Annotated in this window: 61 protein-coding genes and 5 tRNA genes (2 of these 66 cut by a window edge); 56 read left to right on the top strand and 10 right to left on the bottom strand. The window is 65.3% G+C overall.

All coding sequences use genetic code 11. The features are described 5' to 3' along the window. Together IB223_RS11450 and IB223_RS11445 are read left to right on the top strand one after the other, a co-directional pair. A protein-coding gene (locus IB223_RS11450) for a TlpA disulfide reductase family protein (protein WP_192201827.1) crosses the window boundary here: on the top strand, positions 1-149 show its 3' end. Its footprint begins 424 nt before the window's first position; 149 of the gene's 573 nt are visible here — the last part of the coding sequence; its start codon lies off the left edge, out of view; its stop codon occupies positions 147-149. Continuing rightward, positions 149-415 (top strand): acylphosphatase, encoded by a 267-nt coding sequence (locus IB223_RS11445; RefSeq protein ID WP_192201825.1) that lies wholly within the window; start codon positions 149-151, stop codon positions 413-415. Before IB223_RS11450 ends, IB223_RS11445 begins: the two co-directional genes overlap by 1 nt. 348 nt (positions 416-763) lie before the next feature. On the opposite strand, the gene IB223_RS11440 is transcribed toward IB223_RS11445, so the two are convergent. The 8 genes from IB223_RS11440 to hemA form a co-directional block, all read right to left on the bottom strand. Next, positions 764-1,168: a hypothetical protein gene (locus tag IB223_RS11440; RefSeq protein WP_192201823.1), complete on the bottom strand. Its 405-nt coding sequence runs from the start codon at positions 1,166-1,168 to the stop codon at positions 764-766. Positions 1,169-1,171: 3 nt separating this feature from the next. Next, a complete protein-coding gene (gene ppk2 / locus IB223_RS11435; RefSeq protein ID WP_192201821.1) occupies positions 1,172-1,951 on the bottom strand; it encodes a polyphosphate kinase 2 in 780 nt (259 codons plus the stop codon). Between the two features lie 27 nt (positions 1,952-1,978). Further along, the gene (locus IB223_RS11430) at positions 1,979-2,314 is read right to left on the bottom strand and encodes a helix-turn-helix domain-containing protein (RefSeq protein ID WP_192201819.1); all 336 of its coding nucleotides are present in this window, start codon (positions 2,312-2,314) and stop codon (positions 1,979-1,981) included. A gap of 16 nt (positions 2,315-2,330) precedes the next feature. Then, positions 2,331-2,849, bottom strand: coding sequence for a molybdenum cofactor biosynthesis protein B (gene moaB, locus IB223_RS11425; protein ID WP_192201817.1), 519 nt, complete (start codon positions 2,847-2,849; stop codon positions 2,331-2,333). A gap of 25 nt (positions 2,850-2,874) precedes the next feature. Then, complete coding sequence (locus IB223_RS11420; protein ID WP_343227189.1) at positions 2,875-4,599, bottom strand: tetratricopeptide repeat protein; 1,725 nt, start codon at positions 4,597-4,599, stop codon at positions 2,875-2,877. 201 nt (positions 4,600-4,800) lie between these two features. Further along, positions 4,801-5,247, bottom strand: a complete 447-nt coding sequence (locus IB223_RS11415; RefSeq protein WP_192201815.1) for a GNAT family N-acetyltransferase — start codon at positions 5,245-5,247, stop codon at positions 4,801-4,803. Continuing rightward, a complete protein-coding gene (prfA, locus tag IB223_RS11410; RefSeq protein WP_192201813.1) occupies positions 5,244-6,329 on the bottom strand; it encodes a peptide chain release factor 1 in 1,086 nt (361 codons plus the stop codon). The genes IB223_RS11415 and prfA overlap by 4 nt, the downstream gene beginning before the upstream one ends. After that, positions 6,301-7,593, bottom strand: a complete 1,293-nt coding sequence (hemA, locus tag IB223_RS11405; protein ID WP_192201811.1) for a glutamyl-tRNA reductase — start codon at positions 7,591-7,593, stop codon at positions 6,301-6,303. Before hemA ends, prfA begins: the two co-directional genes overlap by 29 nt. A 68-nt stretch (positions 7,594-7,661) precedes the next feature. Here hemA and IB223_RS11400 point away from each other — a divergent pair, with 68 nt between their 5' ends. The 54 genes from IB223_RS11400 (at position 7,662) to IB223_RS11135 (ending at position 50,300) form a co-directional block, all read left to right on the top strand. Next, positions 7,662-9,353 carry a tetratricopeptide repeat protein gene (locus IB223_RS11400; protein ID WP_192201808.1) on the top strand — a complete coding sequence of 564 codons (1,692 nt, stop codon included), beginning with the start codon at positions 7,662-7,664 and terminating at the stop codon, positions 9,351-9,353. Continuing rightward, positions 9,350-10,000, top strand: coding sequence for a lipoprotein insertase outer membrane protein LolB (gene lolB / locus IB223_RS11395; RefSeq protein WP_192201807.1), 651 nt, complete (start codon positions 9,350-9,352; stop codon positions 9,998-10,000). Before IB223_RS11400 ends, lolB begins: the two co-directional genes overlap by 4 nt. Then, positions 9,997-10,887 (top strand): 4-(cytidine 5'-diphospho)-2-C-methyl-D-erythritol kinase, encoded by an 891-nt coding sequence (ispE, locus tag IB223_RS11390; protein WP_192201805.1) that lies wholly within the window; start codon positions 9,997-9,999, stop codon positions 10,885-10,887. The genes lolB and ispE overlap by 4 nt, the downstream gene beginning before the upstream one ends. Further along, positions 10,886-10,961 (top strand) — tRNA-Gln (locus IB223_RS11385). The genes ispE and IB223_RS11385 overlap by 2 nt, the downstream gene beginning before the upstream one ends. 36 nt (positions 10,962-10,997) lie before the next feature. Further along, entirely contained in the window at positions 10,998-11,957 is a 960-nt protein-coding gene (locus IB223_RS11380; RefSeq protein WP_192201803.1) for a ribose-phosphate diphosphokinase, read from the top strand. Between the two features lie 111 nt (positions 11,958-12,068). After that, entirely contained in the window at positions 12,069-12,722 is a 654-nt protein-coding gene (locus tag IB223_RS11375) for a 50S ribosomal protein L25/general stress protein Ctc (protein ID WP_192201801.1), read from the top strand. 51 nt (positions 12,723-12,773) lie between these two features. Continuing rightward, complete coding sequence (gene pth / locus IB223_RS11370; RefSeq protein WP_192201799.1) at positions 12,774-13,355, top strand: aminoacyl-tRNA hydrolase; 582 nt, start codon at positions 12,774-12,776, stop codon at positions 13,353-13,355. 76 nt (positions 13,356-13,431) lie between these two features. Further along, positions 13,432-14,523, top strand: coding sequence for a redox-regulated ATPase YchF (ychF, locus tag IB223_RS11365; protein ID WP_192201797.1), 1,092 nt, complete (start codon positions 13,432-13,434; stop codon positions 14,521-14,523). Positions 14,524-14,630: 107 nt separating this feature from the next. After that, a tRNA-Tyr gene (locus tag IB223_RS11360) sits at positions 14,631-14,716 on the top strand. A 40-nt stretch (positions 14,717-14,756) separates the two neighbouring features. Continuing rightward, positions 14,757-14,830: transfer RNA gene (locus tag IB223_RS11355), tRNA-Gly, on the top strand. A gap of 52 nt (positions 14,831-14,882) precedes the next feature. Continuing rightward, positions 14,883-14,958: transfer RNA gene (locus IB223_RS11350), tRNA-Thr, on the top strand. A 35-nt stretch (positions 14,959-14,993) separates the two neighbouring features. After that, positions 14,994-16,184: an elongation factor Tu gene (gene tuf / locus IB223_RS11345; protein ID WP_056879796.1), complete on the top strand. Its 1,191-nt coding sequence runs from the start codon at positions 14,994-14,996 to the stop codon at positions 16,182-16,184. Between the two features lie 148 nt (positions 16,185-16,332). Beyond that, a tRNA-Trp gene (locus tag IB223_RS11340) sits at positions 16,333-16,408 on the top strand. Positions 16,409-16,469: 61 nt separating this feature from the next. Then, entirely contained in the window at positions 16,470-16,859 is a 390-nt protein-coding gene (secE, locus tag IB223_RS11335) for a preprotein translocase subunit SecE (protein WP_142126303.1), read from the top strand. Positions 16,860-16,872: 13 nt separating this feature from the next. Then, positions 16,873-17,430, top strand: a complete 558-nt coding sequence (gene nusG / locus IB223_RS11330) for a transcription termination/antitermination protein NusG (RefSeq protein WP_142126302.1) — start codon at positions 16,873-16,875, stop codon at positions 17,428-17,430. Positions 17,431-17,630: 200 nt separating this feature from the next. Then, positions 17,631-18,059, top strand: a complete 429-nt coding sequence (rplK, locus tag IB223_RS11325) for a 50S ribosomal protein L11 (RefSeq protein WP_055945202.1) — start codon at positions 17,631-17,633, stop codon at positions 18,057-18,059. A 3-nt stretch (positions 18,060-18,062) separates the two neighbouring features. Further along, positions 18,063-18,761 (top strand): 50S ribosomal protein L1, encoded by a 699-nt coding sequence (gene rplA / locus IB223_RS11320; protein WP_142126301.1) that lies wholly within the window; start codon positions 18,063-18,065, stop codon positions 18,759-18,761. Between the two features lie 369 nt (positions 18,762-19,130). Then, on the top strand, positions 19,131-19,667 hold the full coding sequence (rplJ, locus tag IB223_RS11315; RefSeq protein ID WP_192201795.1) for a 50S ribosomal protein L10: 537 nt from the start codon (positions 19,131-19,133) through the stop codon (positions 19,665-19,667). Positions 19,668-19,727: 60 nt separating this feature from the next. Beyond that, positions 19,728-20,099 (top strand): 50S ribosomal protein L7/L12, encoded by a 372-nt coding sequence (rplL, locus tag IB223_RS11310; RefSeq protein WP_142126299.1) that lies wholly within the window; start codon positions 19,728-19,730, stop codon positions 20,097-20,099. Positions 20,100-20,335: 236 nt separating this feature from the next. Continuing rightward, positions 20,336-24,487 (top strand): DNA-directed RNA polymerase subunit beta, encoded by a 4,152-nt coding sequence (rpoB, locus tag IB223_RS11305; protein ID WP_192201793.1) that lies wholly within the window; start codon positions 20,336-20,338, stop codon positions 24,485-24,487. Positions 24,488-24,579: 92 nt separating this feature from the next. Continuing rightward, positions 24,580-28,812, top strand: a complete 4,233-nt coding sequence (gene rpoC / locus IB223_RS11300; protein WP_192201791.1) for a DNA-directed RNA polymerase subunit beta' — start codon at positions 24,580-24,582, stop codon at positions 28,810-28,812. 234 nt (positions 28,813-29,046) lie between these two features. Continuing rightward, complete coding sequence (rpsL, locus tag IB223_RS11295; RefSeq protein WP_055945224.1) at positions 29,047-29,421, top strand: 30S ribosomal protein S12; 375 nt, start codon at positions 29,047-29,049, stop codon at positions 29,419-29,421. Between the two features lie 12 nt (positions 29,422-29,433). Further along, entirely contained in the window at positions 29,434-29,901 is a 468-nt protein-coding gene (gene rpsG / locus IB223_RS11290; RefSeq protein ID WP_192201789.1) for a 30S ribosomal protein S7, read from the top strand. Between the two features lie 175 nt (positions 29,902-30,076). Continuing rightward, positions 30,077-32,167 carry an elongation factor G gene (fusA, locus tag IB223_RS11285; protein ID WP_192201787.1) on the top strand — a complete coding sequence of 697 codons (2,091 nt, stop codon included), beginning with the start codon at positions 30,077-30,079 and terminating at the stop codon, positions 32,165-32,167. Between the two features lie 100 nt (positions 32,168-32,267). Then, positions 32,268-33,458 carry an elongation factor Tu gene (tuf, locus tag IB223_RS11280; protein ID WP_056879796.1) on the top strand — a complete coding sequence of 397 codons (1,191 nt, stop codon included), beginning with the start codon at positions 32,268-32,270 and terminating at the stop codon, positions 33,456-33,458. A 570-nt stretch (positions 33,459-34,028) separates the two neighbouring features. Beyond that, the gene (gene rpsJ / locus IB223_RS11275) at positions 34,029-34,340 is read left to right on the top strand and encodes a 30S ribosomal protein S10 (RefSeq protein WP_027070119.1); all 312 of its coding nucleotides are present in this window, start codon (positions 34,029-34,031) and stop codon (positions 34,338-34,340) included. Positions 34,341-34,351: 11 nt separating this feature from the next. After that, the gene (rplC, locus tag IB223_RS11270) at positions 34,352-35,005 is read left to right on the top strand and encodes a 50S ribosomal protein L3 (RefSeq protein WP_192201786.1); all 654 of its coding nucleotides are present in this window, start codon (positions 34,352-34,354) and stop codon (positions 35,003-35,005) included. A gap of 11 nt (positions 35,006-35,016) precedes the next feature. Next, the gene (gene rplD, locus IB223_RS11265; RefSeq protein ID WP_142124597.1) at positions 35,017-35,622 is read left to right on the top strand and encodes a 50S ribosomal protein L4; all 606 of its coding nucleotides are present in this window, start codon (positions 35,017-35,019) and stop codon (positions 35,620-35,622) included. Next, on the top strand, positions 35,619-35,918 hold the full coding sequence (rplW, locus tag IB223_RS11260; RefSeq protein ID WP_192201784.1) for a 50S ribosomal protein L23: 300 nt from the start codon (positions 35,619-35,621) through the stop codon (positions 35,916-35,918). The genes rplD and rplW overlap by 4 nt, the downstream gene beginning before the upstream one ends. Positions 35,919-35,929: 11 nt before the next feature. Further along, a complete protein-coding gene (rplB, locus tag IB223_RS11255; protein ID WP_093296347.1) occupies positions 35,930-36,757 on the top strand; it encodes a 50S ribosomal protein L2 in 828 nt (275 codons plus the stop codon). Positions 36,758-36,763: 6 nt separating this feature from the next. Beyond that, on the top strand, positions 36,764-37,039 hold the full coding sequence (gene rpsS, locus IB223_RS11250) for a 30S ribosomal protein S19 (protein WP_055941277.1): 276 nt from the start codon (positions 36,764-36,766) through the stop codon (positions 37,037-37,039). 11 nt (positions 37,040-37,050) lie between these two features. Next, complete coding sequence (gene rplV, locus IB223_RS11245) at positions 37,051-37,386, top strand: 50S ribosomal protein L22 (protein WP_055943295.1); 336 nt, start codon at positions 37,051-37,053, stop codon at positions 37,384-37,386. Between the two features lie 2 nt (positions 37,387-37,388). Then, positions 37,389-38,108: a 30S ribosomal protein S3 gene (gene rpsC / locus IB223_RS11240; RefSeq protein ID WP_142124596.1), complete on the top strand. Its 720-nt coding sequence runs from the start codon at positions 37,389-37,391 to the stop codon at positions 38,106-38,108. 6 nt (positions 38,109-38,114) lie between these two features. Further along, positions 38,115-38,528: a 50S ribosomal protein L16 gene (gene rplP, locus IB223_RS11235; RefSeq protein ID WP_056878822.1), complete on the top strand. Its 414-nt coding sequence runs from the start codon at positions 38,115-38,117 to the stop codon at positions 38,526-38,528. Then, on the top strand, positions 38,528-38,713 hold the full coding sequence (gene rpmC, locus IB223_RS11230) for a 50S ribosomal protein L29 (protein WP_055941284.1): 186 nt from the start codon (positions 38,528-38,530) through the stop codon (positions 38,711-38,713). The genes rplP and rpmC overlap by 1 nt, the downstream gene beginning before the upstream one ends. Before the next feature lie 12 nt (positions 38,714-38,725). After that, positions 38,726-38,992: a 30S ribosomal protein S17 gene (gene rpsQ / locus IB223_RS11225; RefSeq protein WP_055941286.1), complete on the top strand. Its 267-nt coding sequence runs from the start codon at positions 38,726-38,728 to the stop codon at positions 38,990-38,992. 15 nt (positions 38,993-39,007) lie between these two features. After that, entirely contained in the window at positions 39,008-39,376 is a 369-nt protein-coding gene (rplN, locus tag IB223_RS11220) for a 50S ribosomal protein L14 (protein ID WP_013535986.1), read from the top strand. 15 nt (positions 39,377-39,391) lie between these two features. Then, the gene (gene rplX, locus IB223_RS11215; RefSeq protein WP_142124593.1) at positions 39,392-39,709 is read left to right on the top strand and encodes a 50S ribosomal protein L24; all 318 of its coding nucleotides are present in this window, start codon (positions 39,392-39,394) and stop codon (positions 39,707-39,709) included. 8 nt (positions 39,710-39,717) lie between these two features. Continuing rightward, the gene (gene rplE / locus IB223_RS11210; protein ID WP_055941290.1) at positions 39,718-40,260 is read left to right on the top strand and encodes a 50S ribosomal protein L5; all 543 of its coding nucleotides are present in this window, start codon (positions 39,718-39,720) and stop codon (positions 40,258-40,260) included. Positions 40,261-40,280: 20 nt separating this feature from the next. Beyond that, positions 40,281-40,586 (top strand): 30S ribosomal protein S14, encoded by a 306-nt coding sequence (gene rpsN / locus IB223_RS11205; RefSeq protein WP_192201782.1) that lies wholly within the window; start codon positions 40,281-40,283, stop codon positions 40,584-40,586. Between the two features lie 207 nt (positions 40,587-40,793). Beyond that, positions 40,794-41,192, top strand: a complete 399-nt coding sequence (gene rpsH / locus IB223_RS11200; protein WP_162109785.1) for a 30S ribosomal protein S8 — start codon at positions 40,794-40,796, stop codon at positions 41,190-41,192. 16 nt (positions 41,193-41,208) lie between these two features. Continuing rightward, positions 41,209-41,736, top strand: a complete 528-nt coding sequence (gene rplF / locus IB223_RS11195; RefSeq protein ID WP_192201780.1) for a 50S ribosomal protein L6 — start codon at positions 41,209-41,211, stop codon at positions 41,734-41,736. A 29-nt stretch (positions 41,737-41,765) separates the two neighbouring features. Then, positions 41,766-42,122 carry a 50S ribosomal protein L18 gene (rplR, locus tag IB223_RS11190; protein ID WP_192201777.1) on the top strand — a complete coding sequence of 119 codons (357 nt, stop codon included), beginning with the start codon at positions 41,766-41,768 and terminating at the stop codon, positions 42,120-42,122. A gap of 156 nt (positions 42,123-42,278) precedes the next feature. Continuing rightward, positions 42,279-42,821 (top strand): 30S ribosomal protein S5, encoded by a 543-nt coding sequence (gene rpsE, locus IB223_RS11185; protein ID WP_055941300.1) that lies wholly within the window; start codon positions 42,279-42,281, stop codon positions 42,819-42,821. Continuing rightward, complete coding sequence (gene rpmD / locus IB223_RS11180) at positions 42,814-43,005, top strand: 50S ribosomal protein L30 (RefSeq protein ID WP_142124590.1); 192 nt, start codon at positions 42,814-42,816, stop codon at positions 43,003-43,005. The genes rpsE and rpmD overlap by 8 nt, the downstream gene beginning before the upstream one ends. Next, a complete protein-coding gene (gene rplO, locus IB223_RS11175) occupies positions 43,005-43,448 on the top strand; it encodes a 50S ribosomal protein L15 (protein WP_185742067.1) in 444 nt (147 codons plus the stop codon). The genes rpmD and rplO overlap by 1 nt, the downstream gene beginning before the upstream one ends. Positions 43,449-43,455: 7 nt before the next feature. Further along, positions 43,456-44,817 carry a preprotein translocase subunit SecY gene (gene secY / locus IB223_RS11170; protein WP_192201776.1) on the top strand — a complete coding sequence of 454 codons (1,362 nt, stop codon included), beginning with the start codon at positions 43,456-43,458 and terminating at the stop codon, positions 44,815-44,817. Between the two features lie 342 nt (positions 44,818-45,159). Next, the gene (gene rpsM / locus IB223_RS11165) at positions 45,160-45,516 is read left to right on the top strand and encodes a 30S ribosomal protein S13 (protein ID WP_062352394.1); all 357 of its coding nucleotides are present in this window, start codon (positions 45,160-45,162) and stop codon (positions 45,514-45,516) included. 12 nt (positions 45,517-45,528) lie between these two features. Further along, entirely contained in the window at positions 45,529-45,921 is a 393-nt protein-coding gene (rpsK, locus tag IB223_RS11160) for a 30S ribosomal protein S11 (protein ID WP_055941307.1), read from the top strand. Between the two features lie 14 nt (positions 45,922-45,935). After that, entirely contained in the window at positions 45,936-46,565 is a 630-nt protein-coding gene (gene rpsD, locus IB223_RS11155; protein WP_055941309.1) for a 30S ribosomal protein S4, read from the top strand. A gap of 50 nt (positions 46,566-46,615) precedes the next feature. Beyond that, positions 46,616-47,614 carry a DNA-directed RNA polymerase subunit alpha gene (rpoA, locus tag IB223_RS11150; RefSeq protein ID WP_142124588.1) on the top strand — a complete coding sequence of 333 codons (999 nt, stop codon included), beginning with the start codon at positions 46,616-46,618 and terminating at the stop codon, positions 47,612-47,614. Positions 47,615-47,802: 188 nt separating this feature from the next. After that, complete coding sequence (gene rplQ, locus IB223_RS11145) at positions 47,803-48,177, top strand: 50S ribosomal protein L17 (protein ID WP_192201773.1); 375 nt, start codon at positions 47,803-47,805, stop codon at positions 48,175-48,177. Between the two features lie 161 nt (positions 48,178-48,338). Continuing rightward, the gene (locus IB223_RS11140) at positions 48,339-48,854 is read left to right on the top strand and encodes a disulfide bond formation protein B (RefSeq protein ID WP_192201771.1); all 516 of its coding nucleotides are present in this window, start codon (positions 48,339-48,341) and stop codon (positions 48,852-48,854) included. Between the two features lie 51 nt (positions 48,855-48,905). Then, positions 48,906-50,300, top strand: a complete 1,395-nt coding sequence (locus tag IB223_RS11135; protein ID WP_192201769.1) for a 3-deoxy-7-phosphoheptulonate synthase class II — start codon at positions 48,906-48,908, stop codon at positions 50,298-50,300. Between the two features lie 21 nt (positions 50,301-50,321). Here IB223_RS11135 and IB223_RS11130 read toward each other — a convergent pair whose 3' ends face one another. Then, positions 50,322-53,843: an EAL domain-containing protein gene (locus IB223_RS11130; RefSeq protein WP_192201767.1), complete on the bottom strand. Its 3,522-nt coding sequence runs from the start codon at positions 53,841-53,843 to the stop codon at positions 50,322-50,324. A 102-nt stretch (positions 53,844-53,945) separates the two neighbouring features. Further along, positions 53,946-54,015, bottom strand: partial view of an amidase gene (locus IB223_RS11125; protein WP_192201765.1) — the final stretch only. The gene runs 1,532 nt beyond the window's last position; only the last 70 of its 1,602 coding nucleotides appear in the window; the start codon falls outside the window, past its right edge; the stop codon is at positions 53,946-53,948.

Here is a 54,015-nt window from a genome sequence, read left to right as displayed (position 1 = left end):
CGGCGGATTTCGCCACGCCCCGCGGTCTGCCGCTGACCTACCTGATTGCGCCGGACGGCAAGGTCGCCAAGCAGTTCCTGGGTCCGGTCACCGGCAAGGAAATCGAGGCTGCCATCGCCGCAGCCGGCGGTCCCGCAGCGGAGGCGTGATGGCGACCGCCCGCTTTCTGGTCAGCGGCAAGGTGCAGGGGGTGTTCTTCCGTGCATCGACCCGGGAGCGCGCGCTCGATCTGGGACTGGCCGGCCGCGCCACCAATCTTCCCGATGGCCGCGTGGAAGTGATCGCCCAAGGCGATGCGACGGCACTCGATGCGCTGGAGGCGTGGCTTCACCAGGGGCCATCCGCCGCGCGCGTTGAATCGGTCGTGCGCGATGCGTGGACGGGATGGGTGAACGAAGGCTTCGTCACCGGCTGACCGGACTGGAAGCAGAAAGACTGGACCAGGGCGCCGCACAGGTGCAGCCCTTTGTATGCCGTTCGTGGTGAGCTTGTCGAACCACGCTTCTGGCGGCGAAGCGGGGTTGTCGTGATCTGTCGATTCAATGCAAAGAGCGTGGTTCGACAGGCTCACCACGAACGGGATCTATGACAGGTTCACCACGAACGGCATCTGCGACAGGCCCGCTACGAGATGGATTTGCAACAGGCTCACCATGAGCGGGCTCCATGGCAAGCCCACCACGGACGGGGTCTACGACAGGCTCGCTGCGAGCGGGGTCTACGACAGGCACACCAAGGACGAGATCACTGAATCGGTGATTGCCTAGGGCTGGTCGCCCGCGTTGTGCAGGCGCAGGGCACGCGCGGCCTGCTGTTCGTCCAGTGGCGGTGGCCGCGCGGTCGCCGGTTGCTCCGGTTCCTTCCAGCCCGGGATTTTGCGCGCCCCCTTCTGGACCTGCTGCGCGGCCAGTCCGACCAGCACGGGCACGATGCCGCCGTTCTTGCCGAGCTGCTCGAGGCTGGCCGGTTCCTTCCAGCGGCGGCTGAACACCGTGGGTGCGACGTCGACGGGATTCTCGAAGCGGTAGAGATCCACCACTTCTTCCGGATCCGGCCTGACGGTCAGGGTTTCCAGCGTGGTCGCGGAGGTGTCGTCCGTCGTGGCAGCCTGCTGCGCCATCGCGTGCGACGCCGCCAGCCACAGGGCGGCCATCAGGAGTGCCCGCATGCATCAGCCGCCGCGCTGCGGCTTGATCGGTTTCAGCACGGTGTAGCGTTCCTTGTGCAGCTTGCCTTTCAGCGGCGGCAGACCCAGCGGCTCCAGTGGCACCTGCGTGTCGGGCAGGCGATCCAGCAGGTCGCGGATCAGCGTGAGCCGCCCGGTGCGCTGGTCGTTGAAGTCGACCAGTGTCCACGGCGCATGCTTGGTGTGCGTCGCCTTGAGCATCGTTTCGCGCGCGGCGGTGTAGTCGGCGTACTTCTCGCGCGCCTTCAGGTCGATCGGCGACAGTTTCCAGCTCTTCAGCGGCTCGTCGGCGCGTTCGGCGAAGCGCTCTTCCTGCTGCGCCTGGTCCACGCACAGCCAGTACTTGAACAGCAGGATGCCGTCGTCGGTGATGCCCTTCTCGAACACCGGCGCCTGCGCGAGGAACCGTGCATGCTGTTCGTCCGTGCAGTAGCCCATCACCTTCTCCACGCCGGCGCGGTTGTACCAGCTGCGATCGAACAGCACGATCTCGCCGGCGGCCGGCAGGTGCGTGATGTAGCGCTGGAAGTACCACTGCGTGGCTTCGCGTTCGCTCGGTTTCGGCAGTGCCACCACGCGGCATTGGCGCGGGTTGAGATGCTCGGTGATCGCGCCGATGGCGCCGCCCTTGCCGGCGGTGTCGCGGCCTTCCATCACCACCACGATGCGGGCGCCGCAGTGCGACGCCCAGCGTGCCATCGCGGCCAGTTCGAGCTGCAAGGGCCTGAGCTGGGCTTCGTAATCCTTGCGTTTGAGAGTCTTCATCGCGTGTCCTGTGCGGTGGCAGGGGATTCAGCGTTTGCGGCGGGCATGGCCTGCCATGCCGCGCGCGACCTCCAACAGTGCGCCTTGCTGGCGCGTGTTGAGGGCGCGGTAGGCGGCCAGCAGGTCGTGCTCGCCCCGCGTGCGCGCGGGATCCAGCGTCGTCGCCAGTTCCGACAGCAGCGCGCCCGCGGGGACGCCGAAGGCACGTGCCAGGGCGGCGAGCTGGTCGCCGCCGGGCAGCTTCTCGCCGGCCAGCCAGGATTTCACCGTGGCCACGCCGGCGCGCGGGATGGCGGCGGCGAGATCGGCGGCGGTCAGGCCGCTGGCCTTGGTCAGCAGGCGCAGGGTGGCATCGAGCGACATGGCGGGCTCTCCTTGCTCATTCCTTCAGGCGGGGACGCAGCGTGGCCAGATTGCAGGGCCGTGTGCGTGCGTCGAGTTGGGCGCGGATGATCTTCTCCCACGCCGTGCGGCAGGCCGAGGTGGAGCCCGGCAGGCAGAACAGGAAGGTCTGGTTCGCCAGCCCGGCGAACGCGCGCGATTGCAGCGACGAGGTGCCGATCTCCTCGACGCTGACGTGCCGGAACAGTTCGCCGAAGCCCGGCATTTCCTTGTCCAGCAGCGGCAGCAGCGCCTCGGGCGTGGAGTCGCGACCCGTGAAGCCGGTGCCGCCGGTCACCAGGATGCCATCTACCGCGGGATCGGCGATCCACTGCGAGACCTGCGCACGCAGGCGGTAACGGTCGTCGGGCAGCAGCGCGCGGTCATGCAGGTGGTGTCCTTCCTGCGCGAGCGCATCGGCGAGGTAGTCGCCGGAGCGATCCTCGGCGAGTGTGCGGCTGTCGGAGACGGTCAACACGCACAGGTGCAACGGGATCAAAGTGTCGGCATGGCTCATGCCCGAAGGGTAGCGCAATCGCGGGTCAGTCGAGTGGTGCGGGCGGCAGCCCCTTGCGGTGCCGGTCAGCCATGCGCCAGGCGACGTCGGCTAAGCCTTTCGCGAACTGCGGCATGTCGAACAGCGGCGCGTGCGCGATCGCGGCCCGCAGGCGCTCGCGCAGGGCCGCACGTGCCGCGGCATCGCGGCCCAGCCGGATCCCGGTCGCGACGAAGGCCTCGTCGTCGGTCATGTTCATTTCGTTCAGGCCGAGATGATGATTGAGGCTGCCTGCGACGCGGGAGGCGAACGTCGCGCCCGCGCAGGTCAGCACCGGGCAGCCTGCCCACAGCGCGTCGGACGCGGTGGTGTGCGCGTTGTAGGGATGCGTGTCGAGGAACAGGTCCGCATGCCGGTAGCGCGCCAGGTACTCCGCATGCGGCAGCTTGCGCATGAACACCAGGCGCGCGGGATCCACGCCGCGCGCCTGCGCCGCCGTGCGCAGGCGGTCGTCGGCCCGGCCGGGGCCGGACAGCAGCCACAACACGCTGCCGTCGACGTTCGCCAGTATGTCGAGCATCCTGGCCAGGCTGCGTGGGTTCACCTTGTAGCTGTTGTTGAAGCAGGCATAGACCACGCCGGTGCCGGGGAGGCCACAGGCCTCGCGCGGGGGCGGTATGTCGATCGTGCGACGCGTGTCGGACGGTTGGAAGGCGCCGGGCAGGTAGGCGACGGCTTCGCTGTACGCCGGCACCAACGTCCCGGGCAAGGCGAAGCGATCCGCCAGCACGTAGTCGATCCACGGCGCACCGGAGGTGCCGGGATAGGCCAGCCAATTGACCTGCACGGGTGCGGGACGCATGGCCAGCACTTCCGGCGTGCCGCCGCCCCCCCAGCCGCGCAGGTCGTAGAGCACGTCGATGCGCTGGTCGCGGACCGCCTGCGCGACACGTGCGTGCGGAAGATTCGCGAGATCGTGCAAGTGCGTGGCCGTCGCCAGCCGTTGGCGGATGGGGCTGCCATCGTCGGGCGTGAGGGCGAACAGGTGTGTGGATACCGCTGCATGCGCCTGCAGGGCTTCGAAGAACGCCACCGTCAGCAGGCCGGTGGGATGCGCGCCGAACCCGTTGGAGAGGAAGCCCAGGCGCAGCGGCGCGTCTGCCGGCGCGTGCGGTGCGGGCGGAAGTGGACGGACGACCGACGCCAACGCCTGCGCGCGTTGCCGTGCGCAGGCCAGTTGCTCCTGCGCGCTGGCGTCTTCGCTGAGGAAAGCGAACGGCTCCACCACGCCGCGACCCTCGCGCACGGCGCCTCGCACCTGCGCCGACAGCGCGTCGAGGTCACGCCAGTCGCAGAGCTTGCGGCGCCAGTTCAACAGGTGGGCGGCGAACATGGGCTCGCCCGGCAACAGCCGGTAGGCATGCTCGTAGGCTTGCGCGGCGGACTCGGCTTCACCGGCATCCTCGAGGGCGTGGCCGAGCCACAACGCGATGCCCGGGTGCTGGGGCGCCTGCGCAGCGGCCTCGCTCAATGCCTGTGCCGCCTGCGCGTGCCGACCCGACAGCCAGTGGCTGCGACCGAGTCGCGCGAGGGCTTCGGGATGGCGGGGGCGCAGGTCCAGCGCGTGCTCGGCGGCGCGCCGCCCCGCCTCGGCATCACCGTGGTCGAGCTCCGCATCCGAAAGCATGACCCAGGCGATGAAGTCCTGCGGCGCCTGCCGTACATGCAGCCGCAATCGCGCGCGCTCGTCGCGTGGACCGTCAACGGTCACCGCGACCGCCGAGGGTGCCGGTGGCGTTGACGGGACGCGTGTCGATGATCATGGGCGGCAGCCTAGCGATCATCGACAGCGCGCGACAAGCCTTGCGCCACGTGCGATGCATGTAGAAGTGACGCCCGTCGCGAACGGGGCATCCATGGTGCGACGGGTCTCGCTCCCACATCGGAGAGGCAGGCTTCCACGGTGCGCAGGCTAGAGCGGTAGGCGGAAACGCAGCGTGCCGTCGTAGGGCATCCAGCCCATGGCCCGGTACAGCGCCTGTGCGCTCGCGTTGTCGTGGTCGGTTTCCAGTTCCAGCCGCAACGCCCCGTCGGCGCGCGCGAACTCGGCCGCGGACGACAGCAATGCGCGCGCGACGCCCTTGCGACGCGCCTCGGGCAGTACGAGCAGGTCGTTGAGGATCCATACCCGCGACGCGCTGACGGAAGAAAAGGCCGGATACAACTGGGTGAAGCCGACGGCCGCGTCGTCTACCCAGGCCAGCAGGATGACGGACTCGTCGCGCTCCATCCGCTCGCGGATGAAATCCCGTGCCAATGCCGGGTCCGAGGGCTGGCCGTAGAAGCCGCGGTACTGGTCGAACAGACGGGCGACGACGTCCAGGTGCGTCAGTCCCGTCCGGCGGACCACCGTCGTCATGCTGCCTCCGTCAGTCGCGCCAGTTCGTCGGCCAGGTGTTCGCGGCCGAGGCGGTCGACCAGTTCGTCCAGGTTGCCTTGCAGGATGTTGGGCAGGTCATAGAGTGTCAGGCCTTCGACGCGGTGGTCGGTGATGCGGCCCTGCGGGAAGTTGTAGGTACGGATGCGCTGGCTGCGGTCGCCGCTGCCGACCTGCAGCTTGCGCGATTCGGCCTGCGCCGCCTGCTGCTTGCTGCGTTCCGCATCCAGCAACTGCGCCTTCAGCCGTTTCATGGCCTTGTCGCGGTTGGCATGCTGGCTACGCTCGGTCTGGCATTCCACCACCACGCCGCTGGGGACATGGGTGATGCGGATCGCCGACTCGGTCTTGTTGACATGCTGGCCGCCGGCGCCGGACGAACGGAAGGTGTCCACCTTCAGGTCGGCCGGATTGATGACGATCTCGTCCACCTCGTCCACGTCCGGGATGATCGCCACCGTTGCGGCGGACGTGTGGATGCGGCCCTGTGATTCGGTTTCCGGCACGCGTTGCACGCGATGGGTGCCGGATTCGAACTTGAGCCTGGAATAGGCGCCACGACCCACCACGCGCGCCACCACTTCCTTGTAGCCGCCGTGCTCGCCGGGGCTGTCGGACTCGATTTCCACCTTCCAGCCCTGGCGCTCGGCATAGCGGGCGTACATGCGGAACAGATCGCCGGCGAAGATCGCGGCCTCATCGCCACCGGTGCCGGCGCGTACCTCGAGAAAGAGGTTGCCCTCGTCGCGGTTGTCCTTCGGGACGAGCAGCAGCATCAGGGCTTCGTCCAGTTGCGCCAGGCGCGTCTGTGCAGCGGTGATTTCCTCGTCGGCCAGTTCCGCCAGTTCCGGATCCTCGCGCATCGCCTGCGCGGCGGCCAGGTCGGACTGCGCGCGCTTTTCTTCCGCCATCGCACTGGCCACGGGTTCCAGTTGGGCGAATTCGCGCGAGAAATTGCGGAAGCGGCCTCCGTCGCCGATCACGTCCGGATCGGCGAGCAGGCGTTCGAGTTCTTCGCGGCGCTCAGCCAACGCTTCAAGCTTGCGGCGCAGCGTCGGCGTCATCGTCTTTGTCTTTCTTCAGGTGGGAGTAGGGCGGTTGTGCGGGAAACAGGCGATCGGCCGCGCGCGCCAGTTCGGCGTCGCCGCTCATGGCCGCGTCGCGCAACGCCGCGGTCGGCGGATGCAGCAGGCGGTTGGTCAGCGTGTGGGCGAGGAATTCGAGCACCTGGTCGGCGTCGCGGCCGTTGGCCAGTTGCTGGCGCGCCTTCGCCAGCACGTCCTCGCGGGTGGACTCGCCCAGCGCGCGCAGGCGCTTGAGCGGTTCCTGGCGTGATCCGGCCAGCAGGCTTTCCATGAAGCGGCCGACCTGCACGTCGATGATGGCCTCGGCAGCGTCGGCGGCTTCACGCCGGCTACGGCGATTGTCCTCGACCGCGCGCTCAAGGTCGTCGACGGTGTACAGATATGCGTCGCGCAACTCGGCTACCGATGCTTCGATGTCGCGTGGCACGGCCAGGTCGAACAGCAGCATCGGCTTGTGCTTGCGCTTGGCCAGCGCGGCCGCGACCTGGGCATGCAATACGACGGGTTCGCGAGCGGCGGTGGCGGAAAACACCACGTCGGCTTCGGCCAGGTGCCGCTCCAGTTCGGTCAATGGCAGCGCGTAGCCACCGTGGCGGGTCGCCAGTTCCTGCGCGTGCGCCAACGTGCGGTTGGCGACCAGCAGGCGGCGCACGCGACCTTCGCTGAGGTGCTTGGCGGCCAGCTCGATGGTTTCACCGGCACCGACCAGCAGCACGGTGGATTCGCTGAGGCGCGCGAAGGAGTTCTGTGCCAGACGTACTGCCGTGGAGGCGACGGATACCGGATTGGCCCCCACGCGGGTGTCGGTGCGTGCCCGCTTTGCCACGGCGAAGGTCTGCTGGAACAGGCGGTCCAGGCGATTGCCCAGCGCACCATGTTCGCGCGCCGTGGCCCAGGCATCCTTCACCTGGCCGAGGATCTGCGGCTCGCCCAGCACCATCGAATCCAGGCCCGTCGCGACCCGGAACAGATGGCGGACGGCATCCGCATCCCGGTGGCGGTAGAGGTAACCCTCGAGTCCTTCGGCATGGGTGGCCAGCCAGCTCGCCAGCACGTCGCCGTCTTCCGCCACCGCGTACAGCTCGGTGCGGTTGCAGGTCGACAGCAGGGCGGCTTCGACCACGTCGGGCAGCGCACGCAGCGACGACAACGCGTGCGGCACCGTGCCGGCGTCGAACGCCACCCGTTCGCGCAGGTCGACCGGCGCGGTCTGGTGGTTCAATCCGAGGACCCACAACGTCATCGTTCAGGCGCTTGCAGTAAGCTGCTGGCTCATATCAGGGCCGCCATTTTACGGCCGACGTGACGTTCATGCCCGAAATGATTCGCACCTTGTTTGTCGCGCTGGCGATGGCGGCCGCCATCCCCTCCGCAATGGCCGCATCGTCGATCCCGCCCGACCATCGGCAGGACGACGCGCTGACCACGGTGATGGCGGGCGAATTCGCCCTGCAGGCGGGCCAGTTACCGGACGCCGCGCGCTGGTATCTGGACGCCGCCGGGGAGCAGGACGACGCCGGGCTTGCCGAACGCGCCACCCGCATTGCGCTGCTGGCCAAGGACGATGCCCGTGCGGCCGAAGCGATCAAGCTGTGGCGCGCGCGTTCGCCCCGCACCCTCGCGCTCCGCGGTGCGGAGGCCACGCTGGCACTGCGCCAGGGGCAGAGGCGGGTTGCACGTCGCGAATTGGCCGGGCTGATGAAGGATCCCGACGAACTGGGTTGGCGTTACGCGCTCACGGCACTGGCCAGTGGCGGGAAGGATCCTGAACTGCCGGCGCGGCTGCTGCGCGATCTGCTCGACGATGGCGCCATGCCCGACACGTTGCAGGCGTGGCTGGCGTTTACCGGGCTGGCCCAGCAGATGGACGAGCCCGCGCTGGCCGAACGGATGGTTGGCGATGTGGTCAAGCGCTTCTCCGGCGAGCCGCTGGTTGCCCTGCTGCAGGCCAGCCAGTTGCTGCAGGCGGATCGCAAGCAGGAGGCCCGCGCGGTGCTGGACGGTCTGCTTCCGAAGGCCTCAAGCGACGCGGCGCTGCGACTGAAGCTGGCCGAGGAATACGACAGGTTGGGCGACCCGGCGGCGGCCTCGCGCGCGCTGGGCCAGGGCCCGCAGGACACGCTGACCTATGGCTTGCGGGCGCAGTTGCTGGCCAAGGCGGACGATACGGCGTCTCTGGGCGAGCTGTATGAGGAACTGAAGCAGGCGGCGTCGGGTTCGGGGCAACCGACCCAGTACAGCCCGGATCGCCGGTTGCTGCTGGGGCAGATGGCGGAGTTCCTCAAGCGTCAGGATGAAGCTCTGGAGTGGTACCGCAGCGTGCCCGCGGGCGAGCAACGCGCGGAAGCGCGCCTGCGCGCCATCAATACCCTGTTCGAACTCGAGCGCAAGGAGGAAGCCTTCGCGGAGGCCCGCAAGCTGCAGGGCGATGCCAGCGTCGAAGACGGCACTCGCCGCGATGCCTATCTGATGGAGGCAGAATTGCGCCAGAAAGACAAGCAGGACGAAGGCCAGATGGAGGTCTTCGCCCGCGGTCTGGCGGCGTATCCCGATGACCTTGCGCTGCTGTATTCGCGCGGTCTGGCCTGGGAGCGACGCGATCGCATCGACCACGCCGAGGCCGACTTCCGCCGCATCCTGGTGATCGAGCCGGACAACGTGGCCGCGCTCAACGCGCTGGGCTACACCCTGGCCGACCGCACCACGCGCTACCAGGAGGCGCTGGAACTGATCGACCGGGCGCGCACCGCCGCGCCGGAAGACGCGGCCATCATCGACAGTTATGGCTGGGTGCTTTACCGGCTGGGGCGCAATGCGGAGGCGCTGGTGGAGCTGCGCCGTGCATTCACGCTGCAGAAGGACCCGGAGATCGCGGCCCATGTGGCGGAAGTGCTGTGGGTGATGGGGCAGAAGGACGAGGCGCGCCGCTATTTCGACGAAGCCCGCAAGCTCGACCCCGACAACCGCTCGCTGCTGCGGGCGCTGGAGAAGACAGGCGCATGAAGGTTTCAGGATTCCTGCTGACGGGGCTCGTGGCCTTGTCGATGGCGGGCTGCGCCACGCGCGGTCCGGCCGTGGATTCGCCGGCCCTGCGCGACCCCGAGGCAGTGGCGGCGGCGCAGGCGGCACAGGCCACCCGCGCGGCGTGGCTCGCCTCGCAGCCGGACTGGTCGTTCGCCGGTCGCGTGGCGGTCAATGCGAACGGGAAGGGCGGCAGCGGCCGGATCGACTGGCAGCAGACGGGCACCGGTTATCTGGTCGCGCTGAGTGCCCCGGTCACCCGGCAGAGCTGGCGCCTGGGCGGGGACCTGCAGACCCGTGCTGCCCGACTGGAAGGGTTGGAGGGCGGGCTGCGCGAAGGTGCCGATGCCGACCGCCTGCTGCGCGAGGCCACCGGCTGGGACATCCCGGTGGCCTCGATGGTGCACTGGGCCCGCGGTGTCGCCGATCCCTCCGCCGCCACGGAAGGCGTGGAATACGATGCCGACGGCCGGCTGCGGACCCTGACCCAGGAGGGTTGGCGGGTGGACTATCTGGACTGGTTTCCAGCCGAGGGCTCCCAGCCGTTCATGCCGCGCCGCATGGAGGCGCGCCGGCAGGGCGCGACGGTGAAGGTCGCCGTCGATCAGTGGCAGTTGGCACCTCAATGACCGCTTTTGCGGTCGATGAGGGTTGGTCGGCCTGGCCCGCACCGGCCAAGCTGAACCTGACCCTTCAAATCACCGGTCGCCGTGCGGATGGCTACCACCTGCTGCAGACCGTGTTCCGGCTGCTGGAGTGGGGGGATACGATCCATGTGCGCGCCCGTGAAGATGGCGATATCAGGCGGGTGGGGGAGTCCGTTCAGGGTGTCTCCGAGGAGGATGATCTCGTTGTTCGCGCGGCCAAGTTGCTGAAAACGGAAGCCAATGTCGCCAAAGGAGCAGACATTGGCGTTGAAAAGCGCATTCCTGCCGGTGGCGGTTTCGGTGGAGGGTCGTCGGACGCTGCCACGGTATTGGTGGCCCTGGATCGGCTTTGGGAGTGTGGTCTGGATCCGGGGCGGCTGGCGTCTCTGGGGCTGCGGCTGGGGGCGGACGTCCCTGTCTTCGTTCGTGGCGGGAATGCCTGGGCGGAGGGGGTGGGCGAGGTTCTGACGCCGCTGGTGCTGCCGCCGGCGTGGTATCTGCTGGTCGATCCCGGTGTCCACGTGCCCACGGCGGCACTTTTCGCATCACAGGATTTGACGCGTGATGCTGCACCCGCGAAAATATCGGACTTCGTTTCGGGATCACTGCTCGGCAATGCGTTCGAGCCGGTCGTGCGTCGCCGGGAACCCGCCATCGAGGCGGTCTTCCAGGTGCTCTCACGCGTCGGTGCGCCACGCTTGACCGGTTCTGGCGGCGGCTGCTTCGTGGAGTTCGCCGACAAGGCCTCTGCCGAGGCGGCGCTGGCGACCTTGCCTGCTGGGCTGCGTGCCTGGGTGGTGGAGGGCGCCGCGCGCTCGCCACTGCTGCGCACGCTTGAGCAGTGTCGCGGAACGGAGAAATACGCCTAGGGGCGTCGCCAAGTGGTTAAGGCACCGGGTTTTGATCCCGGCATTCGTAGGTTCGAATCCTTCCGCCCCTGCCAATTCACTGTGTCCTAGCTGCATCTGCCGAGACGACCATGCAAGACGAACGCAACCTGCTTGTCTTCTCCGGCAACGCCAACAAGCCGTTGGCGAACAGCATCTGCCGCGAGCTGGGCGTGCGTCCCGGCAAGGCGCTGGTGTCCCGGTTCTCCGACGGCGAAGTGCAGGTCGAGATCCAGGAGAACGTGCGCCGGCAGGAGGTGTTCGTCGTGCAGCCGACCTGCGCGCCGAGCGCCGAGAACCTGGTGGAGCTGCTGGTGCTGATCGATGCTCTGAAGCGCGCCTCGGCCAGCAGTGTGACTGCGGTGGTGCCGTACTTCGGCTACGCCCGCCAGGATCGCCGCATGCGCTCCTCGCGCGTGCCGATCACGGCCAAGGTGGCGGCCAAGATGTTCAGCGCGGTCAGTGCGGACCGCGTGTTGACGGTGGACCTGCACGCGGACCAGATCCAGGGGTTCTTCGATATCCCGGTCGACAACGTGTATGCGTCGCCGCTGCTGTTGGCCGACATCTGGCGCGCCTACGGCACGGAAAACCTGCTGGTCGTGTCGCCTGACGTCGGTGGCGTGGTGCGCGCCCGTGCGGTGGCCAAGCGCCTCGACGACGCGGACCTGGCGATCATCGACAAGCGCCGCCCGCGCGCCAACGTCGCCACGGTGATGAACATCATCGGCGACGTGGAAGGCAAGGACTGCGTGCTGGTGGACGACATCGTGGACACCGCCGGTACGCTCTGCGCTGCTGCGGCCGCGCTGAAGCAGCATGGTGCCAACAAGGTGGCGGCGTACTGCACCCATCCCGTGCTTTCCGGCCCGGCGGTGGACAACCTGAACAATTCGGTACTCGACGAACTCGTCGTCACCGATACCATCCCGCTCTCGCCGCAGGCGCAGGGCTGCAGCAAGATCCGCCAGCTGTCGGTGGCGGAACTGCTGGCGGAAACGATCCGCCGCATCGCCTTCGGCGAGTCGGTCAGCTCGCTGTACGTGGATTGATTCTCCGTCGCACGCCGGGACACCGGCGCGTGGCTTTCTGGGTTCATCTGGTCGCGGGTGAACCTTTCATCAGCCGTCGCGAGACGGTCTACAACCTAGGTAGTGAAACAAATGGCTAAGACACATGAAATCAAGGTCGAGCGCCGCGAAGACGAGGGTAAGGGTGCGAGCCGCCGCCTCCGTCACGCGGGCACCGTGCCTGCCATCGTCTACGGTGGCGAACTGAAGCCGGTCAGCATCCAGCTGAACCACAACGAAGTCTGGCTGGCCTCCCAGCACGACTGGTTCTACTCGTCGATCCTGGACCTGAGCCTCAATGGCGACATCCAGAAGGTGCTGCTGCGTGACATGCAGCGCCATCCGTTCAAGCAGCAGATCATGCACCTGGACTTCCAGCGCGTGAACGAGAACGAGACGCTGCGCACCGCGGTGCCGCTGCACTTCCTCAACGAAGACAAGTCGCCGGCCGGCAAGTCCGCCGAAGTCGTGGTCACCCACGAGCTGAATGAAGTCGTCGTCGAGTGCCTGCCGAAGGATCTGCCGGAATTCATCGAAATCGACTTGGCCGACCTGGCCATCGGTGCGGTGGTCCACCTGTCGGAAGTGAAGCTGCCGGCCGGTGTCACCATTCCCGAGCTGAAGCTGGGCAAGGAACACGACGTCGCCGTCGTGATCGCCAAGCACGGCAAGGAAGAAGCCGAAGAAGCCCCGGCAGAGTCGGCCGAAGTGCCGGCGGCCAAGGTCGCCAAGAAGGACGACAAGTAATCGCATGAGCCTTCGCCCGCTCTGGCGGGCGAGGGTATGCGATGCGTCCCCATGGCAGGCTTGCGCCTCATCGTCGGACTGGGCAATCCCGGTGCCGAACATGCCCGAACCCGGCACAATGCCGGGTTCCATTTTGTCGACGCCCTGGCGGAACGGCAGGGTGAGCGCTTCGGACTGGAGAGCAAGCTGTTCGGAGAGACCGCGAAAGTGGTGGTGGCCGGGCAGCCGGTCTGGTTGTTGAAGCCCGCCACTTACATGAACCTGAGTGGCAAGTCGGTCGCGGCGGCGCTGCGTTTCTGGAAGATCGCTCCGGAAGAGGCGTTGCTGGCGCATGATGAGCTCGACCTGGCCCCGGGCGCGGCGCGCCTGAAGTTCGATGGCGGCCACGGCGGACAGAACGGCTTGCGCGACACCATGCAGCATCTTGGGCACGGCAAGTTCCATCGGTTGCGGATCGGCATCGGCCATCCCGGCCACAAGGACCGGGTGACCAGTTGGGTGCTGGGCAAGCCCGGCAAGGATGATGAGGCCCTGATCGCTCGCGCGATCGATGATGCAATGGATGTGCTGCCGCTGGCGGTGGCGGGCAACTTCATGGATGCGATGACGCGGTTGCACACGCAGAAGCCGTGATTGGTGATTGGTGATTTGCAGGGCACGGATCGGGCCGCGAATCACCAATCACGAATCACGAATCCCGGATGTAGACATGGGCATCAAATGCGGCATCGTGGGCCTGCCGAACGTCGGCAAGTCCACCCTGTTCAACGCGCTGACCAAGGCGGGCATCGCCGCGGCCAACTTCCCGTTCTGCACCATCGAACCGAACGTGGGTGTGGTGCCCGTGCCGGATCCGCGCTTGGGCCAGCTCGCCGAGATCGTCAAGCCGCAGAAGGTCATCCCGACGGCAGTGGAATTCGTCGACATCGCCGGCCTGGTGGCGGGCGCCGCCAGCGGTGAGGGCCTGGGCAACAAGTTCCTGGCCCACATCCGTGAAGTGGATGCGATCACCCACGTGGTGCGCTGCTTCGAGAACGATGACGTCATCCACGTCAACAACCGGATCGACCCGCTCTCGGACATCGACACCATCGACACCGAGCTGGCACTGGCCGACCTCGAGAGCGTCGAAAAGGCGCTCAACCGGGCGGAGCGCTCCGCCAAGGCGGGCGAGAAGGACGCCATCGCCCGCAAGCCGGTGCTGCAGAAGCTGCAGGCGGGCTTGAACGACGGCAAGCCGGGCCGCGCGCTGGGCCTGGACGACGAGGAGAAGGCGCTGGTTCGCGACCTGTTCCTGCTGACCTTGAAGCCGGTGATGTACGTGGCCAACGTGCTGGAGGACGGTTTCGAGAACAATCCGCACCTGGACGCCGTGCGTGCTCGCGCCGCCGCCGAGGGTGCCGAGGTGGTGCCGGTGTCCGCGGCCATCGAGGAGGAACTGTCCCAACTGGACGACACGGACCGGGATGCCTTCCTGGCGGACCTCGGCCTGGACGAGCCGGGGCTGAACCGGGTCATCCGGGCGGCCTACAAGCTGCTGGGCCTGCAGACCTACTTCACGGCGGGCGTGAAGGAAGTACGTGCCTGGACCGTACGGGCGGGCTCCACTGCGCCCCAGGCGGCGGCCGTGATCCATACGGATTTCGAGAAGGGCTTCATCCGCGCCGAGACCATCGCCTTCGACGACTTCCTCAAGTACAAGGGCGAAGCCGGTGCCCGGGATGCGGGGCGCCTACGGCTGGAAGGCAAGGAATATCGCGTGCAGGAAGGCGATGTCCTGCATTTCCGGTTCAACGTCTGAGAAAAAAATATGGCTGGCGCGTTGACAGAAGGGTCGGCACGCGCCAAAATCTCGGGCTGTTTCACCCTGGTTTGATTTGGCCCCGGCCCAGTCAGTCCGGTGATTCCGGAGGGATACCCAAGCGGCCAACGGGGGCAGACTGTAAATCTGCTGGCTTACGCCTTCGGTGGTTCGAATCCACCTCCCTCCACCAACGTTTTCGTTGTTGTTTTGAGTTGTAGTGGTCTCCCGGTGCGGGAGTAGTTCAATGGTAGAACTGTAGCCTTCCAAGCTACTAGTGCGGGTTCGATTCCCGTCTCCCGCTCCACTGAACACCAGCACGGGGTCTGCAGCGACCCAGGCAGCACAACCGGTTTCACGCTCACGTAGCTCAGTCGGTAGAGCACCTCCTTGGTAAGGAGGAGGTCGAAGGTTCGATTCCTTTCGTGAGCACCACTTCCATCCATTGATCCACTCGAGAACCAGCAGCCATGGCAAAGGGTAAGTTCGAACGCACCAAGCCCCACGTGAACGTGGGCACGATTGGTCACGTTGACCACGGCAAGACGACGCTGACGGCGGCGCTGACGAAGATCGGCGCGGAGCGTTTCGGTGGCGAGTTCAAGGCCTATGACGCGATCGACGCGGCGCCGGAAGAGAAGGCGCGCGGCATCACGATCTCGACCGCGCACGTGGAATACGAATCTGCCGCGCGCCACTACGCGCACGTGGATTGCCCGGGCCACGCCGACTACGTGAAGAACATGATCACCGGTGCCGCCCAGATGGACGGCGCGATCCTGGTGTGCTCGGCCGCTGACGGCCCGATGCCGCAGACCCGCGAGCACATCCTGCTCTCGCGTCAGGTCGGCGTGCCGTACATCGTCGTGTTCCTGAACAAGGCCGACATGGTGGACGACGCCGAGCTGCTGGAGCTGGTGGAGATGGAAGTCCGCGAACTGCTGAGCAAGTACGAGTTCCCGGGCGACGACACCCCGATCATCTCGGGCTCGGCCCGCCTGGCGCTGGAAGGCGACCAGAGCGAGATCGGCGTGCCGGCGATCCTGAAGCTGGTGGACGCGCTGGACACCTGGATCCCGACCCCGGAGCGTGACGTCGACAAGCCGTTCCTGATGCCGGTGGAAGACGTGTTCTCGATCTCGGGCCGCGGCACCGTGGTGACCGGCCGTATCGAGCGCGGCGTGATCAAGGTGGGCGAGGAAATCGAGATCGTCGGTATCCGTCCGACCCAGAAGACCACGGTCACGGGCGTGGAAATGTTCCGCAAGCTGCTGGACCAGGGCCAGGCGGGCGACAACGCCGGTCTGCTGCTGCGCGGCACCAAGCGTGACGACGTGGAGCGTGGCCAGGTGCTGGCCAAGCCGGGTTCGATCACCCCGCACACCGAGTTCGAAGCCGAAGTCTACGTGCTGAGCAAGGACGAAGGCGGCCGCCACACCCCGTTCTTCAAGGGTTACCGTCCGCAGTTCTACTTCCGCACGACCGACATCACGGGCGCCGTGACCCTGCCGGAAGGCGTGGAAATGGTGATGCCGGGTGACAACATCAAGATGGTGGTCACCCTGATCAACCCGGTGGCGATGGACGAAGGTCTGCGTTTCGCGATCCGCGAAGGCGGTCGTACCGTCGGCGCCGGCGTGGTGGCCAAGATCATCAAGTGATGTCCTGACCCGGACGGGCTTGCCCGTCCGGCTTTGTCGGGTCCTCATCCCCGCGCAGGCGGGGATCCAGCGACCCGATGAAGCGACAAGGGCGGACCGGAACCTCGGTCCGCCTTCGCCGTCTAAGGGAAGGTTGTAGCAAATCGATACGCCAGTAGCTCAATTGGCAGAGCAGCGGTCTCCAAAACCGCAGGTTGGGGGTTCGAGTCCCTCCTGGCGTGCCACTTCCTTCCCCGCGGAGTCCGGATCCCCGGTACTCCTCCAGAGCAAAGAGCGACAACTGACTTGAACAGCAAGGTCGAACAATCCAAAGCCGGCACGCCTGCAGCCGACATCGCCAAGTACGTCCTGGCGTTGGCGCTGGTTGTGGGCGGCCTGGTCGCATGGTGGTGGTTCAATGGCCAGTGGGCCACGCCGCTGCGTTCGCTGGCGGTCGTTGCCGGCCTGGTGCTGGGTGCGCTGGTATTCCTGCAGACGGGCAAGGGCCGTGACACGCGCGAGTTCCTGGCGGAATCTCGCTTCGAGTTGCGCAAGGTCGTGTGGCCGACCCGCGAAGAGGCTACCCGCACGACGTGGGTGGTGATCATCGTGGTGATCGTGCTCAGCCTGATCCTGGCCGGTTTCGACTTCGCCATCCAGGCGCTGATCGAATGGTTTCTGAATTTTGGCCGTTGAGGAGAGTCGCTCAGTGAAGCGCTGGTATGTCGTCCATGCTTATTCTGGCTTCGAGAAGTCGGTAGCCCAGGCCCTGCGCGACCGCATCGTCCGCGACGGCATGCAGGAGAAGTTCGGCGACGTGCTGGTCCCGACCGAAGAGGTCGTGGAAATGCGCTCCGGCCAGAAGCGCCGTTCCGAGCGCAAGTTCTTCCCTGGTTATGTACTGGTCCAGATCGAGACCCACGACGAGGGTGGCATCCCGCGCATGGACAACGAAAGCTGGCACCTGGTGAAGGACACGTCCAAGGTGCTCGGCTTCATTGGTGGCACCGCTGACCGTCCGCTGCCGATCCGTGACGAGGAGGCCGCCGCCATCCTCGACCGCGTCCAGGAAGGCGTCGAGAAGCCCCGGCCCAAGGTTCTGTTCGAGCCCGGCGAGATGGTTCGCGTTACCGACGGCCCGTTCAACGATTTCAACGGCGTGGTCGAGGAAGTCAACTACGAGAAGAGCCGCCTGCGCGTGGCGGTGCTGATCTTCGGCCGTTCCACCCCGGTGGAGCTGGAGTTCGGGCAGGTCGAGAAGGCCTGATCCCGCAGGTCCGGCGCATTCAGCCGGTCCCGTGAAACCCTGATATACTGCGCGGCTCCCTGATGGCGATGCCGGGCGGGAACTATGGCCGCCTTCGGGCGGCCGTTGGTGCGTTCAAGAAAACGCGATGCCGGGACGCGTGATTTTCCCGGTCCGATGGGGAGCCTGACACCAGGCGCTAGCACCCGGAGAGTACTCACATGGCAAAGAAAGTTGTCGGTTACATCAAGCTGCAGGTGAAGGCCGGTCAGGCCAACCCCTCGCCGCCGGTCGGTCCTGCGCTGGGTCAGCGTGGCCTGAACATCATGGAATTCTGCAAGGCGTTCAATGCCGCCACGCAGAAGCTGGAGCCGGGTCTGCCGATTCCGGTGGTCATCACGGCCTATTCCGACCGTACCTTCACCTTCATCACGAAGACGCCCCCGGCGTCGATCCTGCTGAAGAAGGCCGTCGGCATCACGTCCGGCTCCAAGCGCCCGAACACCGAGAAGGTGGGCAAGGTCACCCGCAAGCAGCTCGAGGACATCGCCAAGGCGAAAGAACCCGACCTGACCGCGGCCGACCTGGACGCTGCGGTGCGTACGATTGCGGGTTCCGCCCGCTCCATGGGCCTGACGGTAGAGGGTTAAGAGATGGCACAGAACAAGCGACAGAAGGCCATCCTGGCCGCCGTGACGCCCGGCAAGGCGTACGCCATTGACGAGGCCCTGAAGATCGTCAAGACCGCCACCAAGGCGAAGTTCGTCGAGTCCGTCGACGTTGCCGTGCGCCTCGGCGTGGATGCCAAGAAGTCCGACCAGCAGGTGCGCGGCTCCACCGTGCTGCCGGCCGGTACCGGCAAGTCGGTCCGCGTGGCGGTGTTCGCCCCGGCCGGCGCCAAGGCTGACGAAGCCGCCGCTGCCGGCGCCGAAGCCGTTGGCATGGACGACCTGGCCGAGAAGATGCTGGCCGGCGACATCAACTACGACGTGGTCATCGCCACGCCGGACGCGATGCGCGTGGTCGGCAAGCTGGGTACGGTCCTGGGCCCGCGCGGCCTGATGCCGAACCCGAAGGTCGGCACCGTGTCGCCGAACCCGGCCGAGGCGGTGAAGAACGCCAAGTCGGGCCAGGTGCGCTACCGCACCGACAAGGCCGGCATCATCCACTGCACCATCGGCAAGGCCAGCTTCGACGACGAAGCGCTGAAGTCGAACCTGCAGGCGCTGCTGATCGACTTGGTGAAGGCCAAGCCGGCCACCTCCAAGGGCCAGTACCTGCAGAAAATCTCGGTCAGTTCGACCATGGGCCCCGGCGTGACCGTGGACCAGTCCTCGCTGTCCCTGAAGTAATCGCATCACCCTGTCCCGCGAGGCGGGGCAGGGCGCAACGAATTTTGAGGGCAGTCGCCCAGGCCGGATAACGGTGCAAGCGACAGCCGTCAAAGACCGCAGGTGCGGTCAGCGCGCCATGACGACGGGCACGGAGGCTCGTGTTGGCAGGGAATCGCCGTCGTGGCTAGCGGGATCGCTTAATCCATTCCCCCGGGAATGCGCCTGCGTAGATGGTGCCGCCTTCTGGAAGTTTTCTGGAGTCCGACCGCGAGGTCGCCAGTCAGACAGGCCACCGCCGGGACCTCTGCGTCCCCGGCATCCAGGACGGATGCCGTCCAGGACCGCGAGCGGCAGGAGCCGCAAGCGGAGTCAATTAGTGAGGAGTGTATGGCTCTCAATCTGTCCCAGAAGCAAGAAGTAGTCGCCGAACTGGCAGACGTCGCCGCCAAGGCGCACTCCCTGGTCGCCGCCGAATACGCAGGCACCACGGTCAGTCAGATGACCGCGATGCGCAAGAAGGCCCGCGAGACCGGCGTGTACTTGAAAGTTGTCAAGAACACGTTGGCCGTGCGTGCCGTGGCCGGTACCGAGTTCGAGGTTGTCCAGGACAAGCTCGTCGGTCCGCTGCTGTATGCGTTTTCGACCGAGGAGCCCGGCGCTGCCGGTCGCCTGATCAAGGAATTCGCCAAGGGCAACGACAAGCTGCAGCCGAAGGTCGTCTCCGTGGGTGGCCAGCTGTATCCGGCCAGCCATGTTGAAGTCCTGGCGTCGCTGCCGACCCGCGATCAGGCGCTGGCCATGCTGGCCCGCGTTCTGGCCGAACCCGCCGCGATGTTCGCCCGTGCCGTCAAGGCCGTGGCCGACAAGCAGGGTGGTGGCGAAGCGCCGGCGGAAGCCGTCGCGGAAGCCCCGGCTGAAGCCTGAGTTCGACGTCTTTACGGTTCTACGAACCCTAATCCCAGATAATTTCCAAAGGTAAACACAATGTCCCTTTCCAACGAACAGATCGTCGACGCCATTGCCGGCAAGACCCTGATGGAAGTGATGGAGCTGGTCAAGGCCATCGAAGAGAAGTTCGGCGTCTCCGCCGCCGCCCCGGTCGTCGCCGCTGCCGGTCCGGCCGCCGCCGCCGCCCCGGTCGAAGAGCAGACCGAGTTCACCATCGTCCTGAAGGACGCCGGTGCCAAGAAGGTCGACGTCATCAAGGCTGTCCGCGCCATCACCGGCCTGGGCCTGAAGGAAGCCAAGGACCTCACTGAGGCCGGCGGCGTGCTGAAGGAAGGCGTGTCGAAGGAAGATGCCGAGAAGTTCAAGAAGGACCTCGAAGCCGCTGGTGCGAGCGTCGAAGTCAAGTAAGTCGTATCCGTCGCCGGTTCACCCAGGCGACAACCCGAGGCCGGGGGCGAAAGCCCCTGGCCTTCGGTCGTTTCAAGACGTAGCGATGTAAACGCGAGTTTGTAGTTGGAAGTAGCGGCAGAAGGCGTGCTGGTGCCGGCAATACCAGCGACTTCCAACTGAAAATTCCCCCGTTCGAAAGAATGTCCCCCGTGTGGTCGCGGACGCGCGCCCCACGCTGCCAAAGGCACAGTCACATGACGACATATTCGTTCACCGAAAAGAAGCGCATCCGCAAGGATTTCGGCAAGCAGCGGTCGATCCTCGAGGTCCCGTTCCTGCTCGCCATCCAGGTCGACTCCTACCGCGAGTTCCTGCAGGAGCACACCGACGCCGCCAAGCGCGAAGACCGTGGCCTGCATGCCGCGCTGAAGTCGGTCTTCCCGATCGCCAGCTACAGCGGCAACGCCGCGCTGGAATATGTCGGCTACAAGCTCGGCGAGCCGGTATTCGACGAGCGCGAGTGCCGCAACCGTGGCCTGAGCTACGGCGCACCGCTGCGCGTCACCGTCCGCCTGGTGATCTACGACCGCGAGTCGTCCACCAAGGCCATCAAGTACGTGAAGGAGCAGGAGGTCTATCTGGGCGAGATCCCGCTCATGACCGACAACGGCACCTTCATCGTCAACGGCACCGAGCGCGTCATCGTCTCGCAACTGCACCGCTCGCCGGGCGTGTTCTTCGACCACGACCGTGGCAAGACCCACAGCTCGGGCAAGCTGCTGTACAGCGCCCGCATCATTCCTTACCGCGGCTCCTGGCTGGACTTCGAGTTCGACCCGAAGGACGCGCTGTTCACGCGTATCGACCGTCGCCGCAAGCTGCCGGTCTCGATTCTGCTGCGCGCGCTGGGCTACTCCAACGAGGAGATGCTCAACGAGTTCTTCGACGTCAACACGTTCCACATCCTGCCGGAAGGCGTGCAGCTGGAGCTGGTCGCCGAGCGCCTGCGCGGCGAAACGCTGAACTTCGACCTGGCCGATGGCGACAAGGTCATCGTGGAAGCCGGCAAGCGCATCACCGCGCGCCACGTGAAGCAGCTGGAACAGTCCGGCATCGCCGCACTGGCCGTGCCCGATGAATACCTGGTCGGCCGCATCCTGTCGCACGACGTGATCGACGCCAACACCGGCGAGCTGCTGGCTTCCGCCAACGACGAAATCACCGACGATCAGCTGGCCAAGTTCCGCAAGGCCGGCGTGGACGCCGTGGGTACGTTGTGGGTCAACGACCTGGACCGCGGCCCGTACCTGTCCAACACGCTGCGCATCGATCCGACCAAGACCCAGCTCGAAGCGCTGGTCGAGATCTACCGCATGATGCGTCCCGGCGAACCGCCGACCAAGGATGCTGCGCAGAACCTGTTCCACAACCTGTTCTTCACCTTCGAGCGCTACGACCTCTCCAACGTCGGTCGCATGAAGTTCAACCGTCGCGTGGGCCGCAAGGAAACCACCGGCGAAGCCGTGCTGTACGACAAAAAGTACTTCGGCGCGCGCAATGATGAAGAAGCCAAGCGCCTGGTCGCCAGCCTGGGCGAGACCTCGGACATTCTGGACGTCATCAAGGTCCTGACCGAGATCCGCAACGGCCGCGGCACCGTCGACGACATCGACCACCTGGGCAACCGTCGCGTGCGTTCGGTCGGCGAAATGGCCGAGAACGTGTTCCGTGTGGGCCTGGTCCGCGTCGAGCGCGCCGTGAAGGAGCGCCTGTCGATGGCCGAGTCCGAAGGCCTGACCCCGCAGGAACTGATCAACGCCAAGCCGGTGGCCGCCGCGATCAAGGAGTTCTTCGGCTCCTCGCAGCTGTCGCAGTTCATGGACCAGAACAACCCGCTGTCGGAAGTCACGCACAAGCGTCGCGTCTCGGCCCTCGGCCCGGGCGGCCTGACCCGCGAGCGCGCCGGCTTCGAAGTCCGCGACGTGCACCCGACCCATTACGGTCGCGTCTGCACCATCGAGACGCCGGAAGGCCCGAACATCGGCCTGATCAACTCGCTGGCCGTGTACGCCCGCACCAACGGTTATGGCTTCCTCGAGACGCCGTACCGCAAGGTCGTGGACGGCATGATCACCGACGAGATCGAGTACCTGTCGGCGATCGAGGAGAACGAGTACGTCATCGCGCAGGCCAACGCGCTGCATGACGCCAAGAGCCGCCTGACCGAGCAGTTCGTGCCGTGCCGTTACCAGGGCGAATCGCTGCTGAAGCCGCCGAGCGAAGTCGACTACATGGACGTCTCGCCGATGCAGACCGTGTCGGTCGCCGCGGCGCTGGTCCCGTTCCTGGAGCACGATGACGCCAACCGCGCATTGATGGGCGCCAACATGCAGCGCCAGGCCGTGCCCACGCTGCGCGCGCAGAAGCCGCTGGTCGGTACCGGCATCGAGCGCGCCGTGGCGCGCGACTCGGGCGTGACCGTGAACGCGCGTCGTGGCGGCGTGGTCGAGCAGATCGACGCTGGCCGCATCGTGGTCAAGGTCAATGAAGTCGAGATCTCCGGCGAAACCGATGCCGGCGTCGACATCTATTCGCTGATCAAGTACACGCGCTCCAACCAGAACACCTGCATCAACCAGCGTCCGCTGGTGAACGTGGGCGATGTGGTCGCGCGCGGCGACGTGCTGGCCGACGGTCCCTCGACCGACATCGGCGAGCTGGCGCTGGGCCAGAACATGCTGATCGCGTTCATGCCGTGGAACGGCTACAACTTCGAAGACTCCATCCTGCTCTCCGAGCGCGTGGTGGAAGAGGATCGCTACACCACGATCCACATCGAAGAGCTGACCTGCGTCGCGCGCGACACCAAGCTGGGACCGGAGGAAATCTCCGCCGACATCCCGAACGTCTCCGAGCAGGCACTGAACCGCCTCGACGAGAGTGGCGTGGTGTACATCGGTGCGGAAGTGCGCGCCGGCGACATCATGGTGGGCAAGGTCACGCCGAAGGGCGAGAGCCAGCTGACCCCGGAAGAGAAGCTGCTGCGCGCGATCTTCGGCGAGAAGGCCTCGGACGTGAAGGACAGCTCGCTGCGCGTGCCGCCGGGCATGGACGGCACCGTCATCGACGTGCAGGTCTTCACCCGCGACGGCATCGAGAAGGACAAGCGTGCGCGCCAGATCGAGGAAAACGAGATCAAGCGCGTCAAGAAGGACTTCGACGACCAGTTCCGCATCCTCGAAGGCGCCATCTACGCTCGCCTGCGTTCGCAGCTGGTCGGCAAGGTCGCCAACGGCGGTCCGGGCACGCTGAAGAAGGGCGACGCCATCACCGACGCCTACCTCGACAGCCTGAAGAAGGCCGAGTGGTTCACCCTGCGCATGAAGGACGATGATGCGTCCGACGCCATCGAGCGCGCCCAGATGCAGATCCAGGCGCACGAGAAGGAGTTCGAGCGTCGCTTCGCCGACAAGCGCGGCAAGATCACCGCCGGCGACGACCTCGCCCCGGGCGTGCTGAAGATGGTCAAGGTGTACCTGGCCGTGAAGCGCCGCATCCAGCCGGGCGACAAGATGGCCGGCCGTCACGGCAACAAGGGTGTCGTGTCGACGATCGTTCCTGTCGAGGACATGCCCTACATGGCCACCGGCGAGACCGTGGACATCGTGCTGAACCCGCTGGGCGTGCCGTCGCGCATGAACATCGGCCAGGTGCTGGAAGTGCACCTGGGCTGGGCCGCCAAGGGGCTGGGTCGCAAGATCCAGAACATGCTGGAAGCCCAGGCCAAGGTCGCCGACCTGCGCAAGTTCCTGACCCAGATCTACAACCACGACCAGAAGCTGGGCGAGGACCGGGTGGACCTGGACCAGTTCAGCGACAAGGAACTGATCGCGCTGGCCGAGAACCTGACCGACGGCGTGCCGATGGCCACCCCGGTGTTCGACGGCGCGGCGGAAACCGAGATCAAGCACATGCTCGAGCTCGCGGACCTGCCGATCAGCGGCCAGACCCAGCTGTACGACGGCCGCACCGGCGAGGCGTTCGACCGCCACACCACGGTCGGCTACATGCACATGCTGAAGCTGAACCACCTGGTGGACGACAAGATGCACGCGCGTTCCACCGGTCCGTACTCGCTCGTCACCCAGCAGCCGCTGGGCGGCAAGGCGCAGTTCGGTGGCCAGCGCTTCGGTGAAATGGAAGTCTGGGCGCTGGAAGCCTATGGCGCGGCGCACACCCTGCAGGAAATGCTGACGGTCAAGTCGGACGACGTGCAGGGCCGCAACCAGATGTACAAGAACATCGTCGATGGTGCCCACGAGATGGTCGCGGGCATGCCGGAATCCTTCAACGTGCTGGTGAAGGAAATCCGCTCGCTCGCCATCAACATGGAACTGGAAGACTGATCGCAACGGCGCGGCGGCATTCAACGGCCTCCGCGCCTTCCGAACACGGTCAACCCGCCCTCGACAAAGATTCCTCCTGACGGAGAAACAAAATGAAAGACCTGCTCAACCTCTTCAACCAGCAGCGCCAGACGCTGGATTTCGACGCGATCAAGATCGCGCTGGCCTCGCCGGACCTGATCCGTTCGTGGTCCTTTGGCGAAGTGAAGAAGCCGGAAACCATCAACTACCGTACCTTCAAGCCGGAACGCGACGGTCTGTTCTGCTCGGCCATCTTCGGGCCGATCAAGGATTACGAGTGCCTGTGCGGCAAGTACAAGCGCATGAAGCACCGTGGCGTGGTCTGCGAGAAGTGCGGCACGGAAGTGACGCTGGCCAAGGTGCGCCGCGAGCGCATGGGCCACATCGACCTGGCCAGCCCGGTCGCGCACATCTGGTTCCTCAAGTCGCTGCCGTCGCGCATCGGCCTGATGCTGGACATGACCCTGCGCGACATCGAGCGCGTGCTGTACTTCGAAGCCTACGTGGTCACCGAGCCGGGCCTGACCTCGCTCGAACGCCGTCAGTTGCTGACCGAAGAGCAGTTCATGCAGGCGCGCCAGGAACACGGCGACGACTTCGACGCCGCCATGGGCGCCGAAGCCGTCTACGACCTGCTGCGCACGATCGACCTGCAGGCCGAGATGGTGAACCTGCGCGAGGAAATCGCCAGCACCGGTTCGGAGACCAAGCTCAAGCGCCTCACCAAGCGCATCAAGCTGATGGAAGCGTTCCTGGAATCGGGCAACCGTCCGGAATGGATGGTCATGACCGTGCTGCCGGTGCTGCCGCCGGACCTGCGTCCGCTGGTACCGCTGGACGGCGGCCGCTTCGCGACCTCCGACCTGAACGACCTGTACCGCCGCGTCATCAACCGCAACAACCGCCTGCGCCGCCTGCTCGAACTGAATGCGCCGGACATCATCGTGCGCAACGAAAAGCGCATGCTGCAGGAGTCCGTTGACGCCCTGATGGACAACGGCCGTCGTGGCCGCGCCATCACCGGCACCAACAAGCGCCCGCTCAAGTCGCTGGCCGACATGATCAAGGGCAAGCAGGGCCGCTTCCGCCAGAACCTGCTGGGTAAGCGCGTCGACTACTCCGGCCGTTCGGTCATCGTGGTCGGCCCGACCCTGCGCCTGCACGAATGCGGCCTGCCGAAGAAGATGGCGCTGGAGCTGTTCAAACCGTTCGTGTTCGCCAAGCTGCAGCGTCGCGGCCTGGCCACCACCATCAAGGCCGCCAAGAAGCTGGTCGAGCGCGAAGAAGCCGAAGTCTGGGACATCCTGGAAGAGGTCATCCGCGAGCACCCGGTTCTGCTGAACCGCGCGCCGACGCTGCATCGCCTGGGCATCCAGGCGTTCGAGCCGGTCCTGATCGAAGGCAAGGCCATCCAGCTGCACCCGTTGGTCTGCACCGCGTTCAACGCCGACTTCGACGGTGACCAGATGGCCGTCCACGTGCCGCTGTCGCTGGAAGCGCAGCTGGAAGCGCGTGCGCTGATGATGTCCTCCAACAACATCCTGTCGCCGGCCAACGGCGAGCCGATCATCGTGCCGTCGCAGGACGTCGTGCTCGGTCTGTACTACATGACCCGCGCGCTGGAGAACAAGAAGGGCGAGGGCATGGCCTTCGCCAACATCGCCGAGGTCAAGCGTGCCTACGACAACCGCGCCGTCGAACTGCATGCGAAGGTCAAGGTCCGCATCAGCGGCACCGTGATCGACGAGGAAGGTGGCCGCAGCAAGCAGACCAGCATCGTGGACACCACGATCGGTCGCGCCCTGCTGGCCGAGATCCTGCCGGAAGGCCTGCCGTTCGCCCTGGTCAACACCGAGTTGAACAAGAAGGCCATCAGCCGCCTGATCAACTCCAGCTACCGCATGCTGGGCCTGAAGGACACGGTCGTGTTCGCCGACAAGCTGATGTACACCGGCTTCGCGTACGCCACGCGCGCTGGCGTCTCCATCGGCATCGACGACATGCTGATCCCGGCCGAGAAGAAGGGCATCCTGGGCGAAGCCGAGCAGGAAGTGCTGGAGATCCAGGAGCAGTACCAGAGCGGCCTGGTCACCGCCGGCGAGCGCTACAACAAGGTGGTCGACATCTGGTCGCGCACCAATGAGCGCATCGCCAAGGCGATGATGGAGACCATCGGTACCGACAAGGTGCAGAACGCCAAGGGCGAGACCATCAACGAGAAGTCGATGAACTCGTTGTACATCATGGCCGACTCCGGTGCCCGAGGCAGCCAGGCGCAGATCCGCCAGCTGGCCGGCATGCGCGGACTGATGGCCCGTCCCGATGGTTCGATCATCGAGACGCCCATCAAGGCGAACTTCCGCGAAGGCCTGAACGTCCAGGAATACTTCAACTCCACCCACGGTGCCCGAAAGGGCCTGGCCGATACCGCGCTGAAGACGGCGAACTCCGGTTACCTGACCCGTCGCCTGGTCGACGTGGCGCAGGACGTGGTGATCACCGAGGTCGATTGCGGTACGTCGGAAGGCCTGATGATGACCCCGATCGTGGAAGGCGGCGACGTGGTCGAGCCGCTGCGCGACCGCGTGCTGGGTCGCATCGTGGCCGAGGACGTGTTCCTGCCGGGCAACGACGAGGATCCGATCGTCACCCGCAACACGCTGCTGGACGAAGCCTGGGTGCAGAAGCTGGAAGATGCCGGCGTGCAGGCCTTGAAGGTGCGTTCCACCATCACCTGCCAATCCGATTTCGGCGTCTGCGCGCACTGCTATGGCCGTGACCTGGCCCGTGGCCACATCGTCAACATCGGTGAAGCGGTCGGCGTCATCGCCGCGCAGTCGATCGGCGAGCCTGGCACCCAGCTGACCATGCGTACCTTCCACATCGGTGGTGCGGCATCGCGTGCGGCGGCGGTCGACAACATCACCGTCAAGACCACCGGCTCGATCAAGTTCAACAACCTCAAGTTCGTCGAACACGCCAATGGCAGCCTGGTCGCGGTGTCGCGCTCGGGCGAACTGTCGGTGCTCGACGGCCATGGCCGTGAGCGCGAGCGTTACAAGCTGCCCTACGGCGCCACCATCAACGTCAAGGATGGCGACCAGATCACGGCCGGCCAGGCCGTGGCGAACTGGGATCCGCATAACCACCCGATCGTGTCGGAAGTGGCCGGCTTCGTGCGCTTCGTCGACTTCGTCGATGGCGTCACCGTCATCGAGAAAACCGACGACCTGACCGGCCTGGCCTCGCGCGAGATCACCGATCCGAAGCGTCGCGGTTCGCAGGGCAAGGACCTGCGCCCGATCGTCCGCATCGTGGACAAGGACGGCAAGGACCTGAGCATCCCGGGTACCGACCTGCCGGCGCAGTACCTGCTGCCGCCGCGCTCGATCGTCAACCTGCAGGACGGCGCGCCCGTCGGCGTGGGCGACGTGGTCACCAAGGTGCCGCAGGAAGCGTCCAAGACCCGCGACATCACCGGTGGTCTGCCGCGCGTCGCCGACCTGTTCGAAGCGCGCAAGCCGAAGGATCCGGCGATCCTGGCCGAGCGCTCCGGCATCATCAGCTTCGGCAAGGACACCAAGGGCAAGCAGCGCCTGATCATCAAGGACACGGATGGTTCGGAGCACGAAGAGCTGATCCCGAAGTTCCGCCAGATCATCGTGTTCGAAGGCGAGCACGTGGCCAAGGGCGAAACCATCGTGGACGGCGAGCCGAGCCCGCAGGACATCCTGCGTCTGCTGGGCGTCGAGCCGCTGGCGGCCTACCTGGTCAAGGAAATCCAGGACGTCTACCGCCTGCAGGGCGTGAAGATCAACGACAAGCACATCGAGGTGATCACCCGCCAGATGTTGCGCAAGGTCGAGATCACCGACGCCGGCAACAGCAAGTTCCTGGCCGGTGAGCAGGTCGAGAAGCAGCGCCTGATCGAAGAAAACGCCAAGCTGGCGGCCCGCAACGAACTGCTCGCGAAGTACGATCCGGTGCTGCTGGGCATCACCAAGGCCTCGCTGGCGACCGAGTCGTTCATCTCGGCGGCCTCCTTCCAGGAGACCACCCGTGTACTGACCGAGGCGGCCGTCCGCGGCACCCGTGACACCCTGCGCGGCCTGAAGGAGAACGTCATCGTGGGTCGACTGATCCCGGCCGGCACCGGTCTGGCGTACCACAACCAGCGCCGCCGCAATGCCTCCGGCTTGACCGAGGCCGAAGTGAACGCCCTGTCGGGTGGCAGCGTCGAGGCCGCTCCGGCCGCCGCCGTGATCACCACCGACGAAGCGGGCGAGGAGTCCAGCGCCAGCTAAACCGTACTACCCGACGGCCTCCGGGCCGTCCCAGACCACGAAAAGAGGCGCAGGATGCGCCTCGTTTTCGGCCCAGGATGGGCGGGATCGCAGTCAGTTGGCAGGCACTTGCCGCCGTCGCGTTGACGGTCGGGCAAGTTGCCGGCTATACTTTTCCGTCTAGGTGGGCCGTCTTGCGGCCTGCCTTCGTTTTCATGTCAAACAAGGCTCCGGCCTTCACACGAAGAACCCACTATGGCAACCGTCAATCAGCTGGTCCGCAAGCCGCGGCAGGCCCCCACGTACAAGAGCCAGTCGCCCGCGCTGGACAACTGCCCGCAGCGTCGCGGCGTGTGCACCCGCGTCTACACGACCACCCCGAAGAAGCCCAACTCGGCCCTTCGCAAGGTCGCCAAGGTGCGCCTGACCAACCAGGAAGAAATCATCAGCTACATCGGCGGTGAAGGCCACAACCTGCAGGAGCACTCCGTGGTGCTCGTGCGCGGCGGCCGCGTGAAGGATCTGCCGGGCGTGCGCTACCACACCGTGCGCGGTTCGCTCGACGCCTCGGGCGTCGCCAAGCGCCGCCAGGGCCGTTCCAAGTACGGCGCCAAGCGTCCCAAGGCTTAAGGAAAAAGAATCATGTCGCGTAAAGGCTCTGCCCCCCAACGTGAAGTCCTGCCGGATCCCAAGCACGGCAGCCAGACGATCGCCCGCTTCATCAACATGGTGATGCTGAGCGGCAAGAAGTCCGTTGCCGAGAAGATCGTCTACGGTGCCATGGACGTCATCGGCGAGAAGAACCCCAATGCCCTCGAGCTGGTCGAGAAGGCGCTGGACAATGTGTCCCCGGCGGTCGAAGTGAAGTCGCGTCGCGTCGGTGGCGCCACCTACCAGGTGCCGGTCGAAGTGCGTTCCTCGCGCCGCATGGCCCTGGCGATGCGCTGGCTGATCGAGTCCGCCCGCAAGCGCGGCGAGAACTCCATGCCGCGCAAGCTGGCTGCCGAACTGCTGGATGCCTCCGAGAACCGCGGCGGCGCCATCAAGAAGCGTGAAGAGACCCACCGCATGGCGGAAGCGAACAAGGCGTTCGCGCACTACCGCTGGTAACGGCCTCCGGGCCCTTGCGAACAAGGGCCTTTGGCACCATGTAGGTGCCCTTGGAGCGCGCTCCCGCGCTCCTCCCCGAAGGCCGCCGAAAGGCGGCATTCGGCCATCTGAAGATCCGCCCTCCACGGAAGGCCCAGGCATCCCGCCGGCCCTCCATCAGAAAAGAGAGACTGTCGTGGCTCGCACCACTCCCATCGAGCGTTACCGCAATTTCGGCATCATGGCGCACATCGACGCCGGCAAGACCACCACGTCCGAGCGCATCCTGTTCTACACCGGCGTCAGCCACAAGATCGGTGAAGTGCACGATGGTGCCGCGACCATGGACTGGATGGAGCAGGAGCAGGAGCGCGGCATCACCATCACGTCCGCTGCCACCACGGCGTTCTGGACGGGCATGGACAAGTCCCTGCCGCAGCACCGCTTCAACATCATCGATACCCCCGGCCACGTCGACTTCACCATCGAAGTCGAGCGTTCGCTGCGCGTGCTCGATGGCGCGGTGTTCGTGCTGTGCGCCGTCGGTGGCGTGCAGCCGCAGTCCGAGACCGTGTGGCGCCAGGCCAACAAGTACGCCGTGCCGCGCCTCGCGTTCGTCAACAAGATGGACCGTACCGGTGCCGACTTCGCCAAGGTCGTCGACCAGCTGAAGTCGCGCCTGGGCGCCTACCCGGTGCCGATGCAGGTCCCGGTCGGCGCCGAAGATGGCTTCGAGGGCGTCATCGACCTGCTGAAGATGAAGTACATCCATTGGGATGTGGCATCGCAGGGCACCAAGTTCGAGTACCGCGACATCCCCGCCGAGTTGGCTGACAAGGCGGCGACGGATCGTGCCTTCATGGTGGAGGCTGCGGCCGAAGCCAGCGAAGCGCTGATGGACAAGTACCTCAACGAAGGCGACCTCTCCGAGGCCGAAATCATCGCCGGCCTGCGCGAGCGCACGCTGAAGGTGGAAGTGATCCCGGTCTACTGCGGCTCCGCGTTCAAGAACAAGGGCGTGCAGGCCATGCTGGACGGCGTGATCCAGCTGCTGCCGTCGCCGACGGATCGTCCGCCGGTGCAGGGCATCGACGAGAACGAGAAGGAAGACACCCGCAAGGCCGGTGACAACGAGCCGTTCTCCGCGCTCGCGTTCAAGATCATGACCGACCCGTTCGTGGGCTCGCTGACGTTCTTCCGCGTCTACTCGGGCGTGCTGAATTCCGGCGATGCGGTGTACAACCCGGTCAAGTCGAAGAAGGAGCGCGTGGGCCGCATCCTGCAGATGCACTCCAACCAGCGTGACGAAATCAAGGAAGTGCGCGCGGGCGACATCGCCGCCGCCGTGGGTCTGAAGGACGTCACCACTGGCGACACCCTGTGCTCGCTCGACCACATCATCACCCTGGAGCGCATGGTGTTCCCGGAGCCGGTCATCTCGATGGCAGTGGAGCCGAAGACCAAGTCCGACCAGGAGAAGATGGGTCTGGCCCTGGGCCGCCTGGCGCAGGAAGATCCCTCGTTCCGCGTCAAGACCGACGAGGAATCCGGCCAGACGATCATCTCCGGCATGGGCGAGCTGCACCTGGAAATCCTGGTGGACCGCATGAAGCGCGAGTTCAACGTGGAAGCCAACGTCGGCAAGCCGCAGGTGGCCTACCGCGAGACCATCCGCAAGGCGGTCAAGCAGGAAGGCAAGTTCGTGCGCCAGTCGGGCGGTCGCGGCCAGTACGGCCACATCGTCATCGAGATGTCGCCGGTCGAGCGTGGTGTGGGCTTCTCGTACGAAAGCGCCATCGTCGGTGGCGTGGTGCCGAAGGAATACGTCGCTGCGGCAGGCAAGGGCATCGAGGACGCATTGAAGAGCGGTCCGCTGGCCGGCTTCCCGGTGGTCGACATCGCCATCAAGGCGGTCGACGGTTCGTTCCATGACGTCGACTCGAACGAAATGGCGTTCAAGGTCGCCGGCTCGATGGCCTTCAAGGAAGCTTTCAGCAAGGCCCAGCCGGTCCTGCTGGAGCCGATGATGAAGGTCGAGATCGTGACCCCGGAAGACTACCTGGGCGACGTGATGGGCGACGTGAGCCGTCGTCGCGGCATCCTGCAGGGTCAGGACGACAGTCCGTCCGGCAAGGTGATCGCCGCGATGGTGCCGCTGGGCGAAATGTTCGGCTACGCCACCACGCTGCGTTCGATGTCGCAGGGTCGCGCCACGTTCTCGATGGAGTTCGACCACTACGCGGAAGCGCCGGCCAACATCGCCGACGCGGTCGTCAAGAAGAACTAAAAGCCGTGATTGGTGATTCGGGATCCGTGATTCGCAAGAACACGGATCCCGCTTCAAGCCAATCACTAATCACGAATCATGAATCACAGAGGTAAAGACAATGGCAAAGGGTAAGTTCGAACGCACCAAGCCCCACGTGAACGTGGGCACGATTGGTCACGTTGACCACGGCAAGACGACGCTGACGGCGGCGCTGACGAAGATCGGCGCGGAGCGTTTCGGTGGCGAGTTCAAGGCCTATGACGCGATCGACGCGGCGCCGGAAGAGAAGGCGCGCGGCATCACGATCTCGACCGCGCACGTGGAATACGAATCTGCCGCGCGCCACTACGCGCACGTGGATTGCCCGGGCCACGCCGACTACGTGAAGAACATGATCACCGGTGCCGCCCAGATGGACGGCGCGATCCTGGTGTGCTCGGCCGCTGACGGCCCGATGCCGCAGACCCGCGAGCACATCCTGCTCTCGCGTCAGGTCGGCGTGCCGTACATCGTCGTGTTCCTGAACAAGGCCGACATGGTGGACGACGCCGAGCTGCTGGAGCTGGTGGAGATGGAAGTCCGCGAACTGCTGAGCAAGTACGAGTTCCCGGGCGACGACACCCCGATCATCTCGGGCTCGGCCCGCCTGGCGCTGGAAGGCGACCAGAGCGAGATCGGCGTGCCGGCGATCCTGAAGCTGGTGGACGCGCTGGACACCTGGATCCCGACCCCGGAGCGTGACGTCGACAAGCCGTTCCTGATGCCGGTGGAAGACGTGTTCTCGATCTCGGGCCGCGGCACCGTGGTGACCGGCCGTATCGAGCGCGGCGTGATCAAGGTGGGCGAGGAAATCGAGATCGTCGGTATCCGTCCGACCCAGAAGACCACGGTCACGGGCGTGGAAATGTTCCGCAAGCTGCTGGACCAGGGCCAGGCGGGCGACAACGCCGGTCTGCTGCTGCGCGGCACCAAGCGTGACGACGTGGAGCGTGGCCAGGTGCTGGCCAAGCCGGGTTCGATCACCCCGCACACCGAGTTCGAAGCCGAAGTCTACGTGCTGAGCAAGGACGAAGGCGGCCGCCACACCCCGTTCTTCAAGGGTTACCGTCCGCAGTTCTACTTCCGCACGACCGACATCACGGGCGCCGTGACCCTGCCGGAAGGCGTGGAAATGGTGATGCCGGGTGACAACATCAAGATGGTGGTCACCCTGATCAACCCGGTGGCGATGGACGAAGGTCTGCGTTTCGCGATCCGCGAAGGCGGTCGTACCGTCGGCGCCGGCGTGGTGGCCAAGATCATCAAGTGATGTCCTGACCCGGACGGGCTTGCCCGTCCGGCTTTGTCGGGTCCTCATCCCCGCGCAGGCGGGGATCCAGCGACCCGATGAAGCGACAAGGGCGGACCGGAACCTCGGTCCGCCTCTTTTTTGCAGAAATTCCATGGTTTTATGCGATGGGATGCTGCAAAACAGCAAGACCTGCGCTATGATGCGCGCCCCTTGATAGCCGCTTGGCTGGATGGGAATCGCATGATCCGCCAGCGCCCCCTGGGAGGCCGCTGGTTCTACCGCGAAAAGAGGCGCAGGAAGCGCCTCGTGTTCGCCAGACACGGAGTGTCGCGTGCCTGCCTGCAGGGCCTTCGGGTCGGGCAGGGTATCCCGGTTGTTGACGGGATATGTCACGCGCTCTATACTTTCATGTCTGGGCGGGCCGGTTTACCGGCCTGCCTAGTTTTTCAGGAAGAATCCCCAGCCGATTCCGGTGCTGCCCGTCCGTGGAGTCCACGCGGCCGGTGGGGAACTGGAACAGCTTGGACTAACCGGGGCAAGGCATCCCAGAGGCCGCGCCCGTCGCTCTTTAACGAAGGAAATTCCGTCATGGCGGACCAAAAGATCCGAATCCGGCTCAAGGCGTACGATCATCGTCTGATCGACCGCTCGGCCAGCGAGATCGTCGAGACGGCAAAGCGGACCGGCGCGCAAGTGCGCGGCCCGATCCCGCTGCCGACCAAGATCGAGCGTTACACCATCCTGGTTTCCCCGCACGTCGACAAGGACGCGCGTGACCAGTACGAAACCCGCACGCACAAGCGCGTGCTCGACATCGTCGACCCCAACGACAAGACCGTGGACGCGCTGATGAAGCTCGAGCTGGCGGCTGGCGTCGACGTCCAGATCAAGCTGACCTGAGGCCAACGACCATGACCGCGAAGAAATATTCGTTGGGTCTTGTCGGCCGCAAGGCTGGCATGACCCGGGTGTTCACCGAGGACGGCAAGTCCATTCCGGTGACGCTGATCGAAGCAACCCCGAACCGCATCACCCAGATCAAGACCCCCGAAGTCGATGGCTACAGCGCGGTGCAGGTTGCCGTGGGCACCCGTCGCGCCTCGCTGATCACCAAGCCTGTCGCCGGTCACCTGGCCAAGGCCAAGGTCGAAGCCGGTCGTGGTCTGTGGGAGCTGCGCGTGGAAGCCGACAAGCTGGGCGACTTCAGTGTCGGCGGCGAGATCAAGGCCGACATCTTTGAAGTCGGCCAGATCGTCGACGTCCAGGGCGTCACCAAGGGCAAGGGCTTCCAGGGCACCATCAAGCGCTGGAACTTCCGCATGGGTGATGCCACCCACGGTAACTCGCTGTCGCATCGCGCGCCGGGTTCGCTGGGTCAGCGCCAGACGCCGGGCCGCGTGTTCCCGGGCAAGAAGATGTCCGGCCACATGGGTGCCGCGCAGCAGAGCACGCAGAACCTGGAAGTCGTCCGCGTGGACGCCGAGCGCGGCCTGATCGCCGTCCGCGGCGCCGTGCCGGGTGCGCCGGGTGGCGACGTGATCGTCCGTCCGGCAAGCAAGGGTTGAGGAGAACGACCATGGAACTAGCCATTACAGGTAGCGCCAACAAGCTGTCGGTCTCCGACGACGTGTTCGGCCGCGAATTCAGCGAGGATCTGGTCCACCAGGTCGTCGTTGCCTACCGCAACGCCGGTCGTGCCGGTACCAAGGCGCAGAAGACGCGCGCCGAAGTCAACGGCACCACCAAGAAGTCCAAGAAGCAGAAGGGTGGCGGTGCTCGTCACGGTGCCCTGACCGCGCCGATCTTCGTCGGCGGCGGCGTGACCTTCGCGGCCAAGCCGCGCAGCTTTGCGCAGAAAGTCAACCGCAAGATGTACCGTGCGGCCATCAGCTCCATCCTGTCCGAGCTGAACCGCCAGAACCGCCTGAAGGTCGTGGAATCGTTCGATGTGGACGCCACCAAGACCAGCGCCCTGATCGAGAAGCTGAAGGGCCTGGACCTCGGTCGTCGTCCGCTGATCGTCACCGAAGAGGCTTCCGAGCATCTGTACCTGTCCGCCCGCAACCTTCCCTATGTGGAAGTGCGCGACGTGCAGGGCCTGGATCCGGCGGCGCTGGTCGGTGCCGACTCCGTGCTGATCACGGCCGACGCCGTCAAGAAGATCGAGGAGTGGCTGGCATGATCAGCAACGAAAAGATTTTTGCCGTGCTGCGTGCTCCGCGTGTCTCCGAAAAGACCGTGCGCCTGCAGGAACTCTCCAACCAATACGTCTTCGAAGTCTCGAACGAAGCCACCAAGGCCGATGTCAAAGCCGCGGTCGAGCAGCTGTTCGACGTCAAGGTCGAGGCAGTCAACGTGGTGAACGTGAAGGGCAAGAACAAGTCCTTCCGCAACCGCGCCGGCCGTCGCGGCGACTGGCGCAAGGCGTACGTGCGTCTTGCCGATGGCCAAGCCATCGACGTGTCGGCCAAGGCCTGAGGTAGACCCACATGCCATTGATGAAATTCAAACCCACCTCTCCCGGTCGCCGTTCGGCGGTCCGCGTGGTGACGCCTGACCTGCACAAGGGTGCCCCGCATGCTGCGCTGCTGGAGAAGCAGAGCAAGACCGGCGGTCGCAACCACCATGGTCGCATCACCACCCGACATATTGGCGGTGGCCACAAGCAGCATTACCGCCTCATCGACTTCAAGCGCGACAAGGAAGGCATCCCGGCGCGCGTGGAGCGGATCGAATACGATCCCAACCGCACCGCGCACATCGCGCTGCTGTGCTACGTCGATGGCGAGCGTCGCTACATCATCGCCCCCAAGGGCCTGAAGGCAGGTGACCAGGTCATCGCCGGCAGCGACGCGCCGATCAAGGCAGGCAACACGCTGCCGCTGCGCAACATCCCGGTCGGTACGACGATTCACGGCATCGAGCTGAAGCCGGGCAAGGGCGCGCAGATCGCCCGTGCCGCCGGCGCCGCCGTGCAGCTGGTCGCTCGCGAGCAGGGTTTCGCTACGCTGCGCCTCCGCTCCGGTGAAATGCGCAAGGTGCAGGTCGAGTGCCGCGCCACGGTCGGTGAAGTCGGCAACGACGAACACAGCCTGGAGAAGCTCGGCAAGGCTGGCGCCAAGCGCTGGCGCGGTGTCAAGCCGACCGTCCGCGGTGCGGCCATGAACCCCGTCGACCACCCGCACGGTGGTGGTGAGGCCAAGGCCGGCCAGGGCAACCCGCATCCGGTCACCCCGTGGGGTGTGCCGACCAAGGGTTACAAGACGCGCAAGAACAAGCGCACGCAGCAATTCATCGTCCGCGATCGTAGGGGCTAATCGACCATGGCACGTTCACTCAAGAAGGGCCCGTTCGTCGATCACCACCTCGTCAAGAAGGTGGAGGCCGCGGGCGGCAGCAAGAAGCCGATCAAGACCTGGTCGCGCCGTTCGATGATCCTGCCGGAAATGGTGGGCTTCACGATCGCCATCCACAACGGCAAGAACCACGTTCCGGTGCTGGTCAACGAGAACATGGTCGGCCACAAGCTCGGCGAATTTGCCGTCACCCGGACCTTCAAGGGTCACGGTGGCGACAAGAAAGCCGGCGGCAAGAAGTAAGGGAGATGACCATGGAAGCGAAAGCCATCCTGCGCACCGCGCGCATCTCCCCCCAGAAAGCCCGCCTGGTCGCTGACCAGGTGCGTGGCCTGCCGGCCGAGCGCGCCGTCAACCTGCTGAAGTTCTCGGACAAGAAGGCTGCCCACCTGATCAAGAAGGTCGTGGAGTCCGCCATCGCCAACGCCGAGAACAACCAGGGCGCCGACGTCGACGAGCTGAAGGTCAAGACCATCATGGTCGACGAAGGTCCGATGCTGAAGCGTTTCATGGCCCGTGCCAAGGGTCGTGGTACCCGCATTCTGAAGCGCACCAGCCACATCACCGTGGTCGTGGGCGAGGGTAAATAAACATGGGTCACAAAGTTCATCCGACCGGTATCCGCCTGGGCATCGCCAAGGACTGGAATTCGAAGTGGTTCGCCAACAAGCGTGACTACGCCGAATACCTGGCCGCGGACCTCAAGGTACGCGAGATGCTTCGCAAGAAGCTGGCGCAGGCAGGCATTTCCAAGATCCTGATCGAGCGCCCGGCCAAGACCGCCCGCGTGACCATCCACACCGCCCGTCCGGGCGTGGTGATCGGCAAGCGCGGTGAGGACATCGAGAAGCTGCGCAAGGAAGTGAGCGACCTGATGGGCGTCCCGGCGCACATCAACGTCACCGAGGTGCGCAAGCCCGAGCTGGACGCGCAGTTGGTGTCCGAGTCGATCGCGCAGCAGCTGGAACGCCGCATCATGTTCCGTCGCGCCATGAAGCGCGCTGTCGGCAACGCGATGCGCCTGGGTGCCCTGGGCATCAAGGTCAACGTGGCCGGCCGCTTGAATGGTGCGGAAATCGCCCGTTCCGAGTGGTACCGCGAAGGCCGCGTGCCGCTGCACACGCTGCGTGCCGACATCGATTACGGTTTTGCCGAGGCGAAGACCACCTACGGCATCATCGGCATCAAGGTGTGGGTCTACAAGGGCGAAATCTTCGATTTCAGCCAGGTGGGTCAGGAGAAGCAGGACGACGCGCGCCCCGAGCGCAGCGAACGTCCGTCGCGCCCGGCCCGTGACCGCGACGCGAGGTAATCAGTCATGTTGCAACCCAAGCGAACCAAATACCGCAAGATGCACAAGGGCCGTAATGAAGGCCTGAGCTGGAACGGTAACCTCGTCAGTTTCGGCGAGTACGGCCTGAAGGCCACGGCGCACGGTCAGTTGACCGCGCGCCAGATCGAAGCAGCGCGTCGTTCCATCAGCCGTTACGTGAAGCGTGGCGGCAAGATGTGGATCCGTGTGTTCCCCGACAAGCCGATCACCAAGAAGCCCATCGAAGTCCGCATGGGTTCCGGCAAGGGCAACGTCGAGTACTGGGTCGCCCAGATCCAGCCGGGCCGCATGATCTATGAAATCGAAGGCGTCAGCGAGGACATCGCACGCGAGGCGTTCCGCCTTGCTGCAGCCAAGCTGTCGGTCACCACCACTTTCGTGACCCGGACGGTGCGCTAATGGAACTCAAGCAACTCCGCGAGAAGTCGGCTGACGAACTGAAGGCCCACCTGACCGAGCTGCGCAAGGAGCAATTCTCCCTGCGCATGCAGAAGGTGACCGGCCAGCTGCCGAAGACGCATGAAACCCGCCGGGTCCGCCGCGAGATCGCTCGCGTCAAGACCCTGCTGGGCAGCCAGAAGTAAGGAGCGACCAAGATGAGCGATAACAAAGACAAAGCGCAACGCACCATCGAAGGCCGCGTCGTCAGCAACAAGATGGACAAGACGGTCACCATCCTGGTGGAGCGTCAGGTCAAGCACGCCCTGTACGGCAAGTACATCAAGCGTTCCACGAAGCTGCACGCGCACGACGCGGACAACAGCTGCAAGGAAGGCGACGTGGTGCGCGTGACCGAGATCGCCCCGATGTCCAAGACCAAGAACTGGCGCGTGGTGGAAATCATCACCCGCGCGGCTGAATAAAAGGAGATCTGAATCATGATCCAGATGCAGAGCTACCTTGACGCGGCCGACAATTCCGGCGCCAAGGAACTGATGTGCATCAAGGTGCTGGGCGGCTCGAAGCGCCGTTACGCCGGCATCGGTGACATCATCAAGGTGACCGTCAAGGACGCCATTCCGCGCGGCAAGGTCAAGAAGGGCGAAGTCTACGACGCCGTGGTCGTGCGTACCCGCAAGGGCGTCCGCCGCCCCGACGGTTCGCTGATCCGCTTCGACGGCAACGCCGCCGTGCTGCTCAACAACAAGCAGGAGCCGATCGGTACCCGCATCTTCGGGCCTGTGACCCGCGAGCTGCGTTCCGAGAAGTTCATGAAGATCGTTTCGCTCGCGCCTGAAGTGCTCTGAGCGGAGGACATAGAAATGGCAAACCGTATCAAGAAGGGCGACCAGGTAGTCGTCACCGCCGGCAAGGACAAGGGCAAGAAGGGCGACGTGGTGCGCGTGGATGGTGACCGTGTGGTCGTCTCCAACGTCAACGTCGTCAAGCGCCATACCAAGCCGAACCCCCAGGCCGGCGTGGCTGGTGGCGTGGTCGAGCGCGAAGCCTCGATCCACATTTCCAATGTCGCGCTGTTCAACCCGGCAACGGGCAAGGGCGAGCGTATCGGTTTCAAGGTGCTGGAGGATGGACGCAAACTGCGTGTGTTCCGCTCCAGCGGTGAGGCGCTCGACGCCTGAGGAATGTTATGACCACCCGTCTCGAAAAAATCTACAAGGAAGAAGTGGCGCCGGCTCTGATGAAGAAGTTCGGCTACACCAATCCGATGGAAGTGCCGAAGATCACCAAGATCACCATCAACATGGGCGTGGGTGAAGCGGCGACCAACAAGAAGATCCTGGAAAACGCCGTGGCCGACCTGGCCAAGATCACCGGCCAGAAGCCGATCACGACCAAGTCCCGCGTCTCGGTGGCTTCGTTCAAGATCCGCGACGGTTGGCCGATCGGCTGCAAGGTCACGCTGCGTCGCGCCAAGATGTACGAGTTCCTGGATCGCCTGATCAGCATCTCGCTGCCGCGCGTCCGCGACTTCCGTGGCGTGTCCGGCCGTTCGTTCGACGGTCGCGGCAACTACAACATGGGCGTGAAGGAACAGATCATCTTCCCGGAAATCGACTTCGACGCCGTCGACGCGATCCGCGGCATGGATATCGCCATCACGACGACCGCCAAGAACGACGCCGAAGCCAAGGCGCTGCTCGAAGCGTTCAAGTTCCCGTTCCGCAACTGATTCGCTAGGAAACCGACATCATGGCAAAGACCTCGATGGTCAACCGCGACATCAAGCGGGAAAAGCTGGCCAAGCAGTACGCCGCCAAGCGCGACGCGCTGAAGAAGATCATCTCCAGCCAGAATGCGTCGTACGAAGAGAAGGCCGACGCGGTCATCAAGCTGCAGAAGCTGCCGCGCGACTCCTCGCCGAGCCGCCAGCGCAACCGTTGCGAGCTGTCCGGTCGTTCGCGTGGCGTGTACCGCAAGTTCGGCCTCGGCCGCAACATGCTGCGCAAGGCCACCATGAACGGTGATGTGCCCGGTCTGCGCAAGGCCAGCTGGTAATCCGCCCGGGACGCTTTCTAGAAGGGGTGTCCCAGTGGCTTGAATGACGAGTCCGGCACATGCCGGACTTGTTGTTGTACAATGTTCGGCTCCCGCGGCCAGGCCGGGGGAGGGCGGGATACAACCGCCGCCCGCCTGGGGGTTTCCAGGGACAATGCAAGATTTTCGCGAAAGCGGATATCGGTGCTACTCATAAGGCAGACTCTAATGAGCATGACTGATCCCATCGCCGACATGCTGGTGCGCATTCGCAATGCCGCCGCTGTTGGCAAGCCGACGGTGAAGATGCCGTCCTCCAAGATCAAGACCTCGATCGCCAACGTCCTCAAGGCGGAAGGCTACATCGGCGACGTCCGCGTGACGAAGACCGAGAACAACAAGGCCGAGCTCGAGATCGTCCTGAAGTACTTCGAAGGCAAGCCGGTCATCGAGAAGCTGAGCCGCGTGTCCCGTTCGGGCCTGCGCCAGTATCGTGGCAAGGCGGAACTGCCGAAGGTCCTCGGTGGCCTCGGCGTTGCCATCATCTCCACTTCCAAGGGCATCATGACCGATGCGCAGGCCCGTGCGGCCGGCGTCGGTGGTGAAGTCCTGTGCTTCGTGGCCTAAGCGAAGGAGCCCAGACATGTCCCGCGTAGCCAAGAAGCCGATCAATCTCCCCAAGGGCGTCGAACTGAATGCCCAGGGTGAAACCCTCAACGTCAAGGGCCCGAAGGGCACCCTGTCCATCGCCAAGCCGGCCGGCGTCGAACTCAACGTCGACAACGGTACGGTGAACCTGTCGCCGGTCACCCCGGCCGACGACGCCATCACCGGCACCATCCGCGCGATCCTGGCCAACATGGTCAAGGGCGTGTCGGACGGTTTCGAGCGCAAGCTCGAGCTGGTCGGCGTGGGTTACCGCGCCGCGATGCAGGGCAAGGACCTGAACCTGTCGCTGGGTTTCTCCCACCCGATCCTGTTCAAGACGCCGGAAGGCATCACCATCGCCACCCCGACCCAGACCGAAATCCTGGTGCAGGGCGCCGACAAGCAGCGCGTGGGTGAAGTCGCCGCCAAGATCCGCGGTTTCCGTCCGCCGGAGCCCTACAAGGGCAAGGGCGTGAAGTACTCCGACGAAACCATCATCCGCAAGGAAGCGAAGAAGGCCTAACCGGGCTTTCGGCTTCGAGGAACCAGATCATGAGCATCAAGAACACCGCCCGCCTGCGCCGCGCCAAGTCGACCCGCGCGCACATCCGCGAACTCGGCGTGCCGCGCCTGTCGGTGCTGCGCACCGGCCAGCACATCTACGCCCAGCTGTTCACCGCCGATGGCTCCAAGGTCATCGCGTCGGCGAACACGCTGCAGTCCGATGTCAAGGATGGCCTGAAGAACGGCAAGAACAGCGATGCCGCTGCCCGAGTGGGCAAGTTCATCGCCGAGCGCGCCAAGGCCGAGGGCATCGAGAAGGTTGCATTCGATCGTTCGGGCTACCGCTACCACGGCCGCATCAAGGCCCTGGCAGATGCGGCCCGCGAAGGCGGCCTGCAGTTCTAACCTTGAAAGGCATGGGGGCAACCCCATGCCCTGACCTGTCGGCGCGGGCTGCGCCGGGCGCGGTCGCTCTTCTGCAGCGACCGTAGCGTCACCGTTCCACACTACAACCATAAGCGGCCAAGCCGTACATACCTCATCAACCAAGGAATTCAAGCAATGGCAGAAGAACGTCAACCGCGGGGTCGTGATCGCGACCGTAACCGCGAAGAGAAAGTCGACGACGGCATGATCGAGAAGCTGGTCGCGGTCAACCGCGTCAGCAAGACGGTCAAGGGCGGTCGCCAGTTCACCTTCACCGCGCTGACGGTGGTGGGCGACGGCAACGGTAAGATCGGTTTCGGTTACGGCAAGGCACGCGAAGTCCCGGTCGCCATCCAGAAGTCGATGGAATATGCCCGCAAGGGCATGTTGAACGTCGACCTGAACAACGGCACCCTGTGGCACCCGGTGAAGGCCGGCCACGGTGCGGCGCGCGTGTTCATGCAGCCGGCCTCGGAAGGTACGGGCGTGATCGCCGGCGGCGCCATGCGTGCCGTGCTGGAAGCGGTGGGCGTGAAGAACGTGCTGGCCAAGGCCGTCGGTTCGCGCAATCCGATCAACCTGGTCCGCGCCACGCTGAAGGGCCTGAGCGACATGCAGTCGCCGACGCGTATCGCGGCCAAGCGCGGCAAGAAGGTGGAGGAACTCCTCAATGGCTAACGAGTCCAACAAGACCGTCAAGGTGCGCCTGGTGCGTGGCCTGCGTGGTTCCCGGGCCGTGCACCGCCTGTCGGTGAAGGCACTGGGCCTGAACAAGTTGAACGATGTGCGTGAACTGAAGGACAGCCCGCAGGTACGCGGCCTGATCAACAAAGTTCACTACCTCGTCAAGGTCGAGGAGTAATTCAGATGCGTCTCAATACATTGAAGCCCGCCGACGGCGCCCGCACCGAACGCACCCGCGTCGGTCGCGGCATCGGTTCCGGCCTGGGCAAGACGGCCGGTCGCGGCCACAAGGGCTCGTTCGCGCGCTCGGGCAAGGGCAAGATCAAGGCGAAGTTCGAAGGCGGCCAGATGCCGCTGATCAAGCGACTGCCGAAGGTCGGTTTCCGCTCCAAGCTGAAGCTGGACTGCGCCGAAGTGCTGTCGTACCAGCTGGAAAAGCTGGAAGCCGGTGAGATCGACTTCGCCGCGCTGCGCGCCGCCAAGCTGGTGCCCAGCACTGCCAAGCGCGCCAAGATCGTCAAGAAGGGCGAACTGACCAAGAAGTTCGTGCTGAAGGGCGTGGCCGCCACGGCCGGTGCCAAGGCCGCCATCGAGGCTGCCGGCGGCAGCGTGCAGGAGTAACGGACGCATGGCGCAGGGTAATGCCGCCGGTGCGCTGGCAGGCGCAGGCAAGTTCACCGAACTCCGCCAGCGCCTGCTGTTCGTGCTGGGCGCGCTGATTGTCTACCGGATCGGCTGTTTCATCCCGGTTCCGGGCGTCAATCCCGATGCCATGCTTGCGATGATGCAGGCGCAGGGCGGCGGCATCGTGGACATGTTCAACATGTTCTCGGGCGGCGCCCTGCACCGTTTCAGCATCTTCGCACTGAACGTCATGCCCTACATCTCCGCGTCGATCGTGATGCAGCTGGGCGTGCACATCTTCCCCAGCCTCAAGGCGCTGCAGAAGGAAGGCGAATCCGGTCGCCGCAAGATCACCCAGTACTCGCGCATCGGCGCGGTGCTGCTGGCGGTCGTGCAAGGCGGCAGCATCGCTACTGCGCTGCAGAACCAGGTCGCTCCGGGCGGCATGCCGGTGGTGTACGCGCCGGGCATGGGCTTTGTGCTGACCGCTGTGGTCGCGTTGACGGCAGGCACCATCTTCCTGATGTGGCTCGGCGAGCAGGTGACCGAGCGCGGCATCGGCAACGGCGTCTCGCTGATCATCTTCGCGGGCATCGTGGCAGGCCTGCCGGGCGCGGTCATCCAGACGGTGGGCGCCTTCCGCGACGGCACGCTGAGCTTCATCTCGCTGCTGGTCATTGCGGTGGTGGTGCTGGGCTTCACGTTCCTGGTGGTCTTCGTGGAACGCGGGCAGCGCAGGATCACGGTGAACTACGCGCGCCGCCAAGGTGGCCGCAACGCGTACATGAACCAGACCTCGTTCCTGCCGCTCAAGCTCAACATGGCCGGTGTGATCCCGCCGATCTTCGCGTCCAGCATCCTGGCTTTCCCGGCCACGCTGGCGATGTGGTCCGGCCAGAACAGCGGTGCCACCACGTGGCTGCAGCGTATTTCCAATGCGCTCGCCCCGGGTGAACCGCTGCACATGATCGTGTTCGCGGCGATGATCATCGGGTTTGCCTTCTTCTACACGGCGCTGGTGTTCAATTCGCAGGAAACGGCCGAGAACCTGAAGAAGTCGGGTGCGCTGATTCCCGGCATCCGTCCTGGCAAGGCTACCGCCGACTACGTCGACGGCGTGCTGACCCGGCTGACGGCGATCGGTTCGCTCTACCTGGTGGCGGTCTGTCTGCTGCCGGAAGTGATGCGCACCCAGCTGGGTACCTCGTTCTATTTCGGCGGCACCTCGTTGCTGATCGTGGTGGTGGTGGTGATGGACTTCATTGCGCAGATCCAGGCGCACCTGATGTCCCACCAGTACGAGAGCCTGCTGAAGAAGGCCAATCTGAAGGGCGGTTCGCGGGGCGGTCTTGCCCCCCGCGGCTGAGGTATAATCGCGGGCTTACCGCACCAGCCCGGCCCTCATGGCCGGCTGACTTAGATGGGCGGCCCCCGCAGCGATCCGGTGCGGGGGTGCGAACCAGCCAGTCCCTGCGCCAGAGTAGCGCGGGCGGGGCGGGGCAGGGGGAAACCCCGGGCCCGCACCAGGCAGGTTCCGGCGCCGGAGCATGGGCACACTCCCCATGCCGGTTCGTGGTCGGCTCTGCCGGCGCGGGCTTCCCGCAAACACCGGATCTTGTTACAATTTCCAGTTCACTCCGCCTGTCTGCGCGAATCCCGCAAGGGACGACCGTACACGGGCCAATACTCACAGTTGGAGAACCGCGTCATGGCGCGTATTGCAGGTGTCAACCTGCCTGCCCAGAAGCATGTCTGGGTCGGTTTGCAAAGCATTTTCGGCATTGGCCGTACCCGTTCCAAGAAGGTCTGCGAAGCCGCCGGCGTCGCCTCGACCACCAAGATCCGCGACCTGTCGGAGCCGGAAGTCGAGCGCCTGCGCGCCGAAGTCGGCAAGTACGTGGTCGAGGGCGACCTGCGCCGTGAAGTCGGCATCGCGATCAAGCGCCTGATGGACCTGGGTTGCTATCGCGGTCTGCGTCATCGCCGCGGCCTGCCGCTGCGTGGCCAGCGCACCCGCACCAATGCCCGCACCCGCAAGGGTCCGCGCAAAGCCATCAAGAAGTAAGGGGCGACCATCATGGCCAAGCCAGCTGCTGCCAAAGTCAAGAAGAAGATCAAGCGCGTCATCACCGACGGCGTCGCCCACGTCCACGCTTCTTTCAACAATACCATCGTCACCATCACCGACCGTCAGGGCAACGCATTGTCGTGGGCCACGTCGGGCGGCGCGGGTTTCCGTGGTTCGCGCAAGTCCACTCCGTTCGCTGCCCAGGTCGCCGCCGAAAAGGCCGGCCGTGCTGCGTTGGACTACGGCGTGAAGTCGTTGGAAGTGCGCATCAAGGGTCCGGGTCCGGGCCGCGAGTCGGCCGTGCGTTCGTTGAACAACGTCGGCTACAAGATCACCAACATCATCGACGTGACGCCCATCCCGCACAACGGGTGCCGTCCGCCGAAAAAGCGTCGCGTCTAAGGGGGCGATAAGAAATGGCTCGTTATATCGGTCCTACCTGTAAGCTCGCGCGCCGCGAAGGCGCCGACCTGTCGCTCAAGAGCCCGGCCCGTGCGCTGGACTCCAAGTGCAAGCTGGAGCAGAAGCCCGGCCAGCACGGCGCGACCGCCCGCAAGGGCAAGCTGTCCGACTACGCCACCCAGCTGCGCGAGAAGCAGAAGGTCAAGCGTATCTACGGTCTGCTGGAGCGTCAGTTCCGCAACTACTACAAGAAGGCCTCGACCAAGAAGGGCAACACCGGCGAGAACCTGCTGCAGTTGCTCGAGACCCGTCTCGACAACGTCATCTACCGCATGGGCTTCGCCGTGACCCGTCCGGCCGCTCGCCAGCTGGTCTCGCACCGTGGCGTGCTGGTCAATGGCAAGCCGGTCAACCTGCCTTCGTACCAGGTCAAGGCCGGTGACGCGATCGCGCTGTCGGAGAAGGCCCAGAAGCAGCTCCGCGTGCAGGAGTCGCTGACGGTCGCCGAGCAGCTCGACCTGAACCCCTCGTGGGTCGAAGTCGATGCGAAGAAGTTCAGCGGCGTGTTCAAGGCAGTGCCGGCGCGTTCGGACCTGCCCGCCGACATCAACGAAGCGCTGATCGTCGAGTTGTACTCGAAGTAATTCATTCACGCACCCCCGGGCGACCGGGGGACCGCAGGAGACAAAGCAACATGACGGGTATTACTCAGCAAGTGCTGCGCCCCCGCGGCCCGCAGATCGAGCGCCTGAGCGGCAATCGTGCAAAAGTGGTCATCGAACCGCTGGAGCGTGGTTACGGTCATACGCTCGGCAATGCGTTGCGCCGCGTGCTGCTGTCGTCGATTCCCGGCTTCGCGATCACCGAAGTCGAGATCGATGGCGTGCTGCACGAATACAGCACCATTGAAGGCATGCAGGAAGACGTGTTGGAAGTGCTGTTGAACCTGAAGGATGTGGCCATCCGCATCCATAGCGGTGACTCCTCCACGCTCAGCCTGGCCAAGCAGGGCCCGGGCGTGGTCACCGCCGGCGACATCAAGACCGACCACAACGTCGAGATCCTCAACCCGGAACTGGTCATCTGCAACCTGACCAAGGACACGGCGCTGAACATGCGCCTAAAGATCGAGCGCGGCTTCGGCTACCAGCCGGCCGCCGCCCGCCGTCGTCCGGATGAAGAAACCCGTGCGATCGGTCGCCTGGTGCTGGACGCCTCGTTCTCGCCGGTCCGTCGCGTCGCGTATGCGGTGGAAGCCGCGCGCGTCGAGCAGCGTACCGACCTGGACAAGCTGGTCCTGGACATCGAAACCAACGGCACGATCGACGCCGAGGAAGCCGTGCGCACCGCCGCCGACATCCTCAGCGACCAGCTGTCGGTGTTCGGCGACTTCACGCACCGCGACCGCGGCGCGCCGAAGCAGGCTGCCAGCGGCGTGGATCCGGTGCTGCTGCGCCCGATCGACGACCTGGAACTGACGGTGCGTTCGGCCAACTGCCTGAAGGCAGAGAGCATCTACTACATCGGCGACCTGATCCAGAAGACGGAAGTCGAACTGCTCAAGACCCCCAACCTCGGCAAGAAGTCGCTCACCGAGATCAAGGAAGTCCTGGCGCAGCGCGGCCTGTCGTTGGGCATGAAGCTGGAGAACTGGCCGCCGGCCGGTGTCGCCCAGCACGGCATGCTTGGCTGATCGAAGCAATACGGAGCTCCCGCGTCCGCGCGGGAGTCTCCCTGAAGCAGCACCCTCGTCGACGGGCCTGAAGGCTCGCGGCACTCCGGTCAAGGATGGCCGGTCAGGACCAACCGCAGTCCACTGTTCCAGCGCCTGGATGGCGACAACGAAGTCCAACGTCCCAACATTCACCAGGAATCCAACCCATGCGCCACCAGAAAGCCGGCCGCAAGTTCAGCCGCACCAGCGCCCATCGCGAAGCGATGTTCCGCAACATGGCTGCTTCGCTCATCAAGCACGGCCTGATCCGTACCACCCTGCCGAAGGCCAAGGAACTGCGCCGCGTCGCGGAACCGCTGATCACCCTCGGCAAGATCGATGGCGTTGCCAACCGTCGTCTGGCGTTCGCCCGCCTGCGCGACAAGGAAGCCGTCGGCACCCTGTTCACCACGCTCGGCCCGCGCTACCAGTCGCGTCCGGGTGGCTACCTGCGCATCCTGAAGTGCGGTTTCCGCGCTGGCGACAACGCCCCGATGGCGTACGTCGAGCTGGTCGACCGTCCGGAAGCAGCGGCCGAGTAAGCTCCGCGTCCAGCAGGACACCAGAAACCCCGGCCAGCGCCGGGGTTTTTGTTTTTGAGGCGCCATTTCGTACCCGGCCCGGATGCGGCAGGACGTCGCAGGGTGACGTGCGGGGCGGCAGGCATGGATAATGCGGGCACGACCTCACGTCATGGGTGCCGATGAATCCTCTCCCCTGGAGTTTCCGCGCGCAGTGCTTCCTGGGTTTCGCGATCTGTGCGGGCCTGCTCGGCTACGCCCTGTACGTGCAGTTCGTCCACCAGTTGGAACCTTGCCCGTTCTGCATTTTCCAGCGGCTCGCCTTTGCGGCGACCGGCGTACTGTTCCTGCTCGGCGCGCTGCATGGTCCCCGCCGCCCGACGGGACGGCGCGTCTACGGGTTCCTGGCGTTCCTCGGTGCTGCCACCGGCATCGGGATTGCGGGCAAGCACGTGTGGGTGCAGTTGTATCCGCCGTTGATGCCAAGCTGCGGTCCCGGCTGGGACTACATGATCGAGAACAACACCTGGCTGGGTGTCGTGCAGAAAGTGCTCTCCGCCAAGGGAGACTGCAGCACCATCGACTGGAGTTTCCTTGGGCTGACCATGCCGATGTGGAGCCTGGTGTGGTTCGTGCTTCTGGCCGTGTGGGCGCTATGGATCGGATTCCGCGCGCGCAGGACCTCGACCTTCCGCTGATTTGACGCGGCGCACCAATCTGGCACGATGGTGGGCCCCCAGGAGTCCGCCATGAACCCGTCCGACCGCAACCTGCGCGCCGTCACCTTGCCGCCCCATTGGGCGCCAGACAGCTGGCGCGCGCGGACGGCGATGCAGATGCCGACCTACCCGGACGGCGACGCGCTCGAATCGGCGCTCGGCGAGTTGCGCCAGTTGCCGCCATTGGTGACGTCGTGGGAGATCTTCTCGCTGAAAAAGCAGTTGGCCGAGGCGCAGGAAGGTAAGCGCTTCCTGCTGCAGGGTGGCGACTGCGCGGAGAACTTCAGCGACTGCGAATCCGGGTTGATCTCCAACCGGCTGAAGGTGCTGCTGCAGATGAGCCTGGTACTGGTGCACGGCCTGCGCCTGCCAGTCGTGCGCGTGGGCCGCTTCGCCGGGCAGTACGCCAAGCCGCGTTCGGCCGACATGGAAACGCGCGACGGCGTCAGCCTGCCGAGCTATCGCGGCGACGTGGTCAATGCGCCCGACTTCACGGCCGAAGCGCGCCGCCCCGATCCGCGCCGCATGATCAAGGCGCATGCGCGTTCGGCGATGACGATGAACTTCGTGCGGGCGCTGATCGACGGCGGTTTCGCCGACCTGCACCACCCGGAGTACTGGAACCTCAACTGGGTGGGCTATTCGCCGCTGGCCAACGAGTACCAGCACATGGTCACCTCGATCGGTGACGCGGTACGGTTCATGGAGACGTTGTCGGGCGCCGAGGTGCACAACCTCAACCGCATCGACTTCTACACCTCGCATGAAGCGCTGTTGCTGCCTTACGAGGAAGCGCTGACACGCGAAGTGCCCCGCCAGTGGGGCTGGTTCAACCTCAGCACCCATTATCCGTGGATCGGCATGCGGACGGCGGCGGTGGATGGCGCGCATGTGGAGTACCTGCGTGGCGTGCGCAATCCGATCGCCATCAAGGTCGGCCCGTCGGTCACGCCGGATCAGCTGCTGCGCCTGATCGACGTACTGAATCCGGAAGACGAAGCGGGTCGCCTGACCTTCATCCATCGCATGGGTGCCGCGCAGATCGCGGAGAAGCTCCCACCCTTGCTGGACGCGGTCCGTCGCGACGGCCGTCGCGTGCTGTGGGTCTGCGATCCGATGCATGGCAATACCGAAAGCACGAGCAACGGGTTCAAGACGCGTCGCTTCGACAATGTGCGTAGCGAGGTGGAACAGTCGTTCGACCTGCATGCGGCGGCCGGCACGCGCCTGGGCGGCGTGCATCTTGAACTGACCGGCGAGGACGTCACCGAATGCACCGGGGGTGCGCGGGAACTCACGGACGTGGATCTGGAGCGCGCCTATCGTTCCACTGTCGATCCGCGCCTGAATTACGAGCAGTCGCTGGAGATCGCGATGTGCATCGTGCGCAAGCAGAACCAGCTGGCGACGCCAACGGCGCGATAGGCCCGCCGTCGTCGTCCGCCATCACGACCAGTGGGCGTGGATGGCGGGCGCCACCTGCGGGATGTGCCAGGTCTTGCCGCGCGCGTACAGGCGCGCGAACTCCGCAGCGGGCACCGGCTTGCTGAAGTAGTTGCCCTGCAGTTCGTCGCAACCGTTGGCGGCCAGCCATGCCGCCTGTTCCGGCGTTTCCACGCCTTCGGCGATCGTGCGGCACTGCAATTGCGCGGCCAGGCTGATGATCGCGCGCGTGATCGCGGCCTGGTTGGGCTCCGCCACGTCGCGGACGAACGACTGATCGATCTTCAATACATTGAAGCCGTAGTTGCCCAGGTAGCTCAGGCTCGAGAAGCCGGTGCCGAAATCGTCGATGGCAATGCGCACGCCCAACGCCTTCAGCGCGCGCAACGTGCGGTCGGTCCGCTGTACGTCGCGCATCAGTGTGGTTTCGGTGACCTCGAGTTCAAGGAATTCGGCAGCCAGCCCGCTGTCCTTCAGCGCCTCGGTCACGGTGTCCACGAGCTCATCGGTGTCGAAATTGGCGGCGGCGATGTTGACCGACACCCGGATGGGCGGAAGACCGGACTGCTGCCAGATGCGGTTCTGCCGGCACGCGGCGCGGATGGCCCATTGGTCGATGTCGACGATGAGGTTGGTCTCTTCGGCGATCGGCAGGAACTCGCCGGGCATCACGAGGCGCTCGCCGCGTTGCCAGCGCGCAAGGCCTTCCACGCCCACGATGCGGCCGCTGATGCGGTCGATCTGTGGCTGGTAGTGCAGGGAGAGATCGCCGTTGCGCAAGCTGCGGCGCAGGCTGTTTTCCAGTTCGATGCGAGCATCCACGCTGGACGCCAGTTCGCGCGTGTAGAAGCGGGTCGCGTTGCGGCCGTTGCGCTTGGCCAGGTACATGGCGGCGTCGGCGCGCATCATCAGGGTGGCGGCGTCGTAGCCATCTTCCGGGAACAGGCTGATGCCGATGCTGAAGGCCTGGTGCAGTTCGTGCGAGGCCACGGTGTACGGCGTGCCGCCGAGTGCGAGCAGACGGTCGGCGACCTGCAGCACATTGTCCCGGGCGGCCACGTTGGGCAGCAGCACCACGAATTCGTCACCGCCCGTGCGGTACACCGTGCCGAGGTTGCCGATGTTGCGCTGGATGCGGCGGGCCACCTGCTGCAGCAGTTCATCGCCCGTGTGGTGCCCCAGTGCGTCGTTGACGTGCTTGAAGAGGTCCAGGTCGAGGAACAGCACGGCAATGCCATTGCCGTGATTGGTCGCATGCGTGATTGCCTGGTTCAGTCGTTCATTGAGCTGCAGCCGGTTCGGCAGCCCGGTCAGCGCGTCGTGGTGCGCGAGGTAGGTCATGCGCGAACTCCACGCACGCGATTCGGTGATGTCGCGCAACACCATGACGGTGCCCACCAGCCGCTCGTCGCGGTCGCGGATGGCGGACAACGAACGTTCCACCAGCATGCGGGTGCCGTCCTGGCGCAGCACCTGCAGATCGCCCGGTTGGCCCAGCGGCTGCGCTCCTTCGTCGGGCGCATCCTGCGTTTCCACCAGCGCCAGTGGAGCGATGCGTTCCAGCGGCTGGCCGAGCGCCTCTTCCAGGCTCCACGCGCAGAGGGACTGCGCCGCGGGATTCATGTAGGTCACCTGGTTCTCGACGTCGACGGTGATGACCGCCTCGCTGATGGCGGTGAGCGTCACTTCGGCCAGTTCGTTCGCGTTGTGAAGCGCGTGCTCCAGCCGCGCCTTCTCGGTGATGTCGATTGCCATGACGAAGAAACCGCACACCTTGCCGGTCTCGTCGATGTCGGGCGTGTAGAAGCTGTGCATGCTCCGCGTGCCATCGACGGTGGCGAAACTGCTTTCGAACTCGCCATCGCGCCCGGCCAGCGCGGCATCGATCTGCGGCATCCGCCGCAGGTACGCCTCCTCACCGAAAAGGTCCCGCATGTGCACGCCGGCCTGTGGCGGTATCCGCCAGCGGACCTGTTCGGCGAACGCACGGTTGCGGAAGACCAGGCGATGCTGCGTGTCGAACTGCGCGATCAGCGCCGGCAGGCGGTCGGTGACGCGCTTCAGGTGGTCGCGCGCCATCGCCAGTTCGCGATGCGCCTGGCGCTGCTCGCTGACGTCATTGCCCATCAGGTACCAGCCGGCGATCTTCGAACCGGACTCGACGTCAGGCACCAGGTACAGGTGCACCGGGCGCGGGGGTTGCCCCAGGTCGGCGTCCCACGCGATCCAATGGTCCGGCGTGCAGCTCTGCATGGCGCGCGTGAGCGACGCGAGGAACTCGGGATCGGTCGCGTGCACGTCTTCCACGTGCCGTTCGCTCCATGCCTCGTGCGTACCTGACCAGGCGCGGCATGCGCGATTGGCGAAGCCGTAGCGGCCGTCATCGTCAATGTAGGCGATCAGTGCGGGCAGGTGATCGGCGACGGCGTCCAGCAGTGCCCGGCTTCGACGCTCGGTGCGTGCGAGGTTGTGCAGCAGCAGGAAGAGCAGCAAGCCCAGCCCGATCCCGCACAGGGTCAGCAGCAGGATGGATGCCTGGCCGGGCAGCGCCTCGCGCAGCGGCGGCGAATGCAGGACCAGTCGCCATTCGTTGCCCAGCAGATGGAGATCGCGCTGGGCGGTGAAAGCGGGTTTCCACGCCTCTCCGTAGCGCTCCCTCAACGTACGGGTCTGGAAGATCGGTTCGTCGCCATGGTCCAGTGCGAGGAGCTGCAGGTCGAACTCGTCCCCGTCGGTTCGACCGATGGCGTCCTCCATGACCCGTTGCCAGCCGAAACCGGCGGTGGCGTAGCCGCGCAGCAGGTTGCGGCGCGCCTCCACACCGCCGCGTGCGGCGACAGAATCGGCATAGACCGGGGCATACAGCAGGAAGCCCGGCAGTCCGGTGTTTCCCTTCGAGGCATCGCCCAGTGCAACCAGCGGGGCGGCGGCCAACTCGCCTGTGTCGCGCGCGGATTCGATGGCGCCACGGCGCACGGTCTCCGCCATCACGTCCTTGCCCAGCAGGGGGCGCATGCCAGGCACATCGGGATACAGCAGGTCGATCACGACATATTCGCTGCGGTCCCCGGCGGGATGAATCGCAAACGCGTCCCCGTAGCGTGTGCGCTGACCGGCGACGTAGGCCTCGCGTTCTTCCATCCGCACGCGGCGTGCGAAGCCGAGCCCGTGCACGCCCGATTGCCGGGTGGGCACCTGCAGCTTCTCGACGAAGGCATAGAAGCTGTCCTGTTCGATGTCCTGCCGCCCCTCCAGCACGGCGGCCGCCGCACGCACGGTGTCTTCGTAGGCGTTCATGTGGGTGGACACGGCGGTGGCGACGGCGTCGGCCCGTGCGTCGAACCGGGCATGCGCGTGGTCGCGTGCCTGTTGCCACGCTGTCGCCCCGGACCACAACGAGAGCAGGCAGGCGATGACCAGCACGCCCCACGCCAGCGAATTCAGGTTGCGCTGCCGCCTGCGGGCCGTGGATCCCGATCCACTGAAGGCCCGCAGCTCCGATACCCGGTCCGCGCCTGACTCCACGCGTGCAATCCCCGCCTGCTGGTTGATGGCTATGACGCCACGAACCCGGAGCGCCTGCAAGCACTCTCGCGTCCGGAATGACTCACATTGGCGGCATGCGCTTCAGCGACGGGTCGTGCGGGGCGGCAGCGAGGGCCAGTATTCCGGTGGCTTGCGGGCCCGCGTGCGCTGC

This window comes from Pseudoxanthomonas sp. PXM03 (assembly GCF_014852005.1).
Classification (GTDB): Bacteria; Pseudomonadota; Gammaproteobacteria; order Xanthomonadales; family Xanthomonadaceae; genus Pseudoxanthomonas_A.
This window is presented reverse-complemented; position numbering and strand designations above follow the sequence as displayed.

What these genes read in the sequence shown, in the direction of transcription:
- IB223_RS11445 (WP_192201825.1), top strand. Translation starts at nt 149, where the DNA reads ATGGCGACCGCCCGCTTTCTGGTCAGCGGCAAGGTGCAGGGGGTGTTC.
- IB223_RS11440 (WP_192201823.1), bottom strand. Translation starts at nt 1,168, where the DNA reads ATGCGGGCACTCCTGATGGCCGCCCTGTGGCTGGCGGCGTCGCACGCG.
- ppk2 (WP_192201821.1), bottom strand. Translation starts at nt 1,951, where the DNA reads ATGAAGACTCTCAAACGCAAGGATTACGAAGCCCAGCTCAGGCCCTTG.
- IB223_RS11430 (WP_192201819.1), bottom strand. Translation starts at nt 2,314, where the DNA reads ATGTCGCTCGATGCCACCCTGCGCCTGCTGACCAAGGCCAGCGGCCTG.
- moaB (WP_192201817.1), bottom strand. Translation starts at nt 2,849, where the DNA reads ATGAGCCATGCCGACACTTTGATCCCGTTGCACCTGTGCGTGTTGACC.
- IB223_RS11415 (WP_192201815.1), bottom strand. Translation starts at nt 5,247, where the DNA reads ATGACGACGGTGGTCCGCCGGACGGGACTGACGCACCTGGACGTCGTC.
- prfA (WP_192201813.1), bottom strand. Translation starts at nt 6,329, where the DNA reads ATGACGCCGACGCTGCGCCGCAAGCTTGAAGCGTTGGCTGAGCGCCGC.
- hemA (WP_192201811.1), bottom strand. Translation starts at nt 7,593, where the DNA reads ATGACGTTGTGGGTCCTCGGATTGAACCACCAGACCGCGCCGGTCGAC.
- IB223_RS11400 (WP_192201808.1), top strand. Translation starts at nt 7,662, where the DNA reads ATGCCCGAAATGATTCGCACCTTGTTTGTCGCGCTGGCGATGGCGGCC.
- lolB (WP_192201807.1), top strand. Translation starts at nt 9,350, where the DNA reads ATGAAGGTTTCAGGATTCCTGCTGACGGGGCTCGTGGCCTTGTCGATG.
- ispE (WP_192201805.1), top strand. Translation starts at nt 9,997, where the DNA reads ATGACCGCTTTTGCGGTCGATGAGGGTTGGTCGGCCTGGCCCGCACCG.
- IB223_RS11380 (WP_192201803.1), top strand. Translation starts at nt 10,998, where the DNA reads ATGCAAGACGAACGCAACCTGCTTGTCTTCTCCGGCAACGCCAACAAG.
- IB223_RS11375 (WP_192201801.1), top strand. Translation starts at nt 12,069, where the DNA reads ATGGCTAAGACACATGAAATCAAGGTCGAGCGCCGCGAAGACGAGGGT.
- pth (WP_192201799.1), top strand. Translation starts at nt 12,774, where the DNA reads ATGGCAGGCTTGCGCCTCATCGTCGGACTGGGCAATCCCGGTGCCGAA.
- ychF (WP_192201797.1), top strand. Translation starts at nt 13,432, where the DNA reads ATGGGCATCAAATGCGGCATCGTGGGCCTGCCGAACGTCGGCAAGTCC.
- tuf (WP_056879796.1), top strand. Translation starts at nt 14,994, where the DNA reads ATGGCAAAGGGTAAGTTCGAACGCACCAAGCCCCACGTGAACGTGGGC.
- rplK (WP_055945202.1), top strand. Translation starts at nt 17,631, where the DNA reads ATGGCAAAGAAAGTTGTCGGTTACATCAAGCTGCAGGTGAAGGCCGGT.
- rplA (WP_142126301.1), top strand. Translation starts at nt 18,063, where the DNA reads ATGGCACAGAACAAGCGACAGAAGGCCATCCTGGCCGCCGTGACGCCC.
- rplJ (WP_192201795.1), top strand. Translation starts at nt 19,131, where the DNA reads ATGGCTCTCAATCTGTCCCAGAAGCAAGAAGTAGTCGCCGAACTGGCA.
- rplL (WP_142126299.1), top strand. Translation starts at nt 19,728, where the DNA reads ATGTCCCTTTCCAACGAACAGATCGTCGACGCCATTGCCGGCAAGACC.
- rpoB (WP_192201793.1), top strand. Translation starts at nt 20,336, where the DNA reads ATGACGACATATTCGTTCACCGAAAAGAAGCGCATCCGCAAGGATTTC.
- rpoC (WP_192201791.1), top strand. Translation starts at nt 24,580, where the DNA reads ATGAAAGACCTGCTCAACCTCTTCAACCAGCAGCGCCAGACGCTGGAT.
- rpsL (WP_055945224.1), top strand. Translation starts at nt 29,047, where the DNA reads ATGGCAACCGTCAATCAGCTGGTCCGCAAGCCGCGGCAGGCCCCCACG.
- rpsG (WP_192201789.1), top strand. Translation starts at nt 29,434, where the DNA reads ATGTCGCGTAAAGGCTCTGCCCCCCAACGTGAAGTCCTGCCGGATCCC.
- tuf (WP_056879796.1), top strand. Translation starts at nt 32,268, where the DNA reads ATGGCAAAGGGTAAGTTCGAACGCACCAAGCCCCACGTGAACGTGGGC.
- rpsJ (WP_027070119.1), top strand. Translation starts at nt 34,029, where the DNA reads ATGGCGGACCAAAAGATCCGAATCCGGCTCAAGGCGTACGATCATCGT.
- rplC (WP_192201786.1), top strand. Translation starts at nt 34,352, where the DNA reads ATGACCGCGAAGAAATATTCGTTGGGTCTTGTCGGCCGCAAGGCTGGC.
- rplD (WP_142124597.1), top strand. Translation starts at nt 35,017, where the DNA reads ATGGAACTAGCCATTACAGGTAGCGCCAACAAGCTGTCGGTCTCCGAC.
- rplW (WP_192201784.1), top strand. Translation starts at nt 35,619, where the DNA reads ATGATCAGCAACGAAAAGATTTTTGCCGTGCTGCGTGCTCCGCGTGTC.
- rplB (WP_093296347.1), top strand. Translation starts at nt 35,930, where the DNA reads ATGCCATTGATGAAATTCAAACCCACCTCTCCCGGTCGCCGTTCGGCG.
- rpsS (WP_055941277.1), top strand. Translation starts at nt 36,764, where the DNA reads ATGGCACGTTCACTCAAGAAGGGCCCGTTCGTCGATCACCACCTCGTC.
- rplV (WP_055943295.1), top strand. Translation starts at nt 37,051, where the DNA reads ATGGAAGCGAAAGCCATCCTGCGCACCGCGCGCATCTCCCCCCAGAAA.
- rpsC (WP_142124596.1), top strand. Translation starts at nt 37,389, where the DNA reads ATGGGTCACAAAGTTCATCCGACCGGTATCCGCCTGGGCATCGCCAAG.
- rplP (WP_056878822.1), top strand. Translation starts at nt 38,115, where the DNA reads ATGTTGCAACCCAAGCGAACCAAATACCGCAAGATGCACAAGGGCCGT.
- rpmC (WP_055941284.1), top strand. Translation starts at nt 38,528, where the DNA reads ATGGAACTCAAGCAACTCCGCGAGAAGTCGGCTGACGAACTGAAGGCC.
- rpsQ (WP_055941286.1), top strand. Translation starts at nt 38,726, where the DNA reads ATGAGCGATAACAAAGACAAAGCGCAACGCACCATCGAAGGCCGCGTC.
- rplN (WP_013535986.1), top strand. Translation starts at nt 39,008, where the DNA reads ATGATCCAGATGCAGAGCTACCTTGACGCGGCCGACAATTCCGGCGCC.
- rplX (WP_142124593.1), top strand. Translation starts at nt 39,392, where the DNA reads ATGGCAAACCGTATCAAGAAGGGCGACCAGGTAGTCGTCACCGCCGGC.
- rplE (WP_055941290.1), top strand. Translation starts at nt 39,718, where the DNA reads ATGACCACCCGTCTCGAAAAAATCTACAAGGAAGAAGTGGCGCCGGCT.
- rpsN (WP_192201782.1), top strand. Translation starts at nt 40,281, where the DNA reads ATGGCAAAGACCTCGATGGTCAACCGCGACATCAAGCGGGAAAAGCTG.
- rpsH (WP_162109785.1), top strand. Translation starts at nt 40,794, where the DNA reads ATGAGCATGACTGATCCCATCGCCGACATGCTGGTGCGCATTCGCAAT.
- rplF (WP_192201780.1), top strand. Translation starts at nt 41,209, where the DNA reads ATGTCCCGCGTAGCCAAGAAGCCGATCAATCTCCCCAAGGGCGTCGAA.
- rplR (WP_192201777.1), top strand. Translation starts at nt 41,766, where the DNA reads ATGAGCATCAAGAACACCGCCCGCCTGCGCCGCGCCAAGTCGACCCGC.
- rpsE (WP_055941300.1), top strand. Translation starts at nt 42,279, where the DNA reads ATGGCAGAAGAACGTCAACCGCGGGGTCGTGATCGCGACCGTAACCGC.
- rpmD (WP_142124590.1), top strand. Translation starts at nt 42,814, where the DNA reads ATGGCTAACGAGTCCAACAAGACCGTCAAGGTGCGCCTGGTGCGTGGC.
- secY (WP_192201776.1), top strand. Translation starts at nt 43,456, where the DNA reads ATGGCGCAGGGTAATGCCGCCGGTGCGCTGGCAGGCGCAGGCAAGTTC.
- rpsM (WP_062352394.1), top strand. Translation starts at nt 45,160, where the DNA reads ATGGCGCGTATTGCAGGTGTCAACCTGCCTGCCCAGAAGCATGTCTGG.
- rpsK (WP_055941307.1), top strand. Translation starts at nt 45,529, where the DNA reads ATGGCCAAGCCAGCTGCTGCCAAAGTCAAGAAGAAGATCAAGCGCGTC.
- rpsD (WP_055941309.1), top strand. Translation starts at nt 45,936, where the DNA reads ATGGCTCGTTATATCGGTCCTACCTGTAAGCTCGCGCGCCGCGAAGGC.
- rpoA (WP_142124588.1), top strand. Translation starts at nt 46,616, where the DNA reads ATGACGGGTATTACTCAGCAAGTGCTGCGCCCCCGCGGCCCGCAGATC.
- rplQ (WP_192201773.1), top strand. Translation starts at nt 47,803, where the DNA reads ATGCGCCACCAGAAAGCCGGCCGCAAGTTCAGCCGCACCAGCGCCCAT.
- IB223_RS11140 (WP_192201771.1), top strand. Translation starts at nt 48,339, where the DNA reads ATGAATCCTCTCCCCTGGAGTTTCCGCGCGCAGTGCTTCCTGGGTTTC.
- IB223_RS11135 (WP_192201769.1), top strand. Translation starts at nt 48,906, where the DNA reads ATGAACCCGTCCGACCGCAACCTGCGCGCCGTCACCTTGCCGCCCCAT.